51 protein-coding genes (1 of these 51 running past the window's edge) are annotated in these 57,671 nt (G+C 70.8%); 39 read left to right on the plus strand and 12 right to left on the minus strand.

Going from position 1 to position 57,671, the window contains the following annotated elements:
* A partial coding sequence (infB, locus tag HSO01S_RS00005) for a translation initiation factor IF-2 (protein ID WP_066038546.1) occupies positions 1–2,492 on the plus strand: 2,492 nt, incomplete at its 5' end.
* Positions 2,493–2,584: 92 nt separating this feature from the next.
* Complete coding sequence (gene rbfA, locus HSO01S_RS00010) at positions 2,585–3,046, plus strand: 30S ribosome-binding factor RbfA (protein ID WP_066039088.1); 462 nt, start codon at positions 2,585–2,587, stop codon at positions 3,044–3,046.
* A 33-nt stretch (positions 3,047–3,079) separates the two neighbouring features.
* Here the strand turns inward: rbfA and HSO01S_RS00015 are convergent, their stop codons facing one another.
* Entirely contained in the window at positions 3,080–3,958 is an 879-nt protein-coding gene (locus HSO01S_RS00015) for an iron-sulfur binding domain-containing protein (RefSeq protein WP_066038547.1), read from the minus strand.
* A 31-nt stretch (positions 3,959–3,989) separates the two neighbouring features.
* Here HSO01S_RS00015 and HSO01S_RS00020 point away from each other — a divergent pair, with 31 nt between their 5' ends.
* From HSO01S_RS00020 to HSO01S_RS00070, 11 genes are all read left to right on the plus strand, one after another.
* Positions 3,990–4,604: a nucleoside/nucleotide kinase family protein gene (locus HSO01S_RS00020; protein ID WP_066038548.1), complete on the plus strand. Its 615-nt coding sequence runs from the start codon at positions 3,990–3,992 to the stop codon at positions 4,602–4,604.
* Between the two features lie 87 nt (positions 4,605–4,691).
* On the plus strand, positions 4,692–5,663 hold the full coding sequence (gene truB, locus HSO01S_RS00025; RefSeq protein WP_066039089.1) for a tRNA pseudouridine(55) synthase TruB: 972 nt from the start codon (positions 4,692–4,694) through the stop codon (positions 5,661–5,663).
* Positions 5,660–6,028, plus strand: a complete 369-nt coding sequence (locus HSO01S_RS00030) for a hypothetical protein (RefSeq protein WP_066038549.1) — start codon at positions 5,660–5,662, stop codon at positions 6,026–6,028. The genes truB and HSO01S_RS00030 overlap by 4 nt, the downstream gene beginning before the upstream one ends.
* Before the next feature lie 39 nt (positions 6,029–6,067).
* Complete coding sequence (locus tag HSO01S_RS00035; RefSeq protein WP_066038550.1) at positions 6,068–6,481, plus strand: hypothetical protein; 414 nt, start codon at positions 6,068–6,070, stop codon at positions 6,479–6,481.
* Positions 6,478–7,467, plus strand: coding sequence for a bifunctional riboflavin kinase/FAD synthetase (locus HSO01S_RS00040; protein WP_066038551.1), 990 nt, complete (start codon positions 6,478–6,480; stop codon positions 7,465–7,467). The genes HSO01S_RS00035 and HSO01S_RS00040 overlap by 4 nt, the downstream gene beginning before the upstream one ends.
* Before the next feature lie 94 nt (positions 7,468–7,561).
* On the plus strand, positions 7,562–8,848 hold the full coding sequence (locus tag HSO01S_RS00045; protein ID WP_066038552.1) for an MFS transporter: 1,287 nt from the start codon (positions 7,562–7,564) through the stop codon (positions 8,846–8,848).
* Positions 8,845–9,852 (plus strand): deoxyribose-phosphate aldolase, encoded by a 1,008-nt coding sequence (gene deoC, locus HSO01S_RS00050; protein ID WP_066038553.1) that lies wholly within the window; start codon positions 8,845–8,847, stop codon positions 9,850–9,852. The genes HSO01S_RS00045 and deoC overlap by 4 nt, the downstream gene beginning before the upstream one ends.
* 9 nt (positions 9,853–9,861) lie before the next feature.
* Entirely contained in the window at positions 9,862–11,304 is a 1,443-nt protein-coding gene (locus tag HSO01S_RS00055) for an aldehyde dehydrogenase family protein (RefSeq protein ID WP_066038554.1), read from the plus strand.
* Entirely contained in the window at positions 11,301–12,164 is an 864-nt protein-coding gene (locus HSO01S_RS00060) for an aldehyde dehydrogenase family protein (protein ID WP_066038555.1), read from the plus strand. The genes HSO01S_RS00055 and HSO01S_RS00060 overlap by 4 nt, the downstream gene beginning before the upstream one ends.
* A 236-nt stretch (positions 12,165–12,400) precedes the next feature.
* Complete coding sequence (locus tag HSO01S_RS00065) at positions 12,401–13,885, plus strand: SDR family oxidoreductase (protein WP_066038556.1); 1,485 nt, start codon at positions 12,401–12,403, stop codon at positions 13,883–13,885.
* A 60-nt stretch (positions 13,886–13,945) separates the two neighbouring features.
* A complete protein-coding gene (locus tag HSO01S_RS00070) occupies positions 13,946–14,524 on the plus strand; it encodes a GDSL-type esterase/lipase family protein (protein WP_066038557.1) in 579 nt (192 codons plus the stop codon).
* Between the two features lie 81 nt (positions 14,525–14,605).
* On the opposite strand, the gene HSO01S_RS00075 is transcribed toward HSO01S_RS00070, so the two are convergent.
* The 4 genes from HSO01S_RS00075 to HSO01S_RS00090 are packed head-to-tail and all read right to left on the minus strand — an operon-like array spanning position 14,606 to position 18,314.
* Complete coding sequence (locus HSO01S_RS00075) at positions 14,606–15,997, minus strand: M20/M25/M40 family metallo-hydrolase (protein WP_066038558.1); 1,392 nt, start codon at positions 15,995–15,997, stop codon at positions 14,606–14,608.
* Complete coding sequence (locus HSO01S_RS00080) at positions 15,994–16,974, minus strand: carbohydrate kinase family protein (RefSeq protein WP_066038559.1); 981 nt, start codon at positions 16,972–16,974, stop codon at positions 15,994–15,996. The genes HSO01S_RS00075 and HSO01S_RS00080 overlap by 4 nt, the downstream gene beginning before the upstream one ends.
* Before the next feature lie 2 nt (positions 16,975–16,976).
* Positions 16,977–17,903, minus strand: coding sequence for a pseudouridine-5'-phosphate glycosidase (locus HSO01S_RS00085; RefSeq protein ID WP_066038560.1), 927 nt, complete (start codon positions 17,901–17,903; stop codon positions 16,977–16,979).
* 12 nt (positions 17,904–17,915) lie between these two features.
* On the minus strand, positions 17,916–18,314 hold the full coding sequence (locus HSO01S_RS00090) for a hypothetical protein (protein ID WP_066038561.1): 399 nt from the start codon (positions 18,312–18,314) through the stop codon (positions 17,916–17,918).
* A gap of 39 nt (positions 18,315–18,353) precedes the next feature.
* Here HSO01S_RS00090 and HSO01S_RS00095 point away from each other — a divergent pair, with 39 nt between their 5' ends.
* Together HSO01S_RS00095 and HSO01S_RS00100 are read left to right on the plus strand one after the other, a co-directional pair.
* Positions 18,354–18,689 (plus strand): DUF6804 family protein, encoded by a 336-nt coding sequence (locus HSO01S_RS00095; protein ID WP_066038562.1) that lies wholly within the window; start codon positions 18,354–18,356, stop codon positions 18,687–18,689.
* A 102-nt stretch (positions 18,690–18,791) separates the two neighbouring features.
* Positions 18,792–20,906 (plus strand): DEAD/DEAH box helicase, encoded by a 2,115-nt coding sequence (locus HSO01S_RS00100; RefSeq protein WP_066038563.1) that lies wholly within the window; start codon positions 18,792–18,794, stop codon positions 20,904–20,906.
* 135 nt (positions 20,907–21,041) lie between these two features.
* On the opposite strand, the gene HSO01S_RS00105 is transcribed toward HSO01S_RS00100, so the two are convergent.
* Positions 21,042–23,165 (minus strand): S9 family peptidase, encoded by a 2,124-nt coding sequence (locus HSO01S_RS00105; RefSeq protein WP_066038564.1) that lies wholly within the window; start codon positions 23,163–23,165, stop codon positions 21,042–21,044.
* Positions 23,166–23,315: 150 nt separating this feature from the next.
* Between HSO01S_RS00105 and HSO01S_RS00110 the strand changes: the two genes are divergently transcribed.
* The 6 genes from HSO01S_RS00110 (at position 23,316) to HSO01S_RS00135 (ending at position 30,418) form a co-directional block, all read left to right on the plus strand.
* The gene (locus tag HSO01S_RS00110; protein ID WP_066038565.1) at positions 23,316–24,500 is read left to right on the plus strand and encodes an inorganic phosphate transporter; all 1,185 of its coding nucleotides are present in this window, start codon (positions 23,316–23,318) and stop codon (positions 24,498–24,500) included.
* Positions 24,497–24,733 (plus strand): hypothetical protein, encoded by a 237-nt coding sequence (locus HSO01S_RS00115; RefSeq protein WP_066038566.1) that lies wholly within the window; start codon positions 24,497–24,499, stop codon positions 24,731–24,733. The genes HSO01S_RS00110 and HSO01S_RS00115 overlap by 4 nt, the downstream gene beginning before the upstream one ends.
* 19 nt (positions 24,734–24,752) lie before the next feature.
* Positions 24,753–26,156 (plus strand): aldehyde dehydrogenase family protein, encoded by a 1,404-nt coding sequence (locus HSO01S_RS00120; protein ID WP_066038567.1) that lies wholly within the window; start codon positions 24,753–24,755, stop codon positions 26,154–26,156.
* 45 nt (positions 26,157–26,201) lie between these two features.
* The gene (locus HSO01S_RS00125; RefSeq protein ID WP_066038568.1) at positions 26,202–27,665 is read left to right on the plus strand and encodes an aspartate ammonia-lyase; all 1,464 of its coding nucleotides are present in this window, start codon (positions 26,202–26,204) and stop codon (positions 27,663–27,665) included.
* Between the two features lie 79 nt (positions 27,666–27,744).
* A complete protein-coding gene (locus HSO01S_RS00130; RefSeq protein WP_066038569.1) occupies positions 27,745–29,148 on the plus strand; it encodes an FAD-binding oxidoreductase in 1,404 nt (467 codons plus the stop codon).
* Positions 29,149–29,197: 49 nt separating this feature from the next.
* Positions 29,198–30,418 (plus strand): PrsW family intramembrane metalloprotease, encoded by a 1,221-nt coding sequence (locus HSO01S_RS00135; protein WP_245635834.1) that lies wholly within the window; start codon positions 29,198–29,200, stop codon positions 30,416–30,418.
* Positions 30,419–30,476: 58 nt separating this feature from the next.
* Here HSO01S_RS00135 and HSO01S_RS00140 read toward each other — a convergent pair whose 3' ends face one another.
* Genes HSO01S_RS00140 through mobA form a run of 3 tightly spaced genes read right to left on the minus strand, consistent with a single transcriptional unit; the run spans position 30,477 to position 32,955 of the window.
* Positions 30,477–31,853: a molybdopterin molybdotransferase MoeA gene (locus tag HSO01S_RS00140; protein WP_066038570.1), complete on the minus strand. Its 1,377-nt coding sequence runs from the start codon at positions 31,851–31,853 to the stop codon at positions 30,477–30,479.
* Positions 31,850–32,194: a DUF6457 domain-containing protein gene (locus HSO01S_RS19355; RefSeq protein WP_245635835.1), complete on the minus strand. Its 345-nt coding sequence runs from the start codon at positions 32,192–32,194 to the stop codon at positions 31,850–31,852. The genes HSO01S_RS00140 and HSO01S_RS19355 overlap by 4 nt, the downstream gene beginning before the upstream one ends.
* Entirely contained in the window at positions 32,191–32,955 is a 765-nt protein-coding gene (gene mobA / locus HSO01S_RS00150) for a molybdenum cofactor guanylyltransferase (protein ID WP_169799909.1), read from the minus strand. The genes HSO01S_RS19355 and mobA overlap by 4 nt, the downstream gene beginning before the upstream one ends.
* A 44-nt stretch (positions 32,956–32,999) precedes the next feature.
* Between mobA and fdhD the strand changes: the two genes are divergently transcribed.
* The 4 genes from fdhD (at position 33,000) to HSO01S_RS00175 (ending at position 39,032) form a co-directional block, all read left to right on the plus strand.
* A complete protein-coding gene (fdhD, locus tag HSO01S_RS00160; RefSeq protein WP_084361174.1) occupies positions 33,000–33,980 on the plus strand; it encodes a formate dehydrogenase accessory sulfurtransferase FdhD in 981 nt (326 codons plus the stop codon).
* On the plus strand, positions 33,977–36,277 hold the full coding sequence (locus HSO01S_RS00165) for an FdhF/YdeP family oxidoreductase (protein WP_066038573.1): 2,301 nt from the start codon (positions 33,977–33,979) through the stop codon (positions 36,275–36,277). Before fdhD ends, HSO01S_RS00165 begins: the two co-directional genes overlap by 4 nt.
* 52 nt (positions 36,278–36,329) lie before the next feature.
* Positions 36,330–36,704 carry an FKBP-type peptidyl-prolyl cis-trans isomerase gene (locus tag HSO01S_RS00170; protein WP_066038574.1) on the plus strand — a complete coding sequence of 125 codons (375 nt, stop codon included), beginning with the start codon at positions 36,330–36,332 and terminating at the stop codon, positions 36,702–36,704.
* Positions 36,705–36,788: 84 nt separating this feature from the next.
* Positions 36,789–39,032: a HelD family protein gene (locus HSO01S_RS00175; protein ID WP_066038575.1), complete on the plus strand. Its 2,244-nt coding sequence runs from the start codon at positions 36,789–36,791 to the stop codon at positions 39,030–39,032.
* Positions 39,033–39,051: 19 nt separating this feature from the next.
* Here HSO01S_RS00175 and HSO01S_RS00180 read toward each other — a convergent pair whose 3' ends face one another.
* Positions 39,052–40,368: an MFS transporter gene (locus HSO01S_RS00180; RefSeq protein ID WP_084361175.1), complete on the minus strand. Its 1,317-nt coding sequence runs from the start codon at positions 40,366–40,368 to the stop codon at positions 39,052–39,054.
* Complete coding sequence (locus tag HSO01S_RS00185) at positions 40,365–41,423, minus strand: isopenicillin N synthase family dioxygenase (protein WP_066038576.1); 1,059 nt, start codon at positions 41,421–41,423, stop codon at positions 40,365–40,367. The genes HSO01S_RS00180 and HSO01S_RS00185 overlap by 4 nt, the downstream gene beginning before the upstream one ends.
* 198 nt (positions 41,424–41,621) lie before the next feature.
* Between HSO01S_RS00185 and rpsO the strand changes: the two genes are divergently transcribed.
* From rpsO to HSO01S_RS00245, 12 genes are all read left to right on the plus strand, one after another.
* Positions 41,622–41,891, plus strand: coding sequence for a 30S ribosomal protein S15 (gene rpsO / locus HSO01S_RS00190; RefSeq protein WP_066038577.1), 270 nt, complete (start codon positions 41,622–41,624; stop codon positions 41,889–41,891).
* 141 nt (positions 41,892–42,032) lie between these two features.
* Positions 42,033–43,238, plus strand: coding sequence for an LLM class flavin-dependent oxidoreductase (locus tag HSO01S_RS00195; RefSeq protein WP_084361176.1), 1,206 nt, complete (start codon positions 42,033–42,035; stop codon positions 43,236–43,238).
* Between the two features lie 11 nt (positions 43,239–43,249).
* Positions 43,250–43,888, plus strand: coding sequence for an FMN reductase (locus HSO01S_RS00200; RefSeq protein ID WP_066038578.1), 639 nt, complete (start codon positions 43,250–43,252; stop codon positions 43,886–43,888).
* Positions 43,889–44,010: 122 nt separating this feature from the next.
* Entirely contained in the window at positions 44,011–45,162 is a 1,152-nt protein-coding gene (locus HSO01S_RS00205) for a type III polyketide synthase (RefSeq protein ID WP_066038579.1), read from the plus strand.
* 3 nt (positions 45,163–45,165) lie between these two features.
* A complete protein-coding gene (locus HSO01S_RS00210; protein ID WP_066038580.1) occupies positions 45,166–45,897 on the plus strand; it encodes a class I SAM-dependent methyltransferase in 732 nt (243 codons plus the stop codon).
* On the plus strand, positions 45,890–47,155 hold the full coding sequence (locus tag HSO01S_RS00215; RefSeq protein ID WP_169799910.1) for an FAD-dependent oxidoreductase: 1,266 nt from the start codon (positions 45,890–45,892) through the stop codon (positions 47,153–47,155). Before HSO01S_RS00210 ends, HSO01S_RS00215 begins: the two co-directional genes overlap by 8 nt.
* 47 nt (positions 47,156–47,202) lie before the next feature.
* Positions 47,203–47,790: a hypothetical protein gene (locus tag HSO01S_RS00220; RefSeq protein WP_066038582.1), complete on the plus strand. Its 588-nt coding sequence runs from the start codon at positions 47,203–47,205 to the stop codon at positions 47,788–47,790.
* A 256-nt stretch (positions 47,791–48,046) separates the two neighbouring features.
* The gene (locus HSO01S_RS00225; RefSeq protein ID WP_066038583.1) at positions 48,047–50,338 is read left to right on the plus strand and encodes a polyribonucleotide nucleotidyltransferase; all 2,292 of its coding nucleotides are present in this window, start codon (positions 48,047–48,049) and stop codon (positions 50,336–50,338) included.
* Positions 50,339–50,663: 325 nt separating this feature from the next.
* Entirely contained in the window at positions 50,664–52,037 is a 1,374-nt protein-coding gene (locus tag HSO01S_RS00230) for a M16 family metallopeptidase (protein ID WP_066039092.1), read from the plus strand.
* A complete protein-coding gene (locus HSO01S_RS00235; protein ID WP_066038584.1) occupies positions 52,034–52,636 on the plus strand; it encodes a histidine phosphatase family protein in 603 nt (200 codons plus the stop codon). The genes HSO01S_RS00230 and HSO01S_RS00235 overlap by 4 nt, the downstream gene beginning before the upstream one ends.
* A gap of 85 nt (positions 52,637–52,721) precedes the next feature.
* Positions 52,722–53,585: a 4-hydroxy-tetrahydrodipicolinate reductase gene (gene dapB, locus HSO01S_RS00240; protein WP_066038585.1), complete on the plus strand. Its 864-nt coding sequence runs from the start codon at positions 52,722–52,724 to the stop codon at positions 53,583–53,585.
* On the plus strand, positions 53,585–54,043 hold the full coding sequence (locus HSO01S_RS00245; protein WP_066038586.1) for a tetratricopeptide repeat protein: 459 nt from the start codon (positions 53,585–53,587) through the stop codon (positions 54,041–54,043). Before dapB ends, HSO01S_RS00245 begins: the two co-directional genes overlap by 1 nt.
* Before the next feature lie 111 nt (positions 54,044–54,154).
* Here the strand turns inward: HSO01S_RS00245 and HSO01S_RS00250 are convergent, their stop codons facing one another.
* A complete protein-coding gene (locus HSO01S_RS00250) occupies positions 54,155–55,087 on the minus strand; it encodes a TIGR01777 family oxidoreductase (RefSeq protein WP_066038587.1) in 933 nt (310 codons plus the stop codon).
* A 203-nt stretch (positions 55,088–55,290) separates the two neighbouring features.
* On the opposite strand from HSO01S_RS00250, the gene leuA reads away from it, so the two are divergent.
* On the plus strand, positions 55,291–57,057 hold the full coding sequence (leuA, locus tag HSO01S_RS00255; RefSeq protein WP_066038588.1) for a 2-isopropylmalate synthase: 1,767 nt from the start codon (positions 55,291–55,293) through the stop codon (positions 57,055–57,057).
* A 16-nt stretch (positions 57,058–57,073) separates the two neighbouring features.
* A protein-coding gene (locus HSO01S_RS00260) for a GAP family protein (RefSeq protein ID WP_066038589.1) crosses the window boundary here: on the plus strand, positions 57,074–57,671 show its 5' portion. 71 nt of this gene lie beyond the right edge of the window; 598 of the gene's 669 nt are visible here — the first part of the coding sequence; it begins with the start codon at positions 57,074–57,076; the stop codon falls past the right edge of the window.

Below are 57,671 nucleotides of genomic sequence, written 5' to 3' on the forward strand. Positions count from 1 at the left end.
CTCCGGCGGCCCCCGCCGAGTCCCGTCCGGCCGCCTCGACCCCGTCGGCTCCGGCCGCCGCGTCGACCCCGGCAGCCGGTTCGGCGAGCCCGGCCGCTCCCGCCGCCCCCGCGGCTGCGGGTTCGGACAAGCCGGCCTCCGACAACGCAGGCCCTCGCCCCGGCGGACCCCGTCCCGGCATCCCGCGTCCCGGCAACAACCCCTTCGCCAGCCAGCAGGGAATGCAGCGCCCCGGCGCCCCGCGTCCCGGCAACAACCCGTTCGCGAGCCAGCAGGGCATGCAGCGCGGCGGCTCGGGCGGCGGCGCCGGCGGCGCGATCCCGCGTCCCGGTGCTCCCCGTCCCGGCGCCCCGCGTCCGGGTGCTCCCCGTCCCGGCGCTCCGCGTCCGGGCACCTTCCAGCGCCCCGGCACCGGTGCGGGCTTCCGTCCCGGCGCCGCCCAGGGTGGCGGCGCTCGTCCGGCTCCGGGTTCGCCCGGGTTCCGTCCGGGTGGCGCTCCCGGCGGCGGCTTCGCACCCCGTCCGGGTGCGGGCGGCCGAGGACGCGGCCCCGGTGGTGGAACCGCCGGTGCGTTCGGTCGTGGTGGCGGGAAGAGCAAGGCCCGCAAGTCGAAGCGGACGAAGAGGGCCGAGTTCGAGCTGCGCGAAGCCCCGTCGCTCGGCGGCGTCAGCGTCCCGCGTGGCGACGGCAACACCGTCATCCGCCTGCGTCGCGGTGCCTCGATCACGGACTTCGCCGACAAGATCGACGCGAGCCCCGGCAACCTGGTGACCGTGCTGTTCCACCTCGGTGAGATGGCCACGGCGACCGAGTCGCTCGACGAGGCCACCTTCCAGGTACTCGGTGAAGAGCTCGGCTACAAGATCATGGTCGTCTCCCCCGAGGAGGAGGACCGCGAGCTGCTCGAGGGCTTCGACATCGACCTCGACCAGGAGCTGGAAGACGAGACCGACGAAGACCTGGAGATCCGTCCCCCGGTCGTCACCGTCATGGGTCACGTCGACCACGGAAAGACGCGTCTGCTCGACGCGATCCGGAACGCGAACGTCGTCGCCGGTGAGGCGGGTGGAATCACCCAGCACATCGGTGCCTACCAGGTCGTCACCGAGCACGAGGGCATCGAGCGCCCGATCACCTTCATCGACACCCCGGGTCACGAGGCGTTCACCGCCATGCGAGCCCGTGGTGCCCAGGTGACCGACATCGCGATCCTCGTGGTCGCGGCGGACGACGGCATCATGCCGCAGACGATCGAGGCCCTGAACCACGCCCAGGCGGCCAACGTGCCGATCGTGGTCGCGGTCAACAAGATCGACAAGCCCGACGCCAACCCGGCCAAGGTGCGCCAGCAGCTCACCGAGTACAACCTGGTCGCCGAGGAGTACGGCGGAGACGTCATGTTCGTCGACGTGTCGGCGCGCAACGACATCGGCATCCAGGACCTCCTGGACGCGGTGCTGCTCACCGCCGACGCCGGGCTCGACCTGCGGGCGAACCCCAACAAGGATGCTCGCGGTGTGGCCATCGAGGCCAAGCTCGACAAGGGCCGCGGCGCCGTCGCGACCGTGCTCATCCAGTCGGGAACGCTGCGCGTCGGAGACGCGATCGTGGCCGGAACCGCTTACGGGCGAGTCCGTGCGATGGTCGACGAGAACGGCGACACCGTCACCGAGGCGACCCCGTCGCGTCCGGTCCAGGTGCAGGGTCTGTCGACCGTGCCCCGCGCCGGCGACACCTTCCTCGTCACCGAGGAGGACCGCACCGCGCGTCAGATCGCTGAGAAGCGTGAAGCCGCCGAGCGCAACGCCTCGCTGGCCAAGGCCCGCAAGCGCATCTCGCTCGAGGACTTCACCCGTGCACTCGAAGAGGGCAAGGTCGAAGCGCTCAACCTCATCATCAAGGGTGACGTCTCCGGTGCCGTCGAGGCACTCGAGGAGTCGCTGCTCAAGATCGAGGTCGACGACAGCGTGCAGCTGCGGATCATCCACCGCGGTGTGGGTGCCGTCACGGAGTCGGACGTCAACCTGGCGACCGTCGACAACGCGATCATCATCGGGTTCAACGTGCGACCCGACACGAAGGCGCGCGAGCGTGCGGCCCGAGAAGGCGTGGACATCCGCTTCTACTCGGTCATCTACAACGCTCTCGACGACATCGAGTCCTCGCTCAAGGGCATGCTCAAGCCCGAGTTCGAAGAGGTGCAGTCGGGTGTGGCCGAGATCCGCGAGATCTTCCGCTCCTCGAAGTTCGGCAACATCGCCGGTGTCATCGTGCGGTCGGGAACGATCACGCGAAACGCCAAGGCTCGGGTCATCCGCGAGGGTGTCGTGGTGGGGGACAACCTCGCCATCGAGTCGCTGCGCCGCTTCAAGGACGACGTCACCGAGGTGCGGACGGACTTCGAGGCCGGTATCGGTCTCGGCAAGTTCAACGACATCCAGATCGGCGACGAGATCGAGACGATCGAGATGAAGGAGAAGCCCCGCGTCTAGCAATAGCTAGCGGTGGCATGACCTGATGAAGGAGTGGTGAGGCGAAGGTCTCACCACTCCTTCTCTCATAGAAACAAAGAGAGAGGATGATCATGGCTGATCCGGCACGGGCCGCCAAGATGGCGGACCGCATCAAGGTGATCGTGGCAAAGCGGCTCGAGAAGGGGATCAAAGACCCCCGGCTCGGCTTCGTGACCATCACCGACGTCCGCGTCACGGGCGACCTCCAGCACGCATCGATCTTCTACACGGTGTACGGCGACGAGAAGGAGCGTGCCGATTCGGCCGCGGCCCTCAAGTCGGCGACCGGGATGCTGCGGAGCGAGGTCGGCAAGAACATCACGGCGCGGCTGACGCCGTCGCTGGAGTTCATCGCCGACGCGCTGCCCGAGAACGCGAAGGTGCTCGAGGACCTGCTCGCCGAGGCGAAGGCCCGCGACGCGCAGGTCGAGGGGCTCGCGAAGTCGGCGCGCTACGCCGGCGACGAAGACCCGTACGTCAAGCCGCGGGTCATCGCGGACGACGCCGACGCCGACGAGCCCGACGAGGACTAGTCTCACTCACCGCCCTCCCCGTCCCCACTGGGATCAGGGGAGGGCGAAGGTGTCGTCGGCGGGGGTGACGATGAGGCCGTCTGCGAGGAGGCCCGCGATCGCGCGGCTGTATTGGGCGGGGTCGGACACGGCGGCGGCGAGCTGGGCGGCCGCCAGGGGGTGCGGGGTCGCACGGAGAGCCTTGAGGATGGCACCGCGGGCCTGGCGGTCGGAGCCCTCGTACTTCTTCTGCGGCGCCCGGCGCGGCACGTCGGTGGCGGGATAGCCCGCTGCACGCCAGGCGCAGCGGTCGGCCAGGGGGCAGAGGTCGCACTTGGGGGAGCGCGCGGTGCAGACGATCGCCCCGAGCTCCATCATCCCGGCGTTGAACCGGGCCGCGTCGTCGTCGTCCTCCGGGAGGAGGGCGTCCATCGCAGGCAGGTCCCGCTTGGCGTTGGGGGCGGGCGCCTCGGGCAGGCCGTCGACCGCGCGGGCGATGACCCGGCGGATGTTCGTGTCGACCACCGGATGGCGCGCGCCGAACGCGAAGACCGCGACCGCACGCGCCGTGTAGTCGCCGACCCCGGGCAGAGCGAGCAGGGCGTCGACGTCGTTCGGCACCGCTCCGTCGTGCCGCTCGGTGATCGCGACCGCACAGGCGTGGAGGTTGAGCGCGCGTCGCGGGTAGCCCAGGGACTGCCAGGCGCGTACCGCCTCACCCGCGGGTTCGGCGGCCAGAGCGTCCGGCGTCGGCCACCGGGTCAGCCATTCGTCAAGGCGCGGGATCACGCGCACCACGGGCGTCTGCTGCAGCATGAACTCGCTGACCAGGGTGCCCCAGGCCGGGAAACCGGGTCGCCGCCAGGGCAGATCCCGAGCGTGGCGGGCGAACCAGTCGACCACGGGACCGGCGAGATCGGCGTTCCCGGGCATCCCACCACTGTAGGCGACTTAGACTTTCGACATGGTTCAGCCCGCGACCCCCGCCAGCGACTTCGCCGACGCCCTGGTGGGCGAGATCCGGCACAACTACCGCCTCGGCCGCGTGATCGTCGCGGTCGACGGGGTCGAGGACACCGGGCCCTTCGCCGAGCGACTCGCCGCCGCCTTCGTGCGCAGCGGCGTGCACACCGTGCGGGCCCGGATGGACGACTTCCAGCGGCCCCGAGAGGCACGGGAACTGCGCGGAGACGGCGTCGCCGAGGGCTACTACTTCGACCGCTACGACCTCTCGACGCTGAAGCGCGTGCTGATCGAGCCGTTCCGGCTGGGCGGGAGCACCGGGTTCCAGCTGGCCTCGTTCGACGCCGCCCGCGACCGGGTCGCCGAGTCCCGCTGGCTGACCGCGCCGGCCGACGCCGTGCTGGTGCTCGACGGGCCGTTCCTGCAGCGGCCGGGGCTGCGCGGGCAGATCAACTTCACGATCTACCTCGAGGGCTCGCAGTTCGGGCTGGCACCCGAGGTCGTCGGCGCCGACGAGCTGTACCAGGCCGAAGCCGGACCGCGGTTCGGGGCGAGTGCCATCGTCTCGGTGGCCGACCCCGAGCATCCGCGGCGCGTCTTCGCCGACAGCTGCTGAGCAGGCTGGGCAGCCCGCCTCTCACCGGGCCCCGCTGTGTCAGGTCCTGAGTGATCGCGGGGGCCGCGGACTGTTAGCGTGGCAGACGTGAATTCTGCGTCGTCATCCGAGAGTGGCATCCTGCTCGTCGACAAGCCGGACGGCTTGACGAGCCACGACGTCGTCGCCCGAACCCGGCGGATGGCCGGCACCCGGAAGGTCGGCCACGCCGGCACCCTCGACCCGATGGCGACCGGGCTGCTCATCCTGGGCCTGAACTCCTCGACCCGCCTGCTCACCTACGTGGTCGGGCTCGACAAGGAGTACCTGGCGACCGTGCGACTGGGCGCCGGAACCACGACCGACGACGCGGAGGGCGAGACCTCCGTCACGGCTCCGGCCGGCGCGGTCGCCTCCCTCACCGCCGAGGCGGTCGCCGAGGCCTTCGCCGCCCAGGTCGGCACGATCACCCAGGTGCCGAGCACCGTCAGCGCCATCAAGGTCGACGGGCAGCGCGCCTACGCCCGGGTGCGGGCCGGTGAAGAGGTCGTGCTCGCGGGCCGCACGGTGACGATCGCCGAGATCGAGCTGCTGGGCGCGCCCCGCCCCGCGCTCACCGAGAGCGCCGAGGGCACGGGCGCCGACGTGCTCGACGTCGACGTGCGCGTGGTGTGCTCGTCGGGCACCTACATCCGCGCGATCGCCCGCGATGTCGGAGCGGCGCTCGGGGTCGGCGGCCACCTCACCGCGCTCCGCCGTACGCGGATCGGGCCCTTCCCGGTCGAGGATGCGCCGACGCTCGAACTCCTTCAAGCCGAGACCGAGCGGGGCGCGTCGCTCCCGCTGCTGCCGGCCGCCGAGGTGGCCCGCGCACTCTTCCCCGTGCAGGAGGTCGACCGCGAGCAGGCCCTCGCGCTCGGGCACGGCCAGCGCATCCCGCTCGACCGTCCGGACGGCGGGCCGATCGCCGCGATCACCGCCGACGGCCGCCTGCTCGGCCTCCTCGAGGTCAGGGCCGGCAGCGCGAAGAGCATCGTCAACTTCCCGCCCGACGAGTACCAGCCAGGAGCCCCCGCATGATCGAGTGGTTCACCATCGTGCAGGTCGCCGTCGCAGTCGCGGCGGGCCTGCTCTGCATCGTGCTCGGTCTCGCCGGCCGCCGTCCCACCGACCTCACCATGGGCGCCACCGCGCTGGTCGAGCTGCTGCTGATCGCCCAGCTGGTGATCGCCATCGTCTCCCCGGCCGTCGGCAACCAGCCGAGCGGCAGCCTGCTGGAGTTCTACATCTACCTGATCTCGGCGGTGCTCCTGCCGATCGCCGGCGGTTTCTGGGCCCTGATCGAGCGCAGCCGCTGGAGCACGGTCGTGCTCGGTGCGGTCTGCCTGGCGGTCGCCGTGATGGTGTACCGGATGAACGTGATCTGGTTCGTACAGGGAGCCTGAGCCACCCCTCCGGCAGCGGTGCCATAAACTCGTACTGCCATGGCTCACGACACCCTCGCTCCTCCCGCTCGACGAACCCGCACCCGGGGGATCGGGGCGGTGCTGATCATCGTGTACGGCATCCTCGCCCTCGCGGCCACCGGCCGTTCGGTCTACGAGATCATCGCCAAGTTCGACCAGGCGCCCGTGGCCTACACGCTGTCGGCGCTGGCCGCCGTGGTGTACATCGTGGCGACCGTCGCGCTGATCGCGCCGGGCCGGTTCTGGTACCGCGTGGCATGGGCCACCATCTCGTTCGAGCTGGTCGGTGTGCTCACCGTCGGCACGCTCAGCATCTTCCTGCCCGACCTGTTCGCGAAGGCCTCGGTCTGGTCGTGGTACGGGATGGGCTACCTCTTCATCCCGCTCGTGCTGCCCGTGCTCGGCATGCTGTGGCTGCGGCGTAACCGGTGAAGACCTACTTCGGGCTGGATGCGATCCCCGCCGACCTCGGTCCCTCCGCCGTCACCATCGGCAAGTTCGACGGCGTGCACACCGGTCACCTCGCGGTGATCGACGAACTCAACCGGGTCGCGCGCGAACAGGGTCTGACCTCGGTCGTGATCACCTTCGACCGCCATCCGCTCGCCCAGCTAAACCCTGCGGCACGGCCGGACGAGCTGGTCAGCAACGAGCAGCGGCTCGAGCTCCTGGCCGCGACCGGGGTGGATGTCACGATCCTGCTGCCGTTCGACGGCACCCTCGCCGCCATGCCTCCCCGCGATTTCGTCGAGCGGGTGCTCGGCACGATGTGCCGGGCGCGCGTGGTGATGGTGGGGGAGGACTTCCGTTTCGGGGCGAAGGGCAGCGGCACGATCCAGACCCTCCGCGAGCTGGCTCCGGAGTTCGGCTTCGACGTCGACGAGATCGCCGAGGTCACGCCTGAAAGCTCGCCTGCCGAGCTCACGCCCGGCGAGGTCGCCTCAGCAGAGCACAGCGAGGGCCGCAAGGTCTCCTCGACCTGGATCCGCGAGCTCCTCGCCGAGGGCGACGTCACCCGCGCCGCGGCACTCCTCGGCCGGGTGCCGAGCGTGCGCGGGATCGTCGTGCACGGGGCGGCCCGCGGTCGCGAGCTCGGCTACCCGACCGCCAACCTCTCGGCCGAGTCGGAGGGTCTCATCCCGGCCGACGGCGTGTACGCGGGCTGGCTCACCGACGACGGCGTGCGCTATCCCGCCGCGATCTCGGTCGGCAGCAATCCCACCTTCGAGGGCGTGCCGCCCAAGCAGGTCGAGGCCTACGTGCTCGACCGCGAGCTCGACCTCTACGACCACGTCGTCGAGATCGCGTTCGTGGCGCGCATCCGGGGCATGGTGCGGTTCACCGGCATCGAACCGCTGATCGCCCAGATGGACGACGACGTCGAGCGCGTACGGACGCTGCTCGGCGCCGAGCAGTGACAGCAAGCAGTGACAGCCGAGCAGTGACAGCCGAGCGGCGATCGACGAGCAGTGAACGACGAGCAGTGACCGAAGCCGACCGGGGGAGCACCACATGACCGAGCCGCACCGGCTGACGAAGGCCCCGCTGTGGGCCGGGCGCACGCTCGCCCTGCTGGCGATCGTGTTCACGGCGCTGAACCTGCGCACCGCGGTCGCGGCGCTCTCGCCGATCTTCGACCAGATGTCGTCGGACATCGCGCTCGGCAGCATCGGCATCGGCTTCCTCGGCACCCTGCCGCCGATCTGTTTCGCGGTGGCGGGACTGTTCGCACCGCTGCTGCACCGGCGCTTCGGACTCGAGCCCGTGGTCGTCGGAGCACTCCTGGCCGTGCTCGCCGGGCACCTCGTCCGTGCCGCCTCCGGCGACTACCTCGTGCTCGTGCTCGGCAGCACGCTCGCCTTCGCCGGCATGGGCGTGGCCAACGTGCTGCTGCCCCCGCTGGTGAAGAAGTACTTCCCGGATCGCATCGGGCTGGTCACCTCGCTCTACGCGACCGTGATGGCGATCGGCGCGACCCTGCCGCCGCTGATCGCGGTGCCGGTGGCCGAGGCCGCGGGCTGGCGCACCTCGGTCGGCCTCTGGTCGGCGTTCGCGGTGATCGCCCTCGTGCCCATGCTCTCGCTCGCCGTCGGCTCCCGGTCGGCGAAGCAGAAGGATGCGCGCGACGCGCCGGCGCCCGGCGCCCGGCCCGACGAGGAGCCGCGGTCGGCGAGCTTCGGCAAGGTACTCCGCTCGCCCATCGCCTGGTCGCTGATGCTCACCTTCGCGCTCACGACGATGAACGCCTATGCGATGTTCGCCTGGCTGCCCGAGATCGTGACCGACGTCGCCGGCACCTCCCAGGCCGACGCGGGCGCCCTGCTCTCGCTGTTCTCGGTGGCCGGACTCCCGGCCTCCCTGATCGTCCCGCTGCTCGCGGCGCGGATGAAGAACGTCTTCCCGCTGATCATCGCCGGCGTCGCCGCCTACCTGATCGGGTACATCGGCCTCCTCGCCGTCCCGACCGCGGCGACCTGGCTCTGGGCGCTGATGATCGGCTTCGGGCCGCTGATCTTCCCGCTCACCCTGGTGCTGATCAACCTCCGCACCCGCACCCATGACGGCTCGGTCGCGCTCAGCTCCTTCACGCAGAGCTTCGGCTACGCACTGGGCGCCCTCGGCCCGCTGGTGGTCGGCATCCTGCACGACGCGACGGGAGGCTGGACCGTGCCGATCATCTTCCTGATCGTCACCGCCGTCTCCCTGCTGATCACCGGTGCAGTCGTCTCCCGCCCCCGCATGCTCGAGGACGAGTGGCAGAATCGACAGATGCGCACGAACAGTTCGGAGACCCCGTGACGATAGACAGAGCGGTCAGCCCCGCCCAGCGAGCCCTCGAGGTGCTGGGCGACGACCTGACCGAATCCACCCTCAAGCGCTACCTCGACGGCATCCCCGGCGTCGACGCCGTGGGCCTCGAGCAGCGCGCCGCCGCGCTCGGGACGCGCTCGATCAAGACCACCTCGAAGGCCTGGGCCCTCGACCGCATCATCGAGCTGATCGACCTGACGACGCTCGAGGGCGCCGACACGCCCGGCAAGGTGCGCTCCCTGGTCGCGAAGGCCCTGGTTCCGGATGCGGGCGACCCGTCGACCCCGCGCGTCGCCGCGGTCTGTGTGTACGGCGACATGGTGCCGTACGCCGTCGAGGCGCTCGGCACCGCCCACTCGGCCGGTACGGACGAGGGCGTGAACGTCGCCGCCGTCGCGACCGCGTTCCCCTCGGGCCGCGCCTCCCTCGCCGTGAAACTCGCCGACACCGCCGACGCGGTGGCCGCGGGCGCCGACGAGATCGACATGGTGATCGACCGCGGCGCCTTCCTCTCCGGCCGCTACGGCCTCGTCTTCGACGAGATCGTGGCCGTCAAGGAGGCCTGCCGCCGCGCCGACGGCAGCTTCGCCCACCTCAAGGTCATCCTCGAGACCGGGGAGCTGAACACCTACGACAACGTGCGCCGGGCTTCCTGGCTCTCGATACTGGCCGGCGGCGACTTCATCAAGACCTCGACCGGCAAGGTCTCCCCGGCGGCGACGCTGCCCGTCACGCTCCTCATGCTCGAGGTCGTGCGCGACTGGAACCGGTTGACCGGCGAGAAGATCGGGGTGAAGCCGGCCGGCGGCATCCGCTCGTCGAAGGACGCGATCAAGTACCTCGTCACCGTCGCCGAGACGGTGGGCGAGGAGTGGCTCCAGCCGCACCTGTTCCGCTTCGGCGCGTCGAGCCTGCTCAACGACGTGCTCCTCCAGCGCCAGAAGCTCCGCACCGGCCACTACTCCGGCGCCGACTACGTCACGATCGACTAGGACCACCTGATGTCATTCCTCGAATACGCCCCCGCCCCCGAGTCGACGGCGATCCTCGACCTCAAGCCCGAGTACGGGCTGTTCATCGGCAACGAGTTCGTGCCCGGCTCGGGCGAGTCCTTCGTCACGATCTCGCCCGCGACCGAGAAGCCGATCGCGCGCATCGCGAACGGTGACGCCGCCGACGTCGACCGGGCAGTCGCCGCCGCGCGCCGTGCCTACGACAAGACCTGGTCGCGGATGTCGGGCCGGGACCGCGGGAAGTACCTGTTCCGCATCGCCCGGCTCGTGCAGGAGCGCGCCCGCGAGCTCGCGGTCGCGGAGTCGCTCGACAACGGCAAGCCGATCAAGGAGAGCCGCGACGTCGACGTGCCGCTCGTGGCGGCCTGGTTCTTCTACTACGCAGGCTGGGCCGACAAGCTCGATCACGCGGGCCTGGGCGCGAACCCCCGGTCGCTCGGGGTCGCGGCACAGGTCATCCCGTGGAACTTCCCGCTGCTGATGCTGGCGTGGAAGATCGCGCCCGCGCTGGCGGCCGGCAACACGGTCGTGCTGAAGCCGGCCGAGACCACCTCGCTCACCGCGCTGCTGTTCGCCGAGATCGTGCAGCAGGCCGACCTGCCCGCCGGTGTCGTCAACATCGTGACGGGCGCGGGGGAGACCGGGCGGCTGCTCGTCAACCACCCCGACGTGAACAAGGTCGCGTTCACCGGCTCGACGGCCGTGGGCCGCGAGATCGCCCGCTCGACCGCGGGCACCGGCAAGAAGCTCACGCTCGAGCTCGGCGGCAAGGCGGCGAACATCGTGTTCGACGACGCACCGATCGACCAGGCGATCGAGGGCATCGTCAACGGCATCTTCTTCAACCAGGGCCACGTCTGCTGCGCGGGATCCCGCCTGCTGGTGCAGGAGAGCATCCACGACGACGTGGTCGACCGGCTGAAGTCGCGGCTGGAGACGCTGCGGGTCGGCGATCCGCTCGACAAGAACACCGATGTCGGCGCGATCAACAGCGCCGAGCAACTGGCCCGCATCCGCGAGCTGTCCGAGATCGGCGAGGCCGAGGGCGCCGAGCGGTGGAGCCCGGCCTGCGACCTGCCGGAGAACGGTTTCTGGTTCGCGCCGACGATCTTCACCAACGTGTCGACGAGCCACCGGATCGCCCGCGAGGAGATCTTCGGGCCGGTGCTCTCGGTGCTGAGCTTCCGTACCCCGGCCGAGGCGATCGCCAAGGCCAACAACACGCCCTACGGCCTGTCGGCCGGCATCTGGAGCGACAAGGGCAGCCGCATCCTCGCGGTCGCCGACAAGCTGCGCGCCGGAGTCATCTGGGCCAACACCTTCAACCGCTTCGACCCCGCGAGCCCCTTCGGTGGCTACAAGGAGTCCGGCTACGGCCGCGAGGGCGGCCGTCAGGGGCTGGCTGCGTACCTCAAGGGAGGGCTCAAGTGAGCAACCACGTCACTGTTCCGAAGACCTACAAGCTGTTCGTGAACGGCGCCTTCCCGCGCAGTGAGTCCGGGCGGGTCTACGAGGTCACGACGCCGAAGGGCGAGTTCCTGGCGAACGCCGCCCAGGCCTCGCGGAAGGATGCGCGGGATGCGGTCGTCGCCGCCCGCGCGGCCGTCTCCGGCTGGTCGGGCGCCACCGCCTACAACCGCGGCCAGGTGCTCTACCGCGTCGCCGAGGTGCTCGAGGGCCGCCGCGCCCAGTTCGAAGACGAGATCGTGCGACTGCAGGGGGTCTCGGCCTCCGCCGCGCGCGATCAGGTCGACGAGGCGATCGACCGCTGGGTCTGGTACGCCGGCTGGGCGGACAAGTACGCGCAGGTCGCCGGCAACGCCAACCCGGTCTCGGGCCCGTACTTCAACCTCAGCGTGCCGGAGCCCACCGGTGTCGTCGCGATCGTCGCGCCCCAGGACTCGGCCCTCGTCGGGCTCGTCAGCGCGCTCGCCCCCGCCCTGGTCTCCGGCAACACCGTCGTCGTGATCGCGAGCGAGGCCTTCCCGCTCTCGGCGATCACGCTCGCCGAGGTGCTCGCCACCAGCGACCTGCCCAAGGGCGTCGTGAACGTACTCACCGGGTCGCCGGCCGAGATCGCCCCCTGGCTGGCCAGCCACGCCGACGTCAACGCGCTCGACCTCGTCGGTGCGGGGGCGCTCGAGTGGATCGACCTCGAGATCGCCGCGGCCGAGACGCTGAAGCGTGTCCTGCCGCCGGAGGACGGGCCCGATGCTGCGGCGCCGGCGCTGGGGCGGATCACGGCGTTCACGGAGACGAAGACGGTCTGGCACACCAAGAGTCTTATTTGATTCCGCGCCGCCGCCTCTGCGGCGCGGGCGACATGTTCGCGTGCGGTCGCGCGGCGCGGCCTTCGGTCGTGCCGCACGGCCACGCGCTCACCGTGGGCTGGGTTTCGTAAGGCCTCTTGCGCATTTCCGGCGCGGGACGGGGCCGGAGAGATCCGTCTGCTGCGGGGGTGCTCTGCGCGGCTGGGAGTCGGGCCGGGAGCGGGGCGGTTGTCGGGGGGCGGGGCTAGCGTGAAGGGATGAGCGAAGAACGCAGGGCACTGGTGACGGGCGCGACCGGGTACATCGGCGGGCGGCTGGTGCCACGGCTGCTCGCGGCCGGGTTCACCGTGCGGGTGCTCGTGCGCAACCCCGACAAGCTCCGGGACGTGCCCTGGGCCGGTGACGTCGAAATCGTCACGGGCGACCTCGGTGATCCCGCCAGTCTCGCCACCGCATCCGCCGACGTGGACGTCTTCTACTACCTCGTGCACTCCATGGGCGGCAAGAAGAAGGACTTCGAGCAGGTCGAGAAGGAGTCCGCTGAGAACGTCGCATCGGCTGCGGCCGCAGCCGGTGTGAAGCGGATCGTCTACCTCGGCGGCCTGCACCCCCTCACCGGCGACCTCTCGCCCCACCTGCGCTCGCGCGTCGAGGTCGGGCGCATCCTGCTCGAATCGGGCGTGCCGACCGCTGCCCTCCAGGCGGGCGTGGTCATCGGCTCCGGCTCGACCTCGTTCGAGATGATCCGGCACCTCACTGACGTGCTGCCCTACATGCCGGCGCCCAAGTGGGTGCGCAACTTCATCCAGCCGATCGCGGTGCGCGACGTGCTGTACTACCTCCTGAAGAGCGCCGACCTGCCCGAAGACGTCAACCGGACCTTCGACATCGGCGGCCCCGACCGCCTGCGCTACGGCCAGATGATGAACGGCTACGCCCTCGAGGCGGGCCTCAAGCAGCGCCCGATCGCCGCGCTGCCCGTGCTCACCCCGTGGCTCGCCTCGCAGTGGGTCAACCTGGTGACACCCATCCCACGCAGCCTCGCCATCCCGATCATCGCGTCGCTGCAGTTCGACTGCGTGACCCATGAGCACGACATTCGCAGCTACATCCCCGACCCCGAGGGCGGTCTTACCCCCTACCGCCGGGCCGTGCGGCTGGCGCTCGAGAAGGAGAAGGCGGGCGAGATCGAGACCAGCTGGCAGGACGCGTTCGTCGAGGGCGCCGCGAGCGACCCGCTGCCGAGCGACCCCGACTGGGCCGGGCACACCGTCTTCACCGACATCAAGCAGCGCACCACCAAGGCGCCGCCCGCCGCCGTCTGGCGAGTCGTGGAGGGCATCGGCGGCCAGAACGGCTGGTACTCCTTCCCGCTCGCCTGGGCCGCGCGCGGGTTGATGGACAAGGTGGTCGGCGGCGTCGGCCTCCGCCGTGGGCGACGCAGCGCCACCCGCCTCAACACGGGCGACGCGCTCGACTTCTGGCGGGTCGAGGCGATCGACCGCGGCTCCTTCCTGCGGCTCCGCGCCGAGATGAAGGTGCCCGGCCGGGCCTGGCTCGAGATGCGCGTCGGCGCCACCGGCGACGGCGGATCGGTCTACGACCAGCGGGCCGTCTTCTTCCCGCGCGGGCTCGGCGGGCGGCTGTACTGGTTCGCCATCCTGCCCTTCCACGGGGCCATCTTCAACGGCATGGCGAACCGGATCACGGCGACCGCGCTGGCCGCCGGTGCGGAAGCCTGATTGGCGCTCCCGGCCGAACACGGGGAGACTGGGGAGCACCGAGCGTCAGAGGAGGCATTCATGACCGGCAAGCCGAAGACAGTGTTCGTGGGCGACAGTCTCACGGAGGGCGGACGATGGCAGGAGTGGTTCCCCGAACTCGAGGCCTTCAACCTCGGCGTCGGCGGTGACACCACCGACGGCCTGATCGAGCGTATCGACGAGGTCGCGGCCCTCGACCCCGACACGATCGTGCTGCTCATCGGCACGAACGACGTCGCCAACCGCCGCGCCGTCGAGCACGTGGTCCGCGGCATCGAGACCGTGCTGGTGAACCTGCGCTCCGCGATGCCGGATGCGCGCATCCTGGTGCAGTCGGTGCTGCCGCGCGGCGCCGAGTACGCCGAGTTCGTCAAGGAGATCAACCGGCACGTCTGGCAGTTCGCCGCCACCGTGCGCGCGCACTACCTCGACCTCTGGCCCGTGATGGCCCGGGAAGACGGCGAGCTGCGCCCCGAGTACACCGAAGACCGGCTGCACCTGAACGAGGCCGGCTACGAGGCCTGGCTCTCCGAGCTCGTCCCCGCGCTCGAGCGGGTGCACGACCTGCCGCCGTCGTCGCGCCCGATCCGGCTGCCCGAGCTCGGCAGCGTCGACTAGCGGCGGCGGCCGGCCGCAGTGCGGCCCTGCCGCAGTGCAGCCAGGGCCGGCTGAGCGGACTCGGTGTCGACGTCGGCGGGCTCAGAGCCGCCGCAGCAGTCCCTCGTAGAACCGGATGCCGGTGAGCCAGGTCGCCACCCGGATCCGCTCGTTCTTCGCGTGCAGCGTCCCGCGCTCCTCCGTCGACATCTCGAACGGGCTGAACCGGTAGACCGTGCGGCTCGCCCCGGCGAACCGGCGCGAATCGGTGGCTCCGGTCTGCACGTACGGCGTGACGATCGCCTCAGGGTAGGTCTCCGAGACCGCTGCGGCGAGCAGCTCCCAGACCGGTCCGTCCATCTCCGAGACCGGCGAGGGCTCGTCGGCGCTCAGGATCTCGACCGCCACGAGCGGGTCGGCGATCGCCCGCTCGAGGTGCCGCCGGGTCGCGTCGACGGTCGAGCCGATCGCGATCCGCACATTCACGACCGCCTGGGCGCGCTCGGCGAGGGCGTTGGCCGCGAGGCTGCCCGAGAGCTGGGTGACGGCCATCGTCGTCCGCACCATGGCCGCGGTGTCGACGCCGAGCCGCTCGAAGGCCGCCACGATGAGCGGACGGAAGACGCCGACCCTCGTGAAGACGAAGCGCAGCGGATCGCGACCCTCCGCACCCACGGTCGCGATCATCCGCGCCGTCACCGCGTTCAGCCCCGAGGGGAACGGATGCTTCGCCAGACGCACCATCGCGCGCGCCAGCCGGTTCGTGGCCGGGTCGCGCGGGGGAGTCGAGGCGTGGCCGCCGTTCTGCTGCACCGTGAGGGTGAAGCTCGACGTGCCCTTCTCGGCGACGCCCACCACGGCGATCGGCCGCTCGACCGTCGGGAAGACCTTCTCGACCACCGCGCCGCCCTCATCCAGCACCAGCCCGATCCGGACACCGCGGGCGGCGAGCAGTTCGGCGGCGGCGAGGGCGCCCGTGCCCTCGGTCTCCTCGTCGTGGCCGAAGAAGAGGTAGACGTCGGAGGCGGGGCGCAGCCCGGCGCGCACGGAGCGTTCGACGGCCTCGAGGATCGCGACGCCCGAGCCCTTGTTGTCGAGGGTTCCCCGGCCCCATAGGAGCTGCCCGGTGCTGGTCTGGGCCCCGCTGCCGGTGACTGTGCCGGTGACGACGGCCCCGAACGGCGGATGCTCCCAGCCCTCGTCGGTCGCGGCCACCACGTCGTAATGCGCCATCAGCACCGTCGCCGGCGGCGAATCGGCATCGCTCCTGTCGCCGGCCCACCGGTAGAGCAGCGACCCGCCCCCGACCACCTCCCGCACGAGCTCGCCGTGCAGCGCCGGATACAGCCGTTCGAGCGCGTCACGGTAGGCGGCGAAGGCCGCCTCGTCCACCAGGGACGGATCGAGGTTCGACATGGTCGGGATGCGCAGGAGCGTGCGGAAGCGCTCGACGGCCTCGCCGTCGTCACCCGTTGTGACGCGGTCGCCGGTCATCGGAGGCTCTCCCGCTCCAGCTGCGCCCCGGCACCCTCCGGGGGTCGCGCCCCCGAGATCGTGACTGCGACGGCCGCGCAGCGGACGCCCTGCACCCCGGCCTCGGTCAACCGGCCGGAGTCGACCTGCTCGCTCGTGACCGGGCCGCTCGCGAGCAGCGAACCCAGGAACCCGGCGCTGAACGCATCCCCGGCACCTGTGGTGTCGATCGGGTCGACCGGCGGCGCCGGCACCTCCACCGGCCCATGGTCGCGGGATGCAGCCAGCACCCCGCGGCGACCCCGGGTGAGCGCGACGATCTCGTAGTGCGCGAGCAGGGCATCCAGCACCGCGTTCTCGTCGTCGAGCCCGGTGAGCGCCCGGCCCTCGTCGAGGTTGGGCAAGAAGACGGTCGCCCCGGCCGTGCCGGCGAGCACGCTGGCCGGGCCGTGATCGGCGATGAAGCCGGCCGAGCCCGGGTTGACCGACACACTCGACCCCGCGGCGCGGGCGGCCGCGATCAGCCGGGCGAACTCGGCGAGCCGGGAGTCGCGGGTGTCGCTGAACAGGGAGTAGCCGGTGAAGTGCAGGTGGGTGCCCGGGCCGAACAGGGCCCGGTCGACGTCGTCGGCGCCGACCAGCGCATTGGCGCCGCGCTCGGTGAGCATGGTGCGGGTGCGGTCGGCCTCGAGGATGACCACGATCGTGCCGGTCGGCAGCTCGGGGTCCTCCCGCAGGTGCGCGGTGACGCCGGAACGGCGGAGCGCCGCACCGTGCAGTGGCGCCGTGCCGTGACCGACCCGGCCGAAGAAGTCGGTGGTGAAGCCGAGCTCGCCGAACCAGGCGGCGGCGTTGGCGGCCGACCCGCCGGCGCGGCGCTCGATCCGCGCTGTGGTGTCGGTGTCCGGGCGGATGGCGGATGCCGGGGTGACGATGATGTCCTCGATCACATCGCCGAAGACGACGACGCGACCGGCCGGCCGAGCCGCGCCCGTCACCCTCAGTCCTCGGGCTGGGCGGTCAGACCGCTCCAGGCGATCGCGATCTCGGCGGCGAGCCGCACGTTGTTGCGGGCGATGTCGAGGTTCACCTCGAGACTCCGGCCCTCGGACGCGTCGACGATGTAGCCGAGCAGGAACGGCGTGACCGCCTTGCCGGAGACCCCGGCCTCGTCGGCGGCCGCGAAAGCGGTGGCCAGCACGCGGTCGTGCTCCGCCGGATCCCACTGCTGCTCGGCGGGGAGCGGGTTCGCGACCACGATGCCCTGACCGTCGCCGAGCTCGTCCTGCGCCTGCATGACCCGCGCGATCTCGACGGCGTCGTCGACCTGCCAGTCGATCGTGTAGCCGGATCCCCGCAGCCAGAAGCTCGGGAAGTCGGTCGTGCGGTAGCCCACGACGGGGACGCTCAGCGTCTCGAGTCGCTCGAGCGTGCCCGGGATGTCGAGCACGCTCTTGACGCCCGCGGACACCACCGTGACCCCGGCACGCGCCAGGGTGCTCAGGTCGGCCGACTCGTCGAAGGACTCGGATGCGCCGCGGTGCACGCCACCGAGACCACCGGTCGCGAAGACCCGCAGTCCCGCGCGGCCCGCGAGGTAGGCGGTCGCGGCGACCGTCGTGGCGCCGCTCGCCTTCTTGGCGGCGAGGATCGGCAGGTCGCGGACGCTCGCCTTCGTGAGGTCTTCGAACGCGATCCGGCGGACGCCCTCCTCGTCGAGCCCGATCCGGGGCACACCGTCGAGCACGGCGATGGTCGCGGGAGTGACGCCGGCCGAGCGGAGGATCTCCTCGAACTCCTGCGCCGCCTCGTGGTTGCGGGGCCGGGGGAGGCCGTGCGAGATGATCGTCGATTCGAGGGCGACGATCGGGCGACCGGCGCGCAGCGCCTCGGCCACCTCGTCGGAGACGAGGAAGGGTGATGCCACGGTGGGGCCTTTCTAGTGCAGTCGCGCTTTGAGCGCGGCGACGGGGTCGGTCGAGGTCAGGATGCCCGGACCGAAGCGGAGCATGGTGATCGTGTGCGAGACGGGGCCGGCGCCCGCGCTCAGCCGGGTCGCCACGGTGGCGCGCTCCCAGATCAGGATGGCCTCCTGGGCGAGCTGCACGGTGAGACCGAGCGGCTGCGTGTTGCCCGAGCGGACGTCCGGGAGCGAGTAGCCGCCGAGTGCGGCGAGCGTCGAGTAGACCTCCGACACGTCTTTCTGCGGCAGCGGCACGGCGCCCTGGCCGGTGAAGACCGCGACCAGCAGGCGAGCGGCGAGCTCCTCGGGATCAGCCGTCCACAGGCCTTCCGGACCGGCGAACAGAGGTGTCGTGGAGGCCGAGGGGATCGTCATGGATTCACCCTACCGAGCCCCGCGTAGGATTGGCGAGACATGAGCAACCGACAGGCCGTACCGGCATTCACCCGCCCCGCACTCGCCCCGGGACTCCTCGGCGCGATCGCCCTGATGGCCTTCATCGCCGTCGTCGACAGCGACTGGTTCACGATCGCGCGGTACGTCGTGAGCATCCTGGCGCTGATCATCTGCGTGTTCGCCGGGCAGGCCAAGCAGTGGTGGTGGCTGCCGCCGCTCGTCGCTGTGGCGGTGCTCTGGAACCCCGTGCTGCCCTTCGACCTGCCGCTGGTCGGCTGGTACATCGCCCACGTCGTCGGCGCGATCATGTTCGTGGCGAGTGGACTGTTGATCAAGGTGCATCGCGTAGACTAGGCGCCACCGCGGGTGAACCGCTCTTCGCGCCGACCGTGACCCCCGTCACGTTGCTCAGGTGCCCAGGCCTCCCGTGGTTTCCGCAGACTCCACAGGAGAACGATGTCAAGGTCCGGCACCCGCCGAACGCGCACGGCAGACAACACCGGTCTGATCCCCATCCTCGCCCGCAAGGTGCGCGAGGTCGAAGCGGCCGCCCAACGCGGCAAGGTCGCTCCCACGAACCGCACGAAGTTCCTCGTCGTCGCGCTGCTGATGCGCGAGGAGCGCGCCTCGATCAAGGCCGACGAGTCGCTCAGCGACTCCGAGCGCGCCGAGCAGCTCAAGCGCCTCGACGGCATCGCCTCGATCCTCGCCCGCACCGCCGCGCGCGACACCTCGCTGATCGCGCTGCTCGAGAACGACGCCGCCATCTCGCCAGCTGCCCGCAAGATGAAGCGCGAGTACCTGGAGGACGCCGGGTACGACGTGCCCGACGACGAGCCCGAGGCGCCGACGCCCTCGGCCACCGTCGTGCCGCCCGAGCTCGCCGAGCGCCAGGTCGTGCCCACCTCGGTCAAGTCGCGCCAGCTCGCGAACCCGTTCATGGCCCCCGACCTCACCCCGGCGAAGCCGCACGGCGTCGGCCGGCTGTCGAACTGGGAGCTGCTCGGCCCGCTCTACCGCGCCTTCGAGTACGGCGCCGGCGGCCGCGCCGCCAGCATGGAGCTGCCCGACGCGCCCACGATCGACCGGCTCTCGCCTCCCGGCCACGAGCTCATGGTGCACCAGTCCCGCTTCCTGCAGTCGGTCCAAGCGGGTCACCGCACCTTCCTGCTGGCGGATGAGCCCGGTCTCGGGAAGACGGCGCAGTCGCTGCTGGCCGCATCCGTCGCCGACGCCTACCCGCTGCTCGCCGTCGTGCCCAACGTCGTCAAGATGAACTGGGCGCGCGAGGTCGAGATCTGGACCCCGCACCGCCGCGCCACCGTCGTCAACGGCGACGGCGAGAACCTCGACGCCTTCGCCGACGTGGTCGTCGTCAACTACGAGGTGCTCGACCGGCACCTCTCCTGGCTCGGCACCATGGGCTTCCGCGGCATGGTCGTCGACGAGGCGCACTTCATCAAGAACATGTCCTCGCTCCGCTCGCGCAACGTGCTCGCGCTGGCCGACCGCATCCGTCACACCGCCCCCGGCGGCAACCCGCTGATGATGGCGCTGACCGGAACGCCGCTGATCAACGACGTCGACGACTTTCGCGCGATCTGGCAGTTCCTCGGCTGGATCGACGGAAGCAAGCCGACGCCCGTGCTGATGGAGCGCCTCGAGGAGGTCGGGCTCACCCCGGCCGACACGGGCTTCTTCGCCGAGGCCCGCGAAGCCGTGATCGACATGGGCATCGTGCGCCGCCGCAAGATCGACGTCGCCGCCGACCTGCCCGCCAAGCGGATCGTCGATCTGCCCGTCGAGCTCGACGACGACCTCGGCCGCTCCATCCGCGAGGCCGAGCGCGAGCTCGGCGCCCGGCTGGTCACCCGCTACCGCCGCCTGATCGCGGCCCGCGCCAACGCGCGCGGCGACGACGTCGACGAACTGCCGGACGACGACCTCATGCGCCTGGTCGCCCGCCAGGAGCTCGAGGACACGAAGGCCACCGAGGACGGCCTGAACGTCTTCACGATGGTGCGCCGCATCGGTACCGCGAAGGCCGGCCTCGCCGCCGACTACACCGCCCAGCTCGCCCGCTCGGTGGGCAAGGTCGTGTTCTTCGCCAAGCACATCGACGTGATGGATGCGGCGGAGGACCTGTTCGCCCGTCGCGACCTCAAGACCGTCTCGATCCGTGGCGACCAGTCGGCGACGCTCCGGCAGCGCGAGATCGACGCCTTCAACAACGATCCCGACGTCTCCGTGGCCGTCTGCTCGCTGACCGCGGCCGGCGTCGGCCTCAACCTGCAGGCTGCTTCGAACGTCGTTCTGGCCGAGCTGTCCTGGACCGCCGCGGAGCAGACCCAGGCCATCGACCGGGTGCACCGGATCGGGCAGGAGGAGCCGGTGACGGCGTGGCGGATCATCGCGGCGCAGACCATCGACACCCGCATCGCCGAGCTCATCGACTCGAAGCAGGGGCTCGCGGCGCGCGCGCTCGACGGTTCCGACGTCGCGGTCGGGTCCTCCGACTCGGTGCAGCTCGACGCCCTGGTGAGCCTGCTCCGCTCCGCGCTGGAGGACTAGGGCGGCTGCGGCTTCGGCTGCGGATCGGGGTTTCCGGTCCGAGCCATCTCCGGCGTTCGCTTCGCGACCGCTGCCAGACCCAGCCAATGGCTCGGACCGGAAACCCCGATCCTCAGCCGCAGCCTCCGTTGCTCCTCAGTCCGCCTTGCCCAGCACGTCGAGCATCCAGGCGTACTCGTCGGCTACCTCGTGCCAGCGGGCGTAGCGGCCCGAGACACCGCCGTGACCCGCGGTCATCTCGGTCTTGAGCAGCACCGGCGCGCCGACATCCCGAAGCCGTGCCGTCCACTTGGCCGGCTCGACGTAGAGCACCCGGGTGTCGTTGAGCGAGGTGACGGCCAGGATGCGCGGGTAGGGCTGCTCGGTGACGTTCTCGTAGGGCGAGTACGACTTCATGTACGCGTAGACCTCGGGATCGTGCAGCGGGTCGCCCCACTCGTCCCACTCGATCACCGTCAGCGGCAGTGACGGGTCGAGGATCGAGGTCAGCGCATCCACGAAGGGCACCTGCGCCAGGATGCCGGCGAACAGCTGCGGCGCCAGGTTCGCGACCGCCCCCATCAGGAGCCCTCCCGCACTCCCGCCCTGCGCGACGAGCTGCTCGGGCGTGGTCAGGCCCTGGGCGATCACGTGCTCGGCGCAGGCGACGAAGTCGGTGAAGGTGTTCCGCTTGGCGAGGGTCTTGCCCTCCTCGTACCAGTGCCGGCCCAGCTCGCCGCCGCCGCGCACGTGCGCGATGGCGAAGACGACGCCGCGCTCGAGCAGCGACAGCCGCGGAACCGAGAACCCGGGGTCGATCGAGGACTCGTAGGAGCCGTAGCCGTAGAGCACGAAGGGCGCGGGGCGTCCGGACTCGAGCGCGTCCTTCCGCCCCACGATTGAGATCGGCACCCGGGTGCCGTCCGGTGCGGTCGCCCACTCGCGGCGCTCGGCGTAGGCGGCGGGATCGTAGCCGCCGAGCACGCGCTGCTGCTTGAGCAGCGTCGAGCTGCCCGAGGCGACGTCGTAGTCGAAGACCGAGGAGGGCGTGACGAACGACGTGAAGCCGTACCGGATGGTGGGCTGCTCCCACTCCGGGTTGCCCGAGGTGCCGACCGAGAAGAGCGGCTCGTCGAACTGCAGCTCGGCGAAGGCCGAACCGTCGATCGTCGTGCTCTCCGGGTCGAGGCGCAGCACGGCCAGGCGGGTCAGTCCGTCGCGCCGGTAGTCCACCGTGAGGTGCCCGGCGAAGGCGTCGACGTCCTCGAGCCGCACCGCCGGGTCGTGGGGGAGCACGGTGCTCCAGCGCGACCGGTCGACGGGGTCGGCCGGGTCGACCGAGATCAGCTCGAAGTTGAGGGCGCCGTCGTTGTGCAGGATGAGGAGCTTGTCCTCACCGCCGACGACCGCGTGCTCGACCGAGTACTCGACGCCCTCGCGACGCGGCCAGACCAGCTCGAAGGTCGCTTCCGGATCCGTCGTGTCCAGCAGCAGCACCTCGGAGGTGATCTTCGAGCCGATCGCGATCTCGAGGTACTTCTTGCTGCGGGTGAGGCCGACGCCCACCCAGTACCGCTCGTCGGGCTCGATGAACACGGCCTCGTCGATCTCCGCCTCGGTGCCGAGCCGGTGCCGCCAGATGGTGTCGGGGCGCCAGGCGTCGTCGACCGTCGGGTAGTAGACGCTTCCGCCGTCGCCGGAGAAGACCGAACCAGGGAAGGTGCCGGTGACCTCGTCGGCGAGATCCTCACCGGTCGTGAGATCACGGATCCGCAGCGTGTACCGCTCGTCGCCGACGGTGTCGACCGCATAAGCGAGCAGCGTGCCGTCGGGGCTGACGTCGAAGGAGCCCAGCGAGTAGAACTCGTGCCCCTCGGCCTCGGCGTTGTCGTCGAGCACGAGCTGCTCGCCCTCGACGGGCACGCCCGGTTCGAGCAGCGGCGGCGTCCAGTCGTCGGGCCCGGCGATCGGGGCGCGGCAGTGCCGTCCGTACTGCGACCCCTCGGCCGTGCGGGTGTAGTACCAGAACGCGCCCTCCCGGACGGGCACCGAGAGGTCGGTCTCGTGCGTACGGGCCTTGATCTCGTCGAACAGGCGCTGCCGGAGCGGAGCCAGGTGCGCCGTCTCGGCCTCGGTGTACGCGTTCTCGGCCTCGAGGTAGGCGATCACCTCGGGGTCCTCCTTGTCGCGCAGCCACTCGTACGGATCGACGACGACGTCGCCGTGGTGGATTCGTTCGAAGGGGACCTTCCGGGCACGGGGTCGAGGAGCGTCAGCCATGCCTCCAGCGTAGGACGCCGCCCGAGTTGACCTCGACCGGACCGGATGCGAGTATCGTCTCGGCCGGTCGGCCACCCCACGCGCGTGAACACTCCGTGAACACCAGAAGGCACGCGCCCGTCCCGTGACGCAGTCTGGAGAGCGCAGCCGGTGGACCCCGTTCTCATCGTCGTCCTGGTCATCGCACTGGCCCTGTTCTTCGACTTCACCAACGGCTTCCACGACACCGCGAACGCGATGGCGACGCCGATCGCGACCGGGGCGCTGAAGCCCAAGGTGGCCGTCGCCCTGGCGGCCGGCCTCAACCTGGTCGGTGCATTCCTCAGCACCGAGGTCGCGAAGACGATCTCGGGCGGGCTGATCCGGGAGGGCGACGGCGGGGTGCAGATCCTCCCCGAGATGATCTTCGCCGGGCTGATCGGCGCGATCGTCTGGAACCTCGTGACCTGGCTCTACGGCCTTCCCTCCAGCTCGTCCCACGCGCTGTTCGGCGGGCTCATCGGCGCGGCCGTCGTGGGCGCAGGCTTCGGCGTGGTCGACTACTCCGTGCTCATCAGCAAGGTCGTGCTGCCGGCCCTGGTGGCCCCGGTGGTGGCCGGCGTGGTCGCGTTCGTGGCGACCCGGCTCGCCTACGCCATCACCCGGATGCCCGCCTCCAGCTCGCAGTCGGGCGTGCGCGGACGGTTCCGCTACGGCCAGATCTTCTCCTCGTCGCTGGTCGCGCTGGCGCACGGCACCAACGACGCCCAGAAGACGATGGGCGTGATCACCCTGACCTTCATCGCGGCCGGAATCCAGAGCTCGGGCAGCGGGCCGGAGCTCTGGGTGATCGTCGCCTGTGCCCTCGCGATCGCGCTCGGCACCTACATGGGCGGCTGGCGGATCATCCGCACCCTCGGCGCCGGGCTCACCGAGGTCAAGCCCGCCCAGGGCTTCGCCGCCGAGACGAGCACGGCGGCCACGATCCTCGCCTCGAGCCACCTCGGTTTCGCCCTGTCGACCACGCAGGTGGCCTCCGGTTCGGTGATCGGATCGGGTCTCGGGCGGAAGGGCGCGTCCGTGCGCTGGCGCACCGCGGGGCGCATCGCGCTGGGCTGGGCGATGACGCTGCCGGCCTCGGCCATCGTCGGCGCCCTGGCCGCGCTGGTGGCCCGGATCGGGCCCGTCGGCATCCTGATCGACCTGATCCTCGGCCTCGGCGTGATCGTGACGATCTTCGTGCTCTCCCGGCGCAACCGCGTCGATTCGAACAACGCGATCAGCGAGGTCGACGCCGCCGGCGGTGCCGTGCGGAGCCCGAAGGCCACGCGCCGCAAGCGGAAGGCGACCTCATGATCGACTGGGGCGCGTTCGTCGTCGTCGCACTGGCCTCGCTGGTGGCGACGGCCGTCGTGGTGAGCCTGTACTCCTTCGGGCTGCGCTTCCACGGGCTGACCCGGCCGGACCCGGCGACGGGGGAGCCGGTCCGCCCGGTCTACGCCACGGTCCTCGCCTTCACCTGCTTCGGGCTCAGCGTCTGCGCGGTGCTCTACGGGATCTACCTCATCGTTCCTTTCCTGCACGGCTGAGCACTTCTACGATGAGGTCATGACGCTCGAGTCGACCACCGTCCCCAGCAGTCCCGTCGTGCCGGTGCTCCGCGCCGCGTTCGACTCCGGCATCACCTGCTCCCTGCGCTGGCGCACCCGGCAGCTCGAGGCACTGAAGCGGATGCTCGTGGAGCGCTCGGCCGAGTTCGAGGACGCGTTGTTCGCCGACCTCGGCAAGAACCCGGCAGAGGCCCAGCTGACGGAGATCGGGATCGTGCTCGCGGAGATCGAGCACACGCTCGCGCATCTCCGGGGCTGGCTCCGGCCGCGCCGGGTGCGGGTGCCGCTCGGGCTCGCACCGGCGACCGCGTCGACCATGCTCGAGCCGCTCGGCGTCGTGCTCGTGATCGCGCCCTGGAACTACCCGGTGCAGCTGCTGCTCGCCCCCGTCGTCGGGGCGCTTGCCGCCGGGAACGCGGTGCTCCTCAAGCCGAGCGAACTGGCCCCCGCGACCTCGGCGCTGATGGCCGAGCTCGTGCCGCAGTACCTCGACAACCGGGCCGTCACGGTCGTGGAGGGCGGCGTCGAGATCACGACCGAGCTCCTCGCCGAGCGCTTCGACCACATCTTCTACACCGGCAACGGCGCCGTGGGCCGGATCGTGATGACCGCGGCGGCCAAGCACCTGACCCCGGTCACCCTCGAGCTCGGCGGCAAGTCGCCGGTCTACGTCGACGACACCGTCGACCTCGCGGCCGCGGCCCGGCGGATCGCCTGGGGCAAGTTCATGAACGCCGGGCAGACCTGCGTCGCCCCCGACTACCTGCTCGCCACCCGCCCGGTCGCCGACGCGCTCGTGCCTCACCTGATCGACGCGATCGCCGAGCTCTACGACGGCGACCCGCGGTCGAGCTCGAGCTACGGCCGGATCATCAACGACAAGCAGTTCACCCGGCTCACGGGCCTCCTCGAGGGCGAGACCGTGCTGACCGGGGGACGGTCCGACGAGCGCACGCGCTACCTCGCGCCGACCGTCCTCGGCGACGTCGACCGCCACGCCCCGGTGATGCAGCAGGAGATCTTCGGACCGCTGCTGCCGATCGTCACGGTGACGGGCCTCGACGACGCGATCGGGTTCATCCGGGCCGGCGAGAAGCCGCTCGCCCTGTACGCGTTCACGAACTCGAAGACCGCGGCCCGCCGCATCCTCACCGAGACCTCGTCGGGTGCGGTCGGCTTCGGCGCGCCGGTCGCCCACCTGGGTGTGGCCGGCCTGCCGTTCGGGGGCGTGGGGGAGAGCGGGATGGGCAACTACCACGGCCGCCGCAGCATCGAGACCTTCAGTCACGAGAAGGCGGTGCTGACGAAGCGGCTCGTTCCCGACACCCTTCGGCTGGTGTATCCGCCCTTCACCGAGAAGAAGGACGGCTTCATCCGGGGTCTGCTGCGAAGGCTGAGCTGAGCGGTAGAGTCATTGCCGTCCAGCCACAAGCGACACGACACTGCAATGGAGCGAACCGTGACACCCACGACGGCCACCCGTACCGAAACCGACAGCCTCGGCAGCATCGAGATCCCCAAGGACGCCCTCTGGGGCATCCACACGGCTCGTGCGCTCGAGAACTTCCCGATCAGCCGGAGGCCGATCTCGGTCTATCCCGATCTGGTCGACGCCCTCGCCATCGTGAAGCAGGCGGCCGCCCGTGCGAACCGCGAGATCGGCGTGCTCGACCCGCGGAAGGCCGATTGGATCGACGAGGCCTGCCAGCGCATCCGCAACGGGGAGTTCCACGACCAGTTCGTGGTCGGCGTGATCCAGGGCGGGGCGGGCACCTCGACGAACATGAACGCGAACGAGGTCATCGCGAACGTCGCGCTCGTCGAGCACGGCTATGCGCCGGGCTCGTACGACGTGCTGCATCCGCTCGACGACGTCAATCGCAGTCAGAGCACCAACGACGTGTACCCTACGGCCGTGAAGCTCGCGATGTGCTTCTCGCTCGAGCGGCTGATGGCCGAGCACGCACTGCTGCGCGACGCGTTCGGGGCCAAGGGGCACGAGTTCGCGCACGTGCTGAAGGTCGGCCGCACCCAGCTGCAGGACGCCGTGCCGATGACCCTCGGCCAGGAGTTCCACGGCTTCGCCACCACCCTCACCGAAGACCTCGAGCGGATGCGGCACACCCTGCCCCTGCTGTGGGAGATCAACCTGGGCGCCACGGCGATCGGCACGGGGATCACGGCCGACCCGTCCTACGCCGCCACGGTCTGCCGGCACCTGCGGGAGCTCACCGGGTTCCAGCACGTCACCGCCGCCGACCTGGTCGAGGCCACCAGTGACGCGGGCGTGTTCATGACCCTCTCGGGGGTGCTGAAGCGCTCGGCGATCAAGCTGTCGAAGATCTGCAACGACCTGCGGCTGCTCTCCTCGGGCCCGCAGGCCGGGCTCGGCGAGATCAACCTGCCGCCGCGTCAGGCGGGGTCGAGCATCATGCCGGGCAAGGTGAACCCCGTCATCCCCGAGGTGGTCAACCAGGTCGCCTTCTCGGTCGCGGGCGCCGACGTCACGATCACGATGGCGGCCGAGGGCGGGCAGTTGCAGCTGAACGCGTTCGAGCCCGTGATCGCGCATTCGCTGCTGCAGAGCCTGGCCTGGATGACGGGGGGCTGGCGGACGCTGCGGGTCAACTGCGTCGACGGCATCACCGCCAACCTCGACCGGCTCGACACGATGGTCTCGACCTCGGTCGGCGTGGTCACGGCGCTCACCCCGTACATCGGCTACGCGGCGTCGTCGGCGCTGGCGAAGACCGCGCTGCTGACGCACCGGAACATCGCGGACCTCGTGGTCGAGGCCGGGCTGATGAGCCGCGAGCGCGTGACCAAGCTGCTCTCGCCGGCGCGGCTGTCAGGGATCGAGGCGATCACGCAGGCGATCCCGGTGATCGAGGTCGACGCCGTCGACCGCTGAGCCGGGGCGGCTGGCCGGGCGGCCGGGTCGGCGCGCCGGGTCTGCGGGCGGTGTCGGCGGGGCTCCGTAGAATCGGGGGATGACGTCTTCCGAGGCCGTCGCCGAGCTCCACGCGGCTCTGGGCGACCGGGTCAGCACCGATCCCGCCGTGCTCGAACGGCTCCGCACCGACAAGTCCGGCTGGTGGTCCGAGGGCGGGGCGATCGCCTTCGTGGATGCCCTGACGGTCGACGACGTGCAGACCGCGGTGCGGATCGCGGCCCGGCACGGCATCCCGATCGTGCCGCGAGGCGCGGGCACGGGCCTTGCCGGCGGCTCGACCTCGACGCCCGGGAGCATCGTGCTGGGTGTGGCCTCGATGAACCGCATCCTGGAGATCTCGCTCGAGGACGAGCTGGCGGTGGTCGAACCCGGCGTGATCAACCAGCACCTCTCGGACGCATTGGCGCCGTACGGCTACGTGTTCTCGCCCGATCCCGCCTCCAAGGCGATCTCGAGCATCGGCGGCAACATCGCCACAAACGCCGGCGGTTTGCTCTGCGCGAAGTACGGGGTCACGCGGGAGGCCGTGCTCGGGCTCAGCGTGGTGCTCGCCGACGGGTCGCTGATCCATACCGGGCGGCGGACCTCGAAGGGCGTCACCGGCTACGACCTGACCGCGCTGCTCACCGGGTCGGAGGGCACCCTCGGTGTGATCGTCGCGGCCACCGTGCGCATCCGCCCGATCCCCGGCGGAGCCGTGCACACGATCGGGGCGTTCTTCGCCGACGTGACGACGGCAGCGGCGGCCTGCACCGCGGTGACGGCCGCCCGCATCCGGCCCGCCCTGATGGAGCTGATGGATCCGCTCTCGGTCGAGGCGGTCGCCCGGCTGCTCGGCGAGACCCCCGCGGCGCCCGGGGCCACCTACCTGCTCCTCCAGACCGACGGGCCCGGCGCGGCGGCCGAGGCGGAGGCGATCGGCGCGGTGCTCACGGCCGCGGGGGCGCTCGAGGTGCGGTCGACCGAGGATCCGGTCGAGGGGGAGCGGCTGCTGCAGTTCCGGCGCAGCATGCATCCGGCCTTCGCCGACCGGGGCGAGATGCTGATCGAGGACATCTGCGTGCCGCGGTCGCAGCTCGCGGCGATGTTCGCCGAGATCGAGCGGATCGGGGCGGAGTACGACGTGCTCATCCCGACCATCGCGCACGCCGGGGACGGGAATCTGCACCCGAACTTCATCCTGCCCGCGGGGGAGGGCGGCGTCACCGGCGTGGGGACGACCGAGGCGGATGCCGTGCCCGACCGGGTCTGGGCGGCGGCCGACGAGGTCTTCCGCGCCGGGATGCGGCTGGGCGGAACGCTCACCGGTGAGCACGGCGTCGGAGTGCTGAAGCGGCGCTGGCTCGGCGCGGAGCTGGGCGACGAGCAGCTGCGGCTGCAGCAGGGCATCAAGGCGGTCTTCGACCCGCGCGGGCTGATGAACCCCGGCAAGGTCTTCTGAGGCCGCACGGTCGGCTACGCTGGCACCGACAGGAAGGCGAGGATTGCTCGTGACGCTCTTCGATCCCCGGCAGACGGTCGCGGCGGCACCGGTGGTGACCGCTCCCGCCCCCGTGCTGCCGGCATCCGCCGTGGCGCCGCCGACGACCCGCTCCAGCACGGCGGCGACGGTGCTGGCGATCGTGGGCATCATCCTGCTGGGCCTGCTCTTCCTGCTCGTCGCGGCCTACCTGGCGCTCGCGCTCGGACCGGGGGCGTTCGTGGTCTGCGGGCTGCTCGCCCTCATCCCGCTCGCCGTCGTCATCACGGCGATCACGCTGATCGACCGCTGGGAGCCCGAGCCGCGGCCGGCGCTCTGGTTCGCGCTGCTCTGGGGAGCCGCCGCGTCGATCACGATCGCCTTGATCGTCGACTTCAGCTTCGAGGTCGCGGTCGAGCTGGCCGGAGGGGATCCGGGCGGAGTCGGCGACGTCGTGGGGTCCGTGGTGCAGGCGCCGATCGTCGAGGAGGGCGCGAAGGCGGCAGGGATCCTGATCCTGCTGCTCGTGCTGCGGCGGCAGTTCGACGGGCCCGTGGACGGGCTGGTCTATGGGGCGACGGTGGCAGCGGGGTTCGCGTTCACCGAGAACATCCTCTACTTCGGGCAGGCGCTGATCGAGTCCGGCGGGGTCGGGCTGGGGTTCACGTTCGTGCTCCGCGGCATCCTGTCGCCGTTCGCGCACGTGATGTTCACCGCGTGCACCGGGGTGGCTCTGGGCTTCGCGGTGCGCCGGAAGAGCCGGCTGGCCGGAGTCGGGCTGTTCGTCGTGGGGCTCGGACTCGCGATGGGGCTGCACGCGCTCTGGAACGGGTCGACCTACCTCGCCGAGGGGATCGGAGGGTTCTTCCTGCTCTACCTCGTGGTGCAGGTGCCGCTGTTCGCGCTGGCGGTGGTCTTCGTGGTGCTGCTGCGGAAATCGGAGCGGAAGCTCACCCGAGCCCGGCTGACCGAGTACGCGCAGGCGGGCTGGTTCAGCGCCGGCGAGGTCGAGATGCTCTCGTCGGGGGCGGCCAGGCGGCAGGCGCAGCGGTGGGCGCGCACGCTGCCGGGCGACGGGCGCGCGGCGATGCGGGCGTTCATCCGGGATGCGACTCGGCTCGCCTTCGCGCGGCAGCGGCTGCTGGTCGGCCGGGCCGGGATCGGGCACGCCGCCGACGAGGCCGAGCTCCTCGTCGCTCTGCAGAACGACCGCCTCGCGCTGGCCGCGGCCTCCGGCGTCCGGCTCGTCTGAACTCGTCTGATCTCGTCCGTGCCGCTTTCGTTCACGGCGATCGCTCGCGGGGGCGGACTCAGCCCAGCCAGGGGAGCGGGAGGGTGGGCCACTCGTCGACAGCGGCGCCGGTGTCTTCGCGCGTGCCGTCGGTCGACTCCAGGATGACGAGGCCGTCGGCTTCGGCCAGGCCGCGCAGCATCGCCGAGCCCGTCCACACGGTCGGCACGGCGCCGTCCGGGCTCAGCCGGTAGGGCGTCACGAACGCGCTCGCCCGGGTGGTGGGGCTCGCCTCGGCGAGGTGGATGCGGCCCGGTTCGTCGAGCGGCCGGCCCGCGAGACCGGCGATCGCGGGTGCGCCCACCAGCAGCAGGCCGATCATCGCCGCGAGCGGGTTGCCCGGTAGGAGGAGCACGAGCCGCCCGTCGGGCAGTCGCGCGAGTGAGGCCGGACCACCGGGCCGCACCGCCACCCGGTCGACCACGAACTCGGCACCGGCGTCGACGAGCGCGCGCCGCACGTGGTCGACGTCCGACCCGCCCGTGCCTCCCGTCGTCACGACGAGCGAGGTCCATGGCAGCCGGTCGATGTCCCCGACCGGGCCGAGACCTTCGGCTCCGGCAGAGAGGTCAGCCTGAGCGTGGCCGCCCGTTCCACCGTCGCCGCCGCCACCACCGGCAGCCGGCTCGGCGAATACGGCGCGAGTGACGGCGGGGTCGTCGCCGAGGCGGCGGGTCGCGACGGGGTCGGCTCCGAGCAGTCGGAGGAGCGGCGGCAGGCTCGGACCGAAGCTGTCCCGCACCTGTCCTGGGCCGGGTGTTCCCGCGGTGACGACCTCGTCGCCCGTGAGCACGAGGGCGACCTGAGGATGCGCCAGAACGGGCAGCAGGTCGAGCCCGCACGCGGCCGCGAGCGCCAGCTGGGCCGGGTTGAGCCGTGCACCGACGGAGACGAGTACCTCACCGTCGCCGGCCTCGGTTCCCGCGCGCCGGATGTGCTTGCCGTCGGCCCATTCGGCGGCATCCGCACCTGCCCCCGGCACGACCCACTGCGCGTCTGCCTTCGGCCGCGAGTCGATCTCGTGTCCGCCCGGCCCGGGCGACGTCGATTCGGATGCGCGCTCGCTCCGGAGGACGGCGGTGGCGCCGGGCGGCACGATCTGGCCGGTGGCGATGCGGCAGGCCTCTCCGGAGGACAGGGCCACGGTCGCGGCGCTCCCGGTGCGCGGACCGTCGGCGACCAGGCGCCACGGCGGCGGGCCGGCGACCGCCCAGCCGTCCATCGCCGAGGAGGCGTAGTGCGGGATGTCACCTGGCGAGGCCACGTCGGCCGCGAGGATCCGCCCTGCCGCATCCGCAAGCGGGACCTCGATCGGGTCGAGCCCGGAGGCGGCACCGGCGGCGTGGGCCCGTGCGCGGGCCTCGCGCCAGGGCGTCGCGTCGGCGCCGCGGGTCATTCGCGGGGGGCGCGACGCGCGGTGAACTCCTCGAGGAGGGCGTCGGCACGGCGCTGCACCGAGTCGACGGCGACCGTCTTGTCGACGCGTTCGGCTCCACCGCCGTCGTCGTGCAGCCCGGCGCCGATCAGGAGCCCGGCGGCGTAGCCCACGGCGAAGGTGGTCACCGGGGCGGCGGGACGCACGACGCCGTGCGCGGCACGGCCGGCGAGCGCCAGGACCGCGTCGATGTCGACGTCGGACGGGTCGAGGCCGAGGCCGTCGAGGAGCATCGCCGTCCACTCGACCAGCTCGGTCTGCGGCTCGCGCTCGGCGGGGGAGGTGGCGTCTGTCGTGGTCATGATGTGCTCCGATCTGGTCGTGACGGATGGGACTCGGAAGGATCGCCCCGAGGGGTGACGGGATCACCGTAGCCGAAGTGGAGGGCCGCCTCGGGGGTGTCGATGTCGGAGACGGCGTCATCCGGCAGCGCGACCTCGACGAGATCGAGGCCCGCGAGCAGGCGACGCATCGACTGGTCTGCCAGGCCCGCTGCGCCACCGTTCGCAGCGATCGCGCGGCGGAGCGAGTCGGTGCGGAGCAGCAGGAGGAGCTGCTGGCGGTGCCCGCTTCCGTCCACAGCGATCCACCCGTCAGCTCCCTCGGAGGTCGAGGTCGAAGTCGAAGTCGAGGCCGCGTCGAGCAGGGTCGACACGGCGAGGCCCACCGACGGCAGGTCGGATGCGACGACGAAACAGTGCGAAGCGCCCGCGGCGGGCTGAGCCAGTGCGTCCACGCCCGCTGCTGCACCGGCCGCGGGTCCGGCGAAGGGCGGCGACTCCCGCGCGAACACGACGTCCGGACCGAGGCCGGGCACCGGCGACCGCACGACCACGATGCGGTGCGCGCCCGCGCGGCGGAGCGCATCCACTGTCCGGGCGAGGAGCGAGCGCCCGTTCCGCTCGAGCAAAGGCTTGTCGCGACCGCCGAGCCTCGACGCCCGTCCGCCGGCCAGCACGACGGCGTCGAGGGAGAACCCGCCGACCGCATCCGCACCCGCGGCAGTCGCGGCGGCGACGGCAGGGGCACTGTCAGGGACACCCTGATCCACGACTTCCGCCACGAGCTGGTGTCCTCCGATCAGGTCGAGGTGATAGACCTCTAGGCATGGGCAGAATCACTGCACGGCGCCGCGTCACCCGCTTGACCGTCGGCGGGTCCCGCACGATACGCGAAGACTACCTCGCCGCCGAAGAACCGCTCGAGATCCGTGTCGGGGGCACCTCGCTCGCCATCACGATGCGCACCCCGGGCCACGACGTCGACCTGGCCGCCGGCTTCCTCGTCTCGGAGGGGGTCATCAAGTCCGCCGACGACTTCGCCGCCGCCCGCTACTGCGTGAGCGCCGAGGGCAACGTCGGCGCCGACGGCAACACGTTCAACGTGCTCGACGTCACCCTGGCTCCCGGAGTGCCCCGCCCCGATCCGAGCCTCGAGCGCAACTTCTACACCACGAGCTCGTGCGGCCTCTGCGGCAAGGCCAGCATCGACGCGGTGCGCACGCTCTCGGCCTACGAGGTCGCCGGCGACCGCGGCACGATCGACCCCGCCCTGCTGATCACCTTCCCCGACCGACTCCGCGCCGAGCAGGAGGTTTTCGAGAAGACCGGGGGCCTGCACGCCGCGGGCCTGTTCGACGCGACGACCGGCGAACTCCTGGTGCTCCGCGAGGACGTCGGCCGGCACAACGCCGTCGACAAGGTCGTCGGCTGGGCGCTCAAGGAGGGCCTCCTCCCGCTCCGCAACACCGTGCTGATGGTCTCGGGCCGCGCGAGCTTCGAACTGACCCAGAAGGCGTCGATGGCCGGCATCCCGATCCTCGCCGCCGTCTCGGCACCCTCATCCCTCGCCGCCGAACTCGCCGCCGAACTCCGGATGACCCTGATCGGCTTCCTGAGGGGCGATTCGATGGTCATCTACACGGGCTCCGAGCGCGTCCGCGCCGCAGAGACCTTAGTCGCCGAGACCGCAGCCGCCGAGCCCGCACCCGCCCAGATCGCACCAACCGACCCCGCCCCCGCACGTTCCGCCGAAGCCCGACCCTCCGCAGCCCGAACCGCCGACCCCGTGGAAGCAGGATCCCGATGAGCCGCAAGTCCCCCGTCGACGACGTCGACGCGTCCGACCCGAAGGTCACGCATCCCGAGACCTGGGCCACCGGCATCCCCGCCATCACCCACTCGATGGAGCCCGCGCTCGTCGACCTCGGCCCCGTGCGCACCGCCCAGCTCTTCACGGCGATCAACCAGAAGGAGGGCTTCGACTGCATGAGCTGCGCCTGGCCCGACCCGGACAAGCGCAAGCACCTCGAGTTCTGCGAGAACGGCGCCAAGGCCGTCACCTGGGAGGCCACACCCGTCACCGTGCCCGACTCGTTCTGGGCCGAGCACTCGGTGACCGACCTGGCCGACAAGTCCGAGTACTGGCTCGGGATGCAGGGCCGCCTCACCCGCCCCGTCTACAAGCCGGCGGGCAGCGACCACTACGTGCCGATCGAGTGGGACGACGCGTTCCGGCTGCTCGCCGACACCCTGAACGGGCTCGACTCGCCCGACCAGGCCGCGTTCTACACCAGCGGCCGCGCCTCCAACGAGGTCTCGTTCATCTACCAGCTCTTCGTGCGCGCCTTCGGCACCAACAACATGCCGGACTGCTCGAACATGTGCCACGAGTCCACCGGCAACGCGCTCAGCGACGTGATCGGCGTCGGCAAGTCCACGATCGTCTACGACGACTTCGAGCGCACCGAGCTGATCATCGTGATGGGCCAGAACCCCGGCACGAACCACCCGCGCATGCTCACCGCGCTCGAGGACGCCAAGCGCAAGGGCGCCAAGGTGATCGCCGTCAACCCGCTGCCCGAGGCCGGGTTGCTGAGGTTCAAGAACCCGCAGCGCGTCCGTGGCGTGGTGGGCGAGGGCACGAAGATCGCCGACCAGTTCCTGCAGGTACGGCTCGGCGGCGACATGGCGCTCCTCCAGGCCGTCTCCAAGCGCGTGCTCGACGCCGAGGCGCGCAACCCCGGCACGGTGCTCGACCATGACTTCATCGCCGAGCACTGCGTCGGGCTCGAGGAGCTGAAGGCCCACCTCGCCCAGCTCGACGAGGGCGAGGTGCTCGAGGCCACCGGTCTCACCTCCGCCGAGATCGACGAGATGGCCGACCGCTACCTCGCCGCCGACCGCGTGATCATCACCTGGGCGATGGGCATCACCCAGCACCGCAAAAGCGTCGACACGATCAAGGAGATCGCGAACCTGCTGCTCCTCCGCGGCAACATCGGCAAGCCCGGGGCCGGGCCCTCGCCCATCCGCGGGCACAGCAACGTGCAGGGCAACCGCACGATGGGCATCTGGGAGCAGATGTCCGACTCCTTCCTCGACGCGCTCGGCACCGAGTTCGCGTTCGAGCCGCCGCGCGCCCACGGCGTCGACGCGGTCAGGGGGATGCACGCGATGGAACGCGGCGAGATCAAGGTCTGGTTCGCCCTCGGCGGCAACTTCGTCGGCGCGATCTCGGACACGGCCTTCGCCGAACGTGCCATGCGCGGCACCGACCTGACCGTGCAGGTCTCGACCAAGCTCAACCGTTCGCACGCGGTCACCGGGGCCGCCGCGATGATCCTGCCCACCCTCGGCCGCACCGAGATCGACCATCAGGCCTCCGGCGACCAGTTCGTCACGGTCGAGGACTCGGTCTCGCTCGTGCACGCCTCGCACGGCCGCGTCGAGCCCGTCGCCCCCACCCTGCTCTCCGAGACCGCGATCATCGCCCGGCTCGCCGCGGCGACGCTCGGCGACCGCTACGGCATCGACTGGGCGGGCTTCGAGAACGACTACGACATCATCCGCGAGCACATCGCCCGAGTGGTGCCCGGATGCGAGGACTACAACGCCAAGGTGCGCCAGGAGAACGGCTTCCACCTGCCCAACGGCCCACGCGACTCCCGCACCTTCACCAACGACATCGGCAAGGCGAAGCTCACGGTCAACGAGCTCGAGCCGGTCGAGCGCCCCGAGGGCCGGCTGCTGCTGCAGACCCTCCGCTCGCACGACCAGTTCAACACCACGATCTACGCCCTCAACGACCGCTACCGGGGCATCAAGCACGGCCGCGACGTCGTGTTCGTGAACCCGCTCGACCTCGACGAGCTCGGCTTCGCCGACGGCGACCGGGTGGACGTCTACAGCGAGTGGAAGGACGAGCCCGACCGGGTGCTCCGCGGGCTCCGTGTCGTCGCCTACCCGACCGCGAAGGGCTGCGCGGCGGCGTACTTCCCCGAAGCCAACGTGCTGGTGCCGCTGGACAGCACCGCGATCGGCTCGAACACGCCCGTGTCGAAGGCGATCGTGGTGCGGCTCGAGGCGTCGCAGACGGACCTCTGACCCCGGCCCGCGGAGTTTTGACCTCGGCACCCGGGTGGGATTGGATGGACTCATGACAGATGACACTTCGTCCAAGCCCGAGATCGACTTCCCCGAGGGCCCGGCCCCGACCACCCTCGAGATCGTCGACATCGTCGAGGGAACCGGCAAGGAGGCGACCCCCGGCGCCACCGTCGAGGTGCACTACCTCGGCGTCGAGTACGAGACGGGAGACGAGTTCGACTCCTCCTGGGGTCGCGGCGAGACCATCAGCTTCCCGCTGAACGGCCTCATCGCGGGCTGGCAGGAGGGCATCCCCGGCATGAAGGAGGGTGGCCGCCGCAAGCTGACCATCCCTCCGCACCTCGCCTACGGCCCCGCCGGCAGCGGCCACTTCCTGGCCGGCAAGACCCTGATCTTCGTGATCGACCTGATCTCGGTCCCGTAAGGCGTTCTCCCAGGGATAACCCACGCGTCACCTCGGCCCGGAATCCGGCGAGTAGAATTACTTGCCGGATTCCGGGAGGCTGCCGTGGCGGAGACAGAACTGGCGCGTGAGCGCGAGTACGTGGCGGGGTTGTACGCCCGCCTCGATCGGCTGCGCGCCGAAGCAGAAGAAGAGCTGGCCGCCGTCCGACGTGAGAGCGTGGGCGGCAACCACCAGTCCCGCTCCGAGCGGGACGCCTTCGCCCGGGTCTACGAAGACCGGATCGCGCAGCTGCGTGAGGTGGGGGAGCGCCTGGCGTTCGGCCGCCTCGAACTGGTCGATCCGGATGCCGACGGCTCCGACCTGCGCTACATCGGCCGTATCGGCCTCCGCGACGAGAACCTCGAGCCGCTGCTGCTCGACTGGCGCGCACCCCAGGCCAGGGCCTTCTACCAGGCCACCGCCGCCACACCGCTCGGCGCCCGGGCCCGGCGGCACCTCACCACGCGCGGCCGTGACGTGGTCCGCATCGAGGACGAGGTCTTCGACAGCACGCTCCTCGACGAGGAGGGCACGCAGCTCCAGGGCGAGGGCGCCCTGCTCGCGGCCCTGTCGGCGCAGCGCACCGGCCAGATGCACGACATCGTCTCGACGATCCAGGCCGAGCAGGATCGCGTCATCCGCTCCGAGCTCTCCGGCGTCCTCGTCGTGCAGGGCGGGCCGGGCACCGGCAAGACCGCGGTCGCCCTGCACCGCGCCGCCTACCTGCTGTACACCCACCGCGAGCGCCTCGGCTCGAGCGGCGTGCTCGTCGTCGGGCCGAGCCGGGCCTTCCTTCAATACATCAACGCCGTGCTGCCGAGCCTCGGCGAGACCGGGGTCGTGCTCTCCAGCCTCGGCCAGCTCTACCCGGGCCTCGACGTGACAGCCGAGGATGCACCGGCGGTCGCCGCGCTCAAGGGCTCCTCCGAGATGGCCGCGCTGATCCGCCGCGCCGTGCGGTCGCGGCAGCGCGTGCCCGAGGCCGACCAGACACTCGAGATCAACGGCGAGAAGCTCGTGCTCCAGCCCTCCGTGATCCACGATGCGCTGGTCAGGGCCCGCGAGTCGGGCAAGCCCTACAACGAGGGCCGGGTCTCGTTCGTCAAGTCGGTGCTCGGCCAGCTGACCCGACAGCTCGCCGACCAGCTGCGCCGGCGCGGGAGCACGGTCGACGAGGCCGACCTCGCCTACCTGCGCGAGGACATCCGCACCGCCTACGACGTGCGCGTCGCGCTCAACACGGCCTGGATCCCGCTCACCCCCGAGAAGCTGATCGAAGACCTCTACGCCCGCCCGCAGTGGCTCGCGTCGATCACCGGCCATTGGTCCAAGGCGAAGCGCCAACTGCTGCGCCGCGAGCGCGGCTCGGCCTTCACGGTCTCCGACGTGCCGCTGCTCGACGAGGCGGCCGAACTGCTCGGCGAGTACGACGCCGGAGACGTGGCCAAGCGCCGCGAGGAGAAGGCGCAGCGCAAGCGCGACCTCGAGAACGCCAAGAACGCGATCCGCAACATGGATGTGGCCGGCCAGGTCTCGGCCGAGTCGGTCGTCGCCGGTTTCGCCGAGCAGACCCTCGCGCTGACGACCGCCGAGCGCGCGGCGTCGGACCGCAGCTGGACCTACGGCCACATCGTCGTCGACGAGGCCCAGGAGCTCTCGCCCATGCAGTGGCGCGTGTTGCTCCGCAAGTCGCCGCTGCGCTCGTTCACGATCGTCGGCGACGTCGCCCAGGCGAGCTCCGCCGCCTCGACGACGAGCTGGGACGCGACCCTCTCGCCGCTGATCGGCGAGAACTGGCGGCTCGAGGAGCTGACGGTCAACTACCGCACGCCCTCGCAGATCGTGGATGCGGCGGAGCGCGTCGCCGTCGCGGCCGGCCTCGAGGTCACCCGCTCCCGCTCGGTGCGGACGACCGAGTGGCCGGTGCGGGCGCTGCCCACCTCGACCGAGGCCGGCTTCGCCGACCAGGTCGTCGCGCTGGCCGACGAAATGGAGGAGTCCGGCGGCACCACCGCGGTCATCGCCCCGTCGTCGCGCCTGGCCGCGCTCACGGTCGCGCTGACCGAGGCCTTCGGCGACCGCGTCGGGGTCGGCGTGCAGGGCCTGTCGCGCCCGATCGCGCTGCTGGCACCGGCCGAGGCCAAGGGGCTCGAGTTCGACTCGGTCGTCGTGGCGAGCCCGGCCGGAGTGGTCGCGGAGAACACTCGTGGCGCATCCGCTCTCTATGTGGCGATGACCCGGTCGACGCAGCGGCTCGAGCTCGTGCTCGCGCCCGGCGAGCAGCCCCCGGCGGGCCTCCAGGCCTGAGTTCTGCCTGCGAGCCGGCCTACGGCTTGGGGTCGGCCGCGTCGTAGGCGCGGAAGCTGTGCACCAGCCGCAGGATGAGCCCCACCACGACGACGATCACGATGCCGCCGAGGAGCGGGGGGAACCACAGCGCGGCCACCACCGAGAGCGCGCCCACGTAGAGGTCGCCCACCCGCGGCCCGCCCGTGACGACGACCGTGAACACCCCCTGCAGCCGCCCGCGCATGTTGTCCGGCACGGCGGTCTGCAGCATCGTGGAGCGGAAGATGGCGCTCACCTCGTCGGCGGCGCCCGAGCCGACCAGCGCCAGCGACGCCAGCACGATCGCGGGCCAGTTCGCGTCGACGAGCTCCTGCGTGACCGGCGTGCCCGAGAGCGCGGCGACGAGGATCACGGCCCCGAAGGCCGCGACGAACAACCCGTACAGCTGCACCGCGCGCGCGATCGCCTTCCCCTGCATCCGCACATGGCCGAGCCGGCCCGAGAACACGCTCGCGAGCGTCGAACCGACGGCCGTCGCGGCCGTGAGGATGCCGACCGTGATCGGCCCGCCGCCCAGTATCAGCACCCCGAGCGCCGGGAAGAGCACGCGAGGCTGGCCGAAGGTCATCGCGGCGATGTCGACGAGGAACGAGGCCCGGATGTTCGGGGCGCGCTTGAGGAACGCGAACCCCTCCCGGAGCGACTCGAGCCCGGGCCGGTGGATCTCGCCCTCGGGCAGGATCTTCGGCAGGCTCACGATCCCCACGAACGCCGAGACGAACAGCACGACGTCGATCGAGTAGGTCCAGCCGAAGCCCACCGTCGCGACCAGGACACCCGCCAGCGCGGGCCCGGCGGTGACCATCACGCCGACCGTGATGCCGTTGAGCGCGGCGGCGGCCGGCAGTAGCTCACGCGGCAGGATCCGTGGGTAGATCGCCGAACGGGTGGTCTGGATGACCGTGGCCGCGACCGCGTTGACGGTCGCCAGCGCGTACAGCGCGAGCACGCTGTCGGCGCCGAACCAGGCCAGTGCGGCGAGCGTCGCGGTGGAGGCCCAGGCCAGGATCGCGGCGATCAGCGCGACCTTGCGGCGGTCGAAGGCGTCGGCGAGCATCCCGCCGTAGAGCCCCGCCACGATCATCGGCAGCAGCGCGAACAGCGCGACCCCCGAGACCGCGAGGGTCGAGGAGGTCAGCCGGTAGATGTCGAGGCCCACGGCCACGATCGTCATCTGGCTGCCGATGCCCGAGATCGCCTGGCCGGCCCAGAGCCTGGCGAAGGCAGGGCTCTCCCTCAGCGGCGTGAGGTCGGCGAAGTGACTGGTGCGCCGAACGGGACCGCCCGGGGTCACGCCCGGCTGTTCTGGGCGGCCGCGGCCGCGTTCTTCTCCACGAGGTCGGAGTGGTGGATGGCGGCCACGTCCGGGTGCGCGCGCAGCCGGCTCTTCAGCGCGTTCTCGCCGTAGGTGCGGAAGATCGGATTGCCCGGGTCGACCGTGATGCCCTCGGCCTCGCTCGCGAGCTCCTCCGGGAGGGTCAGCACCGGGATCGTGGTGTCCAGCGCGGGGGAGTAGAAGAAGGGGATCGAGACGCGGTCGTCGCCGATGCGGGGCGAGATCACACGGTGCACGGTCGCCTTGAGGTAACCATCGGTCGCGACCTCGAGCAGCTCGCCGATGTTCACCACGAAGGCGTCCTCGATCGGGGGAGCGTCGATCCACTCGCCGTCCTTCTCGACCTGCAGTCCGCCCTTGCCGGGCTCGACGAGGAGCAGGGTGAGCACCCCGCTGTCCTTGTGCGCGCCGACGCCCTGCTTGGGCTCGGGGTCGCTCTTGCCGGGGTAGCGCACGATCTTGATCAGGGTCGAGGGGCGCTCGGCGAAGGCGGCGTCGAACACGTCCTCGGGGGCACCGAGCGACACGGCCCAGGCGCGGAGGAGGGTCAGGCTCACGCGGCTGAGCTCCTCGTACCACTCGGCGACGGTCTGCTGCAGCTCGGGCAGCGCGGCGGGCCACTGGTTCGGGCCCTCGAGGCGGAGGTAGTCCGGCGTTCCCTCGGCGCGCTCGACCGGCTCGCGCTCGGTGCCGATGTCGATCTGCTCGCGCCAGTCGACCTTGCCCTGGGTGAGCTCGCCGCCGACCCGGGTGTAGCCACGGAAGTGCGGGCTCTTGAGGTTCTCGATGGCCAGCTTGTCGGCCTCGGGGAGGTCGAAGAAGCGGCGGGAGACCTCCATCACGCGTTCGATCAGCTCGTGGGGCACCCCGTGCCCGGTGAGGTAGAAGAAACCGTAGTCGTGGGTCGCCTCCCGGAGGTCGATGCGGAAGGACTCCGCTTCGGCGTCGCCGTCGTTCAGGCGGGAGAGGTCGAGCACCGGAAGAGTGGCGGTGCTGAGTGCTTCGAGTGTCATATGTCTGTATCCGTTCCGCGATCTACCAACACCGGACAACTCTGCTGTGTTCCCCGTTCGATGTCGATTTGCCGGTCGAAATGTTACGAGGGTGTTTCTGGTAAGCTCTTCAGGTTGCCGTTCGAACGGCCGCGGATAAAGAGAGCCTCAGCATCGGGCTGACAGGCACCGCGCAACGAGAGAAAGGGGATCCCATCTATGGCACTCGAAGCAGACGTCAAGAAGGCGATCATCGAAGAGTACGCAACCCACCCCGGTGACACCGGATCCCCCGAAGTGCAGGTCGCAATGATGACCCGTCGCATCAAGGATCTCACCGAGCACCTCAAGGAGCACAAGCACGACCACCACTCGCGTCGTGGTCTGCTGCTGCTCGTGGGCCAGCGTCGTCGCCTGCTTGGCTACCTCCAGGACATCGACATCGACCGCTACCGTTCGCTCATCGAGCGACTCGGCCTGCGCCGCTAGTCCTAAACCTGGCTTCGAGAAGGCCGTCACCCTGCGGGGTGGCGGCCTTTTTCTTGCGCGGGAATAGATCGGCGGGGTGGTAGGTTGGAGTCAATGTTCATGCAAATGCATGGAGTTGAAAGCGCGACTTGAGAGGTCGACATGCAGTTCGGAATCTTCACCGTCGGAGACGTCACCACCGATCCGACGAACAACACCACCCCCACCGAGAACGAGCGCATCAAGGCGATCCTCACCATCGCGCAGAAGGCCGAGGAAGTGGGCCTGGACGTCTTCGCCCTCGGCGAGCACCACAACGAGCCCTTCGTTCCCTCCAGCCCCACCACGATGCTCGGCTACGTCGCCGCCAAGACCGAGAAGCTCCTGCTCTCCACCGCGACGACCCTCATCACCACCAACGACCCGGTGAAGATCGCCGAGGACTACGCGATGCTCCAGCACGTGGCCGACGGCCGCGTCGACCTGATGATGGGCCGCGGCAACACCGGACCGGTCTACCCCTGGTTCGGCAAGGACATCCGCCAGGGCATCCCGCTGGCGATCGAGAACTACGCGCTGCTCCGCCGCCTCTGGGATGAGGACGTCGTAGACTGGGAAGGCCAGTTCCGCACGCCTCTGCAGGGCTTCACCGCGACGCCCCGCCCGCTCGACGGTGTCGCACCGTTCGTCTGGCACGGCAGCATCCGCAGCCCTGAGATCGCCGAGCAGGCCGCCTACTACGGCGACGGTTTCTTCGCGAACCACATCTTCTGGCCCAAGGAGCACTTCCAGCGCCTGATCAACTACTACCGCCAGCGCTTCGAGCACTACGGTCACGGCAAGGCCGACCAGGCCTTCGTCGGACTCGGCGGCCAGGTCTTCATGGCGAAGAACTCGCAGGACGCGGTGAACCAGTTCCGCCCCTACTTCGACAACGCCCCCGTCTACGGCCACGGCCCGTCGCTCGAGGACTTCACCGAGCAGACCCCGCTGACCGTGGGAAGCCCGCAGCAGGTCATCGACCGCACCCTCACCTTCCGTGAGACCTTCGGCGACTACCAGCGCCAGCTGTTCCTGATGGACCACGCCGGCCTGCCGCTGAAGACCGTGCTCGAGCAGCTCGACATGCTCGGCGAGCTCGTCGTGCCCACGCTCCGCAAGGAGCTGGACGCCCTGCGCCCGGCCCACGTGCCTGACGGCCCGACCCACCAGTCCGAGATCGAGCGCATGGCCGCCCGGAGCGCCGCCAAGGCGGTCCAGGATGCCGACGCCCAGTCGGCCGTCGCCGCGGAAGCCGCGCGCACGGCCGGCTCCACCACCACCTCCACCACGGCTGCCGCCCACAGCGGCGCCGCCTTCGGCCTCTAGGAGCCGCCATCATGACCGACACCTCCCGCAAGCAGCTCGTGGCCGTCTCCGCCGGCCTCAGCCAGCCCTCGTCCACCCGCCTGCTGACCGACCGGCTCTCGGACGCGACCGTCTCCGACCTCACCGGCCGGGGGGTCGAGGTCGACCTCCGCACGATCGACCTCCGTGACCTGGCGCAGGACATCACCAACAACCTGGTCACGGGCTTCGCCAGCACGAAGCTGCAGGATGCGATCGACGCGGTCGCGAACGCCGACGGACTGATCGCGGTCACCCCGATCTTCACGGCCAGCTACAGCGGCCTGTTCAAGTCGTTCTTCGACGTGATCGACAACACCGCGCTCACTGGTCTCCCGACGCTGATCGCGGCGACCGGCGGCACACCCCGCCATTCGCTGGCGCTGGATCACGCGGTGCGCCCGCTGTTCAGCTACCTGCGCGCCCCCGTGATGCCCACCAGCGTCTTCGCCGCGGCGGAGGACTGGGGCAACGGCTCGACGGAGGACGGCATCGCGGCCCTGCCAGACCGCATCCACCGCGCCGCCGGCGAACTCGCCGGTGCCATGGAGCACTCCACCCGCTCGGCCCGGGTGATCGACCCGTACGCGCTCGAGGGCTTCAGCCCGGTGGGCGGCTACGGCGCCCAGTAGCGCCGTCGCTCGGCACGGGAAGGGCCCCGCGGACTACGGTCTGCGGGGCCCTTTCGCAACCCCCGCTCCGACATCCGCACGCCCGAGCCCGTGTCGCAGGCGATCGTGCTTACATGGGGCTTATGGCTGTCAGCGTGCGAACCATCCAGACCGCGGTGCCCTCCACCGTCCTGCATCAGGACCAGGTGCGGGACGTGTTCGCCTCGCAGCCGGGGCTGACCCGGCTCGGCACGCGGCTCGTCACGGCCTCCTTCGACGGCTCCGGGATCGACACGCGGTACACCGTGATCGACGAGCTCACGCTCGACACCCAGTCGGAGGACCCGACCTTCTTCGACCTCGAATCGGGCCGGCTCCTCGCCCCCTCGACCGGGGTGCGCAACGAGCTGTACATCGAGCGGGCCACCGAGCTCTACGTCGAGGCCGGCCGGAAGGCCCTGGAGGCCGTCCCCGACCTCCAGGCCTCGGACATCACGCACGTGGTCACCGTCTCGTGCACGGGCTTCTTCGCCCCGGGCCCGGACTACGTGCTGGTGCGGCAGCTCGGCCTCGCGCCGAGCACGCTCCGCTACCACGTCGGCTTCATGGGCTGCTATGCCGCCTTCCCGGCGCTCCGGATGGCGAAGTCGTTCTGCGAGGCCGACCCCGATGCCGTCGTGCTCGTCGTCAGCGCCGAGCTCTGCACCCTGCACGTCCGCTCGTCGAACGAGCCCGACCAGATCGTCGCCTCCTCGGTGTTCGCGGACGGCGCGGCGGCGGCGATCGTCACGGCGCGCCCGCTGCCCGCATCCACCACCCCGACCCTCGACCTGGACTTCTTCGAGAGCGTGCTGACCCCGGTCGGCGAGGGCGACATGGCGTGGAAGATCGGCGACGAGGGGTTCGAGATGGTGCTGAGCTCCTACGTGCCGAAGATCATCGACGAGCACATCACGGGTGCGCTCGAGCCGCTGCTGGCCCGGGCACCCGAGCTCGCCGAGGCGCCGTCGGAGGCGATCACGCATTGGGCGATCCACCCGGGCGGGCGGAGCATCCTGGACAAGGTCGAGGCCAAGCTCGGGCTCTTGGAAAAGCAGCTGGTGCCCTCGCGGCGGGTGCTGCGGGAGCACGGGAACATGTCGAGCGCCACGATCCTGTTCGTGCTGAAGGACATCCTCGAGTCTGCGGAGGCTTCTTCGGAGCAGGGGCCCGAGCGGGTGTGCGCGATGGCGTTCGGCCCGGGGCTCACGGTCGAGACGGGACTGATGACGGTGCGGCCGGCGGCCGTATCCTGAGCCATGCCCACCTCGCTCCGGAAACGTGCCGTGCACCTGCGGGAGTACATGGACGACCCCGCCTGCGACCCGGTGCTCCTGGACCGCACGTACGAGCAGTTCCGGCTGATCAACGCCGTGGTCGCCGGCTGGCACGGCACCTACCGGGAACGGATCAAGCCGCTGCTCTCCCGGGAGACGCCCTCGACCCTGCTCGACATCGGCTGCGGCGGGGGAGACCTCGCCCGGGCCCTCGCCCGCTGGGCGCGGAAGGACGGGCTGCAGCTGCAGGTGGCCGGCATCGACCCGGATGAACGGGCCCTCGCCTTCGCCCTGCGCACCCCGAACCCGGACGGCGTGCGCTTCCAGCGCCTGAACAGCAGCGACCTGGTCGACGCGGCCGCCCGGTTCGACTTCGTGATCTCGAACCACGTGCTGCACCACCTCGACGCCGAGCAGCTGAGCGACCTGCTGATCGACTCGGAACTGCTCTGCCGCACGCTGGCGATCCACAGCGACATCCGGCGGAGCCCGGTGGCCTACGCGCTCTTCTCGGTGGGGACGCTGCCGTTCTTCCACCGCTCGTTCATCCGCGACGACGGGCTCACGTCGATCCGCCGCAGCTACACCACCGCGGAGCTGCGGGTCGCGGCCCGGCGCGGCTGGAACGTCGAGGCGCAGTCCCCGTTCCGCAACCTGCTCACCTTCGCCGCGAGTGCCGCGGCGAAAGAGGCCGAGCCGGATGCGGATGCCTGAGCCGGGTTCGCTGCCCCGACGCGGACGTGAGGCGTGGAGAGCCGGGGTCTCGGGTGCCGCGGTCTCGGGTGTGACGGGCGCGGATGTGGCCGTCGTCGGCGCAGGCCCGGTCGGCGTCTTCCTGGCCACCGCCCTCGCCCTCCGGGGGCTCGACGTCGTCCTGCTCGAGCGGCGGGTGGGGGAGCGGCGGCACTCCCGGGCCATCGGGATCCACCCGCCGTCGCTCGCGGCGCTCGAACGGCTCGGCGTGCTCGACGAGATCCTCCGCCGCGGTATGCGGGTCGACCGCGGGGTGCTGCGGATCGACGGGCAGGATGCGGCCGCGCTCGAGTTCGCGCGGGTTCCCGAGCGGCACCCCTTCGTGATCACGCTGCCGCAGGTCGAGACCGAGCGGATCCTCCGCGCCCGGTTGGACGCGCTCGCGCCGGGGGCGCTCCGCGAGGGATTCACGGTTGGGCGGATCGAAGCCCTGCCGGGGCGGGTGCGGTTGCACGCGGTCGCCGGGCCCTCCGCTGTGGATGCGCGCCTGGTCGTCGGCGCCGACGGCCCCCTCGGCGTCGTGCGTCGCGCGGCCGGTCTGGGCGGCACCTCGCGCGCCTATCGGCACCGCTACGTGATGGGCGATGTGGCCGACGAGACGGACGACGGGGCGACCGCCGTGCTGCACCTGAATCCGGATGGCATCGTGGAGTCCTTCCCGCTCCCGGGCGGGGTGCGTCGGTGGGTCACCCACCTTCCCGAGCAGCACGAGCAGCACGGCACGTGCGGGTCCTCGCACCGCCGCGCGGCAGAGGACGACGACGGAGCGCGCGCCGCCGCCCGGCTCGCCGACCTCGTCGACGCCCGCACGGGCATCCGCATCGACCCGGCCACGACCACCATGACGAGCGAGTTCGGCGTGCGTCGCGCCGCCGCGTCGGGCATGGCCCGAGGCCGGATGCTGCTCGTCGGCGACGCCGCGCACGAGGTCAGCCCGATCGGCGGCCAGGGGATGAACCTCGGCTGGCTCGACGCCGACGAGCTCGCGGAGATCGTGCCGGAGGTGCTCCGCTCCGGTCGCCGCGAACCCCTGGTCGCCTGGCAGCGCCGGCGGCTCGCCTCGGCGGCCCGCGCCGCGCGGATGGCGGAGTTCAACATGGCGATGGGCAGCCCGTGCGGCCCGCTCGCGTTCGCCGCGCGACGGCTCGTGGTGGCCGGCGCCTCCGGCCCGCTCCTGGCCGGTCGGCTCGCCCGGGCGTTCACCATGCACGGGCTCTGACGCGCGGCTCGGCGGGAGCCCCTCGGCCCGCACGGCAGACTAGGGGCATGGACGCGAAGCGGATGTGGAAGCCGATCTGGCGCTGGGAGGTGTTCCTTCTGGCGATGGTGCTCGTGCTCGCGATCGCCGCGAACGCCGTGGTGCGGGCCGACTGGCCGGTCGTGAGCCCCGTGCTGACGATCGCGCTGCTGGTCGTCGCCGTCGGTCTCGCCGTCCTCCTGATCGTGCCGCTGGTCACCGCGAAGGGTCGCGACAGCGAGAACACCCGCAAGACCCTCGAGGGCGTCGAGCTCGTGCCCCTCGAGCCGGTCGGCGAGGCGCGCGTGAGCATGCGGGTCGAGGAGAGCGAGCGCCGTCAGACCTCGATCGACGCGGCCGTGGCCACGAGCCGCGACACGCCGGTGGCCGTGCTGACGCCGCGGGCGAGCCGGTGGCTGGGGCGCGAACTCCGCGTCGCCGTCGATCTGGTGGGCGACGGCGGCGGCATCCACCGCGCCGGCTTCGTGCCGCGCCAGTTCACGGTCGCGCTCGACGAACCGCTCCGGATGCTCGCCGCCGAGGGCCGCGCCGCCCGCGTCCCGGTCGTCGTCAACGGCGGTGGCGCGGCCCGGTTCACAGTCGACATCCAGCTCTAGCGCGAGCCATCCTCGGTTCCGGCGGTTCCGCCTGATAGCATCAGAGGGTTGAGAGCAGGCTGGCAGGAAGCTGGTCCTCGGTGGTGGTGTTCCGGCCGCGCAGACGCATCCGGAGTATTTCTACTGGTGGCCAGCACGCACACCCTTCAACACACGTTCAGGGAACGTCGTAAATCCCTGTCAATTCCGCCTGCTCCGACGCGAGGAGTCGCACGCCCACACGGGGCCGCGACGCTAAACAAAGGAGAAAGACCTCTTGGAAGGTCCTGAAATCAAATTCGCCGAAGCCGTTCTCGACAACGGCCGTTACGGCACCCGCACGGTCCGGTTCGAAACCGGCCGTCTCGCGCAGCAGGCTCAGGGAGCCGTCGCCGCGTACCTCGACGAGGAAACCATGCTGCTCTCCGCCACGAGCGTGAGCAAGCACCCGAAAGACAACTTCGACTTCTTCCCGCTGACGATCGACGTCGAAGAGCGTTCCTACGCCGCCGGCAAGATCCCCGGGTCGTTCTTCCGTCGCGAAGGCCGTCCCTCGACCGAGGCCATCCTGGTCTGCCGTCTGATCGACCGCCCCCTGCGCCCGTCGTTCGTCAACGGCCTCCGCAACGAGGTCCAGGTCGTCATCACGGTGCTGAGCATCGCGCCCGACGAGTTCTACGACGCACTGGCCATCAACGCGGCCTCCGCCTCGAGCCAGATCTCGGGCATCCCGTTCTCCGGCCCGATCGGTGGCGTGCGCCTCGCGCTCATGCCCGGCTACGGCACCGAGCCCGACCAGTGGGTCGCGTTCCCGAAGTACTCGCAGCTCGAGGAGGCCGTCTTCGACCTCGTCGTGGCCGGCCGTGTCGTCACCGACCGTGACGGCAACCAGGACGTCGCGATCATGATGGTCGAGGCCGAGGCCACCGAGAACAGCTGGAACCTGATCAAGGGCGGGGCCGTCAAGCCCAACGAGGCGATCGTGGCCGAGGGCCTCGAGGCCGCCAAGCCCTTCATCAAGCAGCTCGTCGAGGCGCAGGCCTCGATGGCCCAGCAGGCGAACAAGGCCGTGCACGAGTACCCCGTGTTCCTGCCCTACACGCCGGCCGCCTACGACGCCGTCGCCGAGCTCGCCTACGACGAACTCGTCAACGTCTACCAGATCGCCGACAAGATCGAGCGTCAGGATGCAGACGACGCCCTGAAGGACCGCGTGAAGGCCGCCGTCGCCGCCAAGGTCGAAGCCGGCGAGCTCGAGCCCGAGGTCCTCGGCATGGTCTCCGCCGCGTACAAGTCCGTCACGAAGGTGGTCGTCCGCGGCCGCATCCTCCGCGACGGCGTGCGCATCGACGGGCGCGGCCTGGCCGACATCCGCCCCCTCGACGCCGAGGTCGCGGTCATCCCGCGCGTGCACGGCTCCGCCATCTTCCAGCGCGGTGAGACCCAGATCCTGGGCGTCACCACGCTGAACATGCTGAAGATGGAGCAGCAGATCGACTCGCTGAGCCCGATCACCAAGAAGCGCTACATGCACCACTACAACTTCCCGCCCTACTCGACCGGTGAGACCGGCCGCGTGGGTTCGCCGAAGCGTCGCGAGATCGGGCACGGCTTCCTGGCCGAGCGCGCGCTCGTGCCGGTGCTGCCCAGCCGCGAGGAGTTCCCTTACGCCATCCGTCAGGTGTCCGAGGCCCTCGGCTCCAACGGTTCGACGTCGATGGGTTCGGTCTGCGCCTCGACCCTGTCCCTGCTGAACGCCGGTGTGCCGCTGCGCGCCCCGGTCGCCGGTATCGCGATGGGCCTCGTCTCCGACGAGGTCGACGGCGAGACCCGCTACGCCGCCCTCACCGACATCCTCGGTGCGGAGGACGCGCTCGGCGACATGGACTTCAAGGTGGCCGGAACGGCTGAGTTCATCACCGCGATCCAGCTCGACACCAAGCTCGACGGCATCCCGACCTCGGTTCTGGATGGCGCCCTGAAGCAGGCGAAGGCCGCGCGCGACGCGATCCTCTCCGTGCTGAACTCGGCGATCGACGCACCCGACGAGATGGCCCCGACCGCGCCCCGCGTGATCTCGGTGCAGATCCCCGTCGACAAGATCGGCGAGCTGATCGGCCCGAAGGGCAAGACGATCAACGCGATCCAGGACGAGACCGGCGCCGACATCTCGATCGAGGAAGACGGCACCGTGTACATCGGCGCCGTCGACGGCCCCTCGGCCGAGGCTGCGCGTGCGCAGGTCAACGCCATCGCGAACCCGCAGAACCCGGAGATCGGCGAGCAGTTCCTCGGAACCGTCGTGAAGCTCGCCACATTCGGCGCCTTCATCTCGCTCCTCCCGGGCAAGGACGGCCTGCTGCACATCTCCGAGGTGCGCAAGCTCGCCGGTGGCAAGCGTGTCGAGAACGTCGAAGACGTGCTCGGCGTCGGCCAGAAGATCCTGGTGGAGATCACCAAGATCGACGACCGCGGAAAGCTCTCGCTCGCCCCGGTCCTCGCCGAGGCCGCCGACACCGAGGGCTCCGCAGCCCACAGCGAGGGCCCCGAGGCCCCCGCAGAGGGCTGAGTTAGTTGCCGGAGGGCCTGTGCTTCGCGCAGGCTCTCCGGGCTGCGCCGGTCCCTGCCCGGCGCAGCGCGATGTGTGAATGGGTGGTCGCTGACGCGGCCGCCCATTCACCTTTTCCCGGCTTAAACAAGGCCTCTAGCGACACACCCGCATCCCACGACGCGCGGCACGGAACGCCATCGCAACGGGCCGTACTCGATGACCCAGGGTGAGCGCGCGGCCGCGCCAGCGACCGCCCGCGAACATGTCGCGCGGCGCCGGGCGGGGACCGGCGCCGCCCGGTGAGCCTGCGCGGAGCACAGGCCCACCGGCTAGTATGACGACGATGAATGGCGCCGTTGCACTTCCCTTGGACCTGGCAGAACTCTCGATCGGCGATGACGCCGAAGGGGTGGTGCGGCGCACGATCCTCCCGAGCGGGGTGCGCATCCTCACCGAGCACATCCCCGGCTCGCGCAGCGCCACGATCGGCTACTGGGTCGCGGCCGGCTCGCGCGACGAGCTCGGTGCGACCGGCTCGACCCCGTCCCGCTACGGCTCGACGCACTTCCTCGAGCACCTGCTCTTCAAGGGCACTCCGACCCGCTCCGCGCTCGACATCGCGATCGCCTTCGACTCGGTCGGCGGCGAGCACAACGCGGTGACGAGCAAGGAGTACACCTGCTACTACGCGAAGGTCCGCGACGCCGACCTGCCGATGGCGGTCGACGTGCTCTCCGACATGGTGACCTCGGCGCTGATCGAGCGGGACGAGTTCGAGACCGAGCGCGGCGTCATCCTCGAAGAGCTGGCCATGGCCGAGGACGACCCGGGCGACGTCGCCGGTGAGCGCCTGTTCGAGGCGGTGCTCGGCGACAACCCGCTGGGCCGCCCCGTCGGCGGAACCCCCGAGGCGATCAAGGCCGTCACCCGCGACGCCGTCTGGGAGCACTACCGCGCCAACTACAACCCGCACGAGCTCGTCGTCACGGCGGCCGGCGCGGTCGACCACGACGCCCTCGTCGAGGCCGTCACCCGCACCCTCGGTGAGTCCGACTGGGATCTCGACACCCCGCACGCCCCGCGTGCCCGCCGCAGCGCCGCCTCGGGCGCATCCGCTTTCCTCGTCCCCGGCCGCCCGCTCACCGTCGTGACCAAGCCGACAGAGCAGGCCAGCGTCATGGTCGGCCTGCCCGGCCTCGTCGCGGGCGACGACCGCCGCTCGACCATGGGCGTGCTCAACTCCGTCTTCGGCGGCGGGATGTCATCTCGCCTGTTCCAGGAGATCCGCGAGAAGCGGGGCCTGGCCTACTCGGTGTACTCCTACGCGGCCAGCTACTCGGATGCGGGCGTCTTCCTGATGTACGCCGGGTGCACCCCCGGCCGCGAGGGCACCGTCAGCGAGCTCCTGCTGAGCGAGCTGAACCGCCTCGCCGACGACGGCATCAGCGCCGACGAGCTCCGTCGCGCGCAGGGCCAGCTCTCCGGCTCGGCCGCTCTCGCCCTCGAGGACAGCGACACCCGGATGTCCCGCCTCGGCCGCTCCGAGCTGACCCTCGGCGAGTTCATCGACCTCGACGAGAGCGTCCGCCGCATGATGGAGGTCAGCACCGACGACGTGCAGGCCCTCGCCCGCGACCTCGTCGCCGGTTCCGTCAGCATCGCGGCCGTCGGCCCGATCGACGAGGCTGCCTTCGCCCAGGTGGTGCCCGCCGCATGACGCACACCCTCTACCTGGTGCGACACGGCGAGCAGCTCGACGCCGAGTACGGCGTGGACGACGGCCCGCTCTCGCCGCGCGGTCAACGGCAGTCCCGGCTGCTCGCCGATCGACTCGGCGGTGTACCGTTCGACAACGTCTGGCACTCCCCGCTGCAGCGCGCCGAGCAGACCGCCCACATCATGAGCGAGCACCTGCCCGCCCTCGACCCTCAGCCGACCGCGCTGCTGTTCGACTGTGTGCCGACCGGCTACTCGCCGCAGATGCCGCACACCTTCGAGCCCTTCTTCAACTCCGTCACCGAGGACGAGGTCGAGGCGGGCCGCGCCCAGATGTCGGATGCGGTGGCCGAGTTCCTCACCCCCTCCCGCGGCACGACCCACGACCTCCTGATCACGCACAACTTCGTGATCGCCTGGTTCGTCCGCGAGGCGATGGATGCGCCCGAGTGGCGCTGGGTCGGCCTCAACCAGGCGCACTGCGGCCTCACGATCATCCGGTTCAAGACCGGGCGGCTGCCCGAGCTGGTCGCGCACAACGACCTGGGCCACCTGCCGGTCGAGCTCCGCACGGGTGTCAACGACCCGCAGCCCTACTGAACCAGGCCGCAGCTTCCCGGACCGCAGCCTCCCCGACTGCGCCCCCTCCGACCGCGGCATCCCGGCACGCCGGTAGATTGGACGCATGACTACGAAGGTTGCCGTCGTCGGCGCGACGGGCAAGATGGGCCGCCTCTTCTCCGAGCTGATCGACGGGGCGCCCGACTTCGAGCTCGTCGCGGGGCTCGACTCGCGGAGCGACCTCAGCGAGATGCTGCCCGCCGACCTCGTGGTCGACGTGACCGTTCCCGGCGTCAGCGGTTCCGTCGTGGAGTACGCGGTCGCGCACAATAGGAACGTGCTGATCGGCACCTCCGGCTGGTCGGCCGAGCGCATCACGGCGCTCGCACGTACCCTGGGCGACCCGCCGGCATCCGGAGTCGTGGTCATCCCGAACTTCTCGATCGGCTCGGTGCTCGCGACCTCGTTCGCCGCCATGGCCGCTCCATTCTTCGACTCGATCGAGATCGTCGAGGCGCACGCGTCGACGAAGGTCGACTCGCCGTCCGGCACCGCGGTGCGCACCGCCGAGCTGATGAGCGCCGCCCGAGCGGCCCTCGGGCCGGTGTCGGCGCCGCACACCGATCAGCGGGCCCGTGGTCAGCAGGTGGCGAGCATCCCCATCCACAGCCTGCGACTGAACGGTGTGGTCGCGAAGCAGGACGTCGTGCTGGGCGGCACCGGCGAGGTGCTCACCCTCACGCACGAGACGATCTCGCCTCAGGCCTATGCCGCCGGCATCCTGGTCGCGCTGCGGGCGGCCGTCGGCCAGCGCGGGGTCGTGGTGGGCCTGGACCGCTTGATCGACCTGAGCGGGCGCGAGGCAGCCACTGGCGCCGCGGAGTCGCGGAGCAGCCGGACCGGAACGGCAGCCGCGTCAGGGCCGGACGGCGACGACGCCCCCGAGAACGTCTCGGGCCAGGCGGCCACCGCCACGAGCGTGTCCTGATGAAGAGCCGGTTCGCCGCGCTCTTCATGGCGCTGCTGCTCGCGGTCTACCTGGTGCTCGTCGGCCAGCGCGCCGTGATGTTCGTGCTCACGGGGGAGCCGATCGGCATCGCGATCGGCGTGGCCCTGATCGTGCTCCCGATCGTCGGCGCCTGGGCGCTGGTGCGCGAGCTGATGTTCGGGTTCCGCACGGAGCAGCTCGTGGGGCGCCTGGAGCGCGAAGGCGAGCTGCCGGTGGACGATCTGCCGAAGAAGGCCAGCGGACGACCGCTCCGCGAGGCGGCCGACGAGGAGTTCCCGGTCTACCGCGACGAGGTCGAGCGCGACGAGAGCGACTGGCGGGCCTGGTTCCGGCTCGGGCTCGCCTACGACGCGAGCGGTGACCGGCGGCGCGCCCGCAAGGCCATCCGCACCGCGATCGCGCTCGAGCAGAGCCAGCGGCGCGCGAAGACGGCCTGAGGCGCCTCGCCGGCCGAGCATCCGCCGCCTCGCTCAGAGGAACGGGTGATCGCCTCGCCGACGTCCGACGTCCGGCGCCCACGTCCGGCGCCCACGGTCAGGCGCCCGAGCTCAGAGGAACCGGCTGATCGCCTCGCCGATCGTCTCGTCGCGGAACACGAAGCCGTCGCCCTGCAGCTTCTGGCTCGACACGTCCTGATCGGCCAGCAGCAGGTCGCGCCCGGCATCCGCCAGCACCGCCTTGAGCGCCCAGGCCGGCGTCTTCAGCCAGTAGGGGCGGTGCAGTTCCTCGGCCAGTTCGCGCACGATGACGCTCGCCGGCACGGGCTGCGGGCCGGTCAGGTCGACCGGGCCGTCGAGCTCGGAGGTGATCAGGTGCCGGATGGCCGCGGCCTCGTCGTGCAGGCTGATCCACGGCCAGATCTGGTCGCCGCTGCCGATCGGCCCGGCCAGGCCCGCCTTCGCGAGCAGGGTCAACGGCTTGAGTGCGCCACCGCCCTTGCCGACCACGAGCCCGGTGCGGATCATCACGAGCCGGGTCGCCTGGGCGGCGGGCTGCGCGGCCCGCTCCCAGGCATCCGTCACCTTGGCGAGGAACCCGGTGCCGACGGGGGAGGCCTCGGTGAGCAGCTCGCCCGGCCGGTCGCCGTAGAAACCGACGGCCGAGCCACTGATGAAGACGGCCGGCGGCGAGTCGTGACGGAGGATCGCGTTGGTCAGGGTGCTGGTCGCCTGGAGGCGCGACTGGAGGATCTCCCGCTTGTACGACAGGGTCCACGGCAGCCGCGAGATCGACGCACCCGAAAGGTTGATGACCGCGTCGACGCCGTCGAGGATCGAGGTCTTCAGCCAGCCGGCCTCCGGATCCCAGCTCCGCTCGGTCGCCGTGCGCGCCGGCCGTCGCACCAGGATCAGCACGGTGTACCCGGCCGCCCTCAGCTGGGCAGTCAGCTCGGTGCCGATGAACCCCGATCCGCCCGCGATCAGGACCGTCCCGGGTCCCTTTCCGCTCGATCCGCTCGTCGCGTCATTCGTCGCAGCCATGGCTGACCCTCCTGTCGGTGACTCCAGACTATTGCGCCCGGCGCCCTCGTGACGGGATCTCACGGCGTGCTAGCCTGATCGCGTGCGTTTTGGTCTGCTCCTTCTTAGCTGCCGCGACGAGTCCTAGTTCTCAGGCCTCCCTCGTCGCGGAGTTCGCCGTTGGCTGACCACCCGGGTTCGACCCACACGAAGAGGGACACACCATGAAGAACAATCAGGCCGCATCGGCCATGCCGATCCACAAGTACCGTCCGTACCACGAGCAGTTCGCCGTCGACCTGCCGGACCGCACCTGGCCGTCGAAGCACCCGACCGTCGCGCCGCGCTGGTGCGCCGTCGACCTGCGCGACGGCAACCAGGCCCTCATCGACCCGATGAGCCCCGAGCGCAAGCGCATCATGTTCGACCTGCTGGTGCGGATGGGCTACAAGGAGATCGAGGTCGGCTTCCCGAGCGCCAGCCAGACCGACTTCGACTTCGTCCGCTCGCTGATCGAGGAAGATGCGATCCCGGAGGACGTCACGATCCAGGTGCTGACGCAAGCGCGCGAGCACCTGATCCGCCGCACCTACGAGTCGCTCGAGGGCGCCAAGCAGGCCGTCGTGCACCTGTACAACTCCACGAGCATCCTGCAGCGCGACGTGGTCTTCCGCACCGACCGCCAGGGCATCATCGACATCGCCCTGGAGGGCGCGCGGCTGTGCCGCGAGTTCGAGAAGACGATCCCCGGCACCACCGTCTACTACGAGTACTCGCCCGAGAGCTACACCGGCACCGAGCTCGAGTTCGCACTCGACATCTGCAACCAGGTGATCGAGGTCTTCGAGCCCACCGCTGAGCGCAAGGTCATCATCAATCTGCCCTCGACCGTCGAGATGGCGAGCCCCAACGTCTACGCCGACTCGATCGAGTGGATGAGCCGCCGCCTGGCGCATCGCGAGAACATCATCCTGTCGCTGCACCCCCACAACGACCGGGGAACCGCTGTGGCCGCCGCCGAGCTCGGCTACCTGGCCGGTGCCGACCGCATCGAGGGCTGCCTGTTCGGCAACGGCGAGCGCACCGGCAACGTCGACCTGGTCGCGCTGGGCATCAACCTGTTCACCCAGGGCATCGACCCTCAGATCGACTTCTCCGACCTCGATGACGTGCGCCGCACCGCGGAGTACTGCAACCAGCTGCGCGTGCACGAGCGGAGCCCCTGGGCCGGCGACCTGGTCTACACCGCGTTCAGCGGCTCGCACCAGGATGCGATCAAGAAGGGCTTCGAGGCGATGGCCGCCGACGCCAAGGAGCAGGGCAAGGACGTCGACGAGCTGCTCTGGGCCGTTCCCTACCTGCCGGTCGACCCGAAGGATCTGGGCCGGTCGTACGAGGCGGTCATCCGCGTCAACTCGCAGTCCGGCAAGGGCGGCGTGGCCTACCTGCTGAAGACCGACCACGCGATCGACCTGCCTCGGAAGCTGCAGATCGAGTTCTCCGGCGTCGTGCAGGCCAAGACGGATGCGGAGGGCGGCGAGGTCACGAGCGACCAGATCTGGTCGATCTTCAACGACGAGTACCTGCCGGCCCCGGCCGACCGGGTCGAGGACAAGTGGGGCCGGTTCGAGCTGACCCGCACCCGCACCGCGAGCGACCTGGGCGGTTCGGTCTCGCTCGAGGTCGAGCTGCGCGTCGGCGACGAGGTGGTCGACGCGCAGGCGACCGGCAACGGCCCGATCGCGGCGTTCCTCAACGTGATGAGTGAGCAGGGCGTCGAGATCAAGCTCTACGACTACGTCGAGCACGCACTGAGCGCCTCGGGCGACGCGCTGGCCGCGGCCTACGTCGAGCTGCAGGTCGACGGCAACCGGCTCTGGGGCGTGGGCATCGACGCCGACATCTCGACGGCCTCCCTGAAGGCCGTCGTCAGTGCCGTCAACCGGGCCATCCGGGTGAAGGACGCCGACCGGGAGCTCGCCGCGGTCTGACCGCTACAGTGAGCACATGTTCTGGCATGTGCTGGGCGAGCTGATCCCGCTCGCGTTCGCGGTCATCATCTCCCCGCTCCCTCTGGTCGCCGTCATCACGCTGATGCTGGGGCCGAGGGGGCGGGGGAACGCCCTCCTCTTCGCCGTCGTGTTCGCGGTCGGCTTCTTCGCCCTGACCCTGGCCTTCGCCTCGGGCTCCAAGGGCACCACGCAGAACGACTCGTTCTTCGCGCAGCTGCTGCACATCGTGCTCGGCTTCGCCTTCGCGGCGCTGTTCTTCTTCCTCGCCTACCGGAGCTGGAAGAAGCGGCCGCGGAAGGGCGTGGCGGCGGCCGAGCCGAAGTGGCTGGCTGCGATGGACTCGTTCGGCGTGGTGAAGACGTCCGGGCTCGCGCTGGTGCTGGCGATCGCGAACGCCAAGAACGTGCCGATCGCGATCGCGGCCGGCGCGGAGATCGGCGGGGCCGGCCTCGAATGGGGGCTCGTCGTGCTGTCCTGCGGCGTGTTCGCCGTGATCTCCTCGCTCGGGTTGATCGCGGTCGCGGTGCTCGGCGGGAGCCGCGGGGCCACCGGGCTGCTCACGTCGGCGAAGAGCGGCCTCATCCGGCACAACG

The sequence above is a fragment of the Herbiconiux solani NBRC 106740 genome, assembly GCF_001571005.1.
In the GTDB taxonomy this organism is placed as follows: Bacteria; Actinomycetota; Actinomycetes; order Actinomycetales; family Microbacteriaceae; genus Herbiconiux; species Herbiconiux solani.

Coding starts and splice junctions, on each gene's coding strand:
- rbfA (WP_066039088.1), top strand. CDS start 2,585: ATGGCTGATCCGGCACGGGCCGCCAAGATGGCGGACCGCATCAAGGTG.
- HSO01S_RS00015 (WP_066038547.1), bottom strand. CDS start 3,958: ATGCCCGGGAACGCCGATCTCGCCGGTCCCGTGGTCGACTGGTTCGCC.
- HSO01S_RS00020 (WP_066038548.1), top strand. CDS start 3,990: ATGGTTCAGCCCGCGACCCCCGCCAGCGACTTCGCCGACGCCCTGGTG.
- HSO01S_RS00030 (WP_066038549.1), top strand. CDS start 5,660: ATGATCGAGTGGTTCACCATCGTGCAGGTCGCCGTCGCAGTCGCGGCG.
- HSO01S_RS00035 (WP_066038550.1), top strand. CDS start 6,068: ATGGCTCACGACACCCTCGCTCCTCCCGCTCGACGAACCCGCACCCGG.
- HSO01S_RS00045 (WP_066038552.1), top strand. CDS start 7,562: ATGACCGAGCCGCACCGGCTGACGAAGGCCCCGCTGTGGGCCGGGCGC.
- HSO01S_RS00055 (WP_066038554.1), top strand. CDS start 9,862: ATGTCATTCCTCGAATACGCCCCCGCCCCCGAGTCGACGGCGATCCTC.
- HSO01S_RS00065 (WP_066038556.1), top strand. CDS start 12,401: ATGAGCGAAGAACGCAGGGCACTGGTGACGGGCGCGACCGGGTACATC.
- HSO01S_RS00070 (WP_066038557.1), top strand. CDS start 13,946: ATGACCGGCAAGCCGAAGACAGTGTTCGTGGGCGACAGTCTCACGGAG.
- HSO01S_RS00075 (WP_066038558.1), bottom strand. CDS start 15,997: ATGACCGGCGACCGCGTCACAACGGGTGACGACGGCGAGGCCGTCGAG.
- HSO01S_RS00090 (WP_066038561.1), bottom strand. CDS start 18,314: ATGACGATCCCCTCGGCCTCCACGACACCTCTGTTCGCCGGTCCGGAA.
- HSO01S_RS00095 (WP_066038562.1), top strand. CDS start 18,354: ATGAGCAACCGACAGGCCGTACCGGCATTCACCCGCCCCGCACTCGCC.
- HSO01S_RS00100 (WP_066038563.1), top strand. CDS start 18,792: ATGTCAAGGTCCGGCACCCGCCGAACGCGCACGGCAGACAACACCGGT.
- HSO01S_RS00105 (WP_066038564.1), bottom strand. CDS start 23,165: ATGGCTGACGCTCCTCGACCCCGTGCCCGGAAGGTCCCCTTCGAACGA.
- HSO01S_RS00115 (WP_066038566.1), top strand. CDS start 24,497: ATGATCGACTGGGGCGCGTTCGTCGTCGTCGCACTGGCCTCGCTGGTG.
- HSO01S_RS00120 (WP_066038567.1), top strand. CDS start 24,753: ATGACGCTCGAGTCGACCACCGTCCCCAGCAGTCCCGTCGTGCCGGTG.
- HSO01S_RS00125 (WP_066038568.1), top strand. CDS start 26,202: ATGGAGCGAACCGTGACACCCACGACGGCCACCCGTACCGAAACCGAC.
- HSO01S_RS00130 (WP_066038569.1), top strand. CDS start 27,745: ATGACGTCTTCCGAGGCCGTCGCCGAGCTCCACGCGGCTCTGGGCGAC.
- HSO01S_RS00140 (WP_066038570.1), bottom strand. CDS start 31,853: ATGACCCGCGGCGCCGACGCGACGCCCTGGCGCGAGGCCCGCGCACGG.
- HSO01S_RS19355 (WP_245635835.1), bottom strand. CDS start 32,194: ATGACCACGACAGACGCCACCTCCCCCGCCGAGCGCGAGCCGCAGACC.
- fdhD (WP_084361174.1), top strand. CDS start 33,000: ATGGGCAGAATCACTGCACGGCGCCGCGTCACCCGCTTGACCGTCGGC.
- HSO01S_RS00165 (WP_066038573.1), top strand. CDS start 33,977: ATGAGCCGCAAGTCCCCCGTCGACGACGTCGACGCGTCCGACCCGAAG.
- HSO01S_RS00170 (WP_066038574.1), top strand. CDS start 36,330: ATGACAGATGACACTTCGTCCAAGCCCGAGATCGACTTCCCCGAGGGC.
- HSO01S_RS00185 (WP_066038576.1), bottom strand. CDS start 41,423: ATGACACTCGAAGCACTCAGCACCGCCACTCTTCCGGTGCTCGACCTC.
- rpsO (WP_066038577.1), top strand. CDS start 41,622: ATGGCACTCGAAGCAGACGTCAAGAAGGCGATCATCGAAGAGTACGCA.
- HSO01S_RS00195 (WP_084361176.1), top strand. CDS start 42,033: ATGCAGTTCGGAATCTTCACCGTCGGAGACGTCACCACCGATCCGACG.
- HSO01S_RS00200 (WP_066038578.1), top strand. CDS start 43,250: ATGACCGACACCTCCCGCAAGCAGCTCGTGGCCGTCTCCGCCGGCCTC.
- HSO01S_RS00205 (WP_066038579.1), top strand. CDS start 44,011: ATGGCTGTCAGCGTGCGAACCATCCAGACCGCGGTGCCCTCCACCGTC.
- HSO01S_RS00210 (WP_066038580.1), top strand. CDS start 45,166: ATGCCCACCTCGCTCCGGAAACGTGCCGTGCACCTGCGGGAGTACATG.
- HSO01S_RS00215 (WP_169799910.1), top strand. CDS start 45,890: ATGCCTGAGCCGGGTTCGCTGCCCCGACGCGGACGTGAGGCGTGGAGA.
- HSO01S_RS00220 (WP_066038582.1), top strand. CDS start 47,203: ATGGACGCGAAGCGGATGTGGAAGCCGATCTGGCGCTGGGAGGTGTTC.
- HSO01S_RS00230 (WP_066039092.1), top strand. CDS start 50,664: ATGAATGGCGCCGTTGCACTTCCCTTGGACCTGGCAGAACTCTCGATC.
- HSO01S_RS00235 (WP_066038584.1), top strand. CDS start 52,034: ATGACGCACACCCTCTACCTGGTGCGACACGGCGAGCAGCTCGACGCC.
- dapB (WP_066038585.1), top strand. CDS start 52,722: ATGACTACGAAGGTTGCCGTCGTCGGCGCGACGGGCAAGATGGGCCGC.
- HSO01S_RS00245 (WP_066038586.1), top strand. CDS start 53,585: ATGAAGAGCCGGTTCGCCGCGCTCTTCATGGCGCTGCTGCTCGCGGTC.
- HSO01S_RS00250 (WP_066038587.1), bottom strand. CDS start 55,087: ATGGCTGCGACGAATGACGCGACGAGCGGATCGAGCGGAAAGGGACCC.
- leuA (WP_066038588.1), top strand. CDS start 55,291: ATGAAGAACAATCAGGCCGCATCGGCCATGCCGATCCACAAGTACCGT.